A 57671-nucleotide genomic window follows, 5' to 3' on the forward strand; every position below is an offset into this window, starting at 1 on the left:
ATTAAACGGATCTGAACACGGAAGATAAGAACTCACGATTACTTTTAGAAAAAAAATAAGGAGATTCCGCGAGTACTGAATTTTCAGTTTCGGAAAGATGGATCCTAAAAGATAATTTTTCCAAACCTAAAAGGGAACGGAACCATCCCGATTTATGATGGATCTGTAAACCGGTTTGATCCGGATTCCAACGAATGATTTCCTTCCCTAAAAGTCCCCATTTGGTAACTGCAAGCCTATTATCTTCCGTTACAAAAACTTGAAATAGGTTCTTTCGCAAAAACCGGATCAGATCCAAAAAGAAAGCGAATGCGATATAAGAGATCACAAAAAGTGCAGAATAGTCGTATAATCTTTTGTCGGTTAAAAGAGAAAGTTTTAGTACCTTGGTGATCTGTAGTAATTCCACAAATTTAAAGATCCATGTGGAAACTAATGTCCAAAAAGGAAATAAATAGAATAACAATACTCCGTAAACTAAGATCGCAAAGAATGGAGGTATATAATTGATCTTTAATTTACTTTTTTTGATCTTACTGGATCTAATTTCCGGTTCGGAGCTTTCCCAATTCCACCATGCGGATTTGGATGTATCGGATTTGTTCATACTTTGAGGGCCTAGGAGTTTTTCTTTCTTGATTTCCAAAGTTCTACGAGAGAATTTTCGACTAGCTTTGCGGTGGAATCCCAAGACCAATCGTTTTTACTCGGCTTTCTGCCATAGATCCCTTTTTTACCGGCCAAGGAAAGTGCGTTTTTCCAAGCCTCTAAATTCTTAGGAGAGACGAAAGAGTCCGTAAGCTCGTCTAGAACCTCGTGGAATACCGGAATATCCGAAACAATACAGGGTTTGTTTTCTCGGATCGCTTCCAGCAAAGGCAGCCCAAAACCTTCATGCAAAGAAGGGAAGATAAAATAAGAACAATTTTTATAAAGCCAACCTAGTTTAGAATCGTTCGGGTTCTCTATAAAATAGATCCCTTCCTTCTCTAAGCCGCCTTCTTTTAAAAGAGAGGTAAGCCCCTCCGATTTCCAGCCGAGTCTACCGGCAAGAACTAACGGATAAGGAAAATTCGGTTCTTCCTTTTTTAAGGAAAGATAAGCTTCTACAAGAGTGCTTAAATTTTTCCTGGGTTCTAAAGTACCTACGGAGAATAAAAAATTTTTTGGCAGAACTTTTTCGGGAGCGGTCACAGATCCGAAACCTTGAACTCCCGGATAGACTACTTCTAATTTTGGCTCCAACTCGGGTAAAAAGTTCAGAATATCATTTTTGGTATTTTGTGAAAGGCAAAGGACCTTATCCGCTTTTTTTAAAGTGATCGGAGACAAGATCTTATGTTGCCAATAATTCGCAGTGGTCATTGTTTCCGGAGCGGACTTGAAATTTAGATCATGATAATTTACCAAGGTAGGGACTTTTAGTCCGAATGCAGGAAGTAACTGTAAGGTCCCCCAAAACAGATCTATCCTATGCTTTTTCACCAGAGAAGGTATCGTAAAATTCAGCCATAAAACTCCCGGAAGTTTACTTGGAATAAAAGTAGGAGTCAAACCGATTAGATGATTAAAAACGGGATGAATAGGTTTATTTGAATACAAATAATATTCTAAAGGAGAATCAGGACGTAATAACCTTTGTAAAACTTCCGCAAGGTATCTCGAATTTCCTGTTATTCCATAAGACAAGGGTCTTGCATCTACCGCAACCCTCGGTTTATATTTTAAATTTTCCTTTTTTAGCATCGGTTTACAAAAAGATCAAGCGGTTCTATCCGAATAGAAAGTGCACATGTACTGTATTAAGGAAGTATATAATAAAAAGGAGAACATGAGTATCGCTTCTTCCGCAATGTTTCCTATAAAACTTCTGTTTAAAAGTAGCACTAAGATGGAAACGGAGATAAAGATCGTAGCGGATCTATATTTTATTAGATTTGTTTTCCATTTTTCCCAGACTAAAAGTGGTTCTCCTTGCTCCGGCCAAAGTTTAGAAAGAATGAATGCAGTCGGGAATAATAAGAATACGAATGCATGGATCCAAGAGATCCCGCTAAAAATTACCGAAAAGAAGAATAATCCGGATAATACAAATCCTTCCGAGGCGCCTTTAAATACTCTATACAAATAAGGGCCTGCAATCCCTAAACTTAAAATGCCGGAAATGATCTTTACTTGATTTACTGTCAAAGTAGTAAACGGCATTCCGAATCTTCCCTGATTTAATAAATCAGAATATGCTAAAAAGTATTTGGATAGGGTAGAATTCAAACTTTGGTTATTCTTCCAAGCTCTCAATGCGGGAGACTTAAGATACTTATCTAAAACCAGATCATACCAGGTTTGGTTCATTTTCCAAGTGAACTCAAGGTCATACAAAGCAGGGAGTGCAATCCAACCAAAAGCGAATACGATCGTATAAACGATTACCATCGGTCTTTTTTTGTATAAGAAATAAAATAAGAAAGCTGCAGGTGTGATCTTGATCACGATCGCAAGAGACAAAACAAGTCCGGATAGCCAATCCTTTTGGACGGAAACAGAAACCAAGATCAGTAATAAGAGCAAGAACCCAACTTGGTTATTGTTTTGGTGATTCTCTACAAATCGTAAGGATAAAAGTAAAACTGCTGATAAGAATAAGAAGGATTTTTCTCTTCCTAAAAGTTTCCCGATCAATAATAAGCTTACAATTAACGCTATAAAATTGATCGTAAAAAAGATCCCGGATGCAATATGGAATGGAAGACCGGAAATCGGGATAAGCAAGAACGCAAAGGTTGGCGGATAAATATAAGAACCTACATTTTCCACTTTTGCTTTGATCCTAAAGAATACTTCCGGATCGAATATCTGATCTAGTTTTAATTTGCCGCTTTCGAATTCTTGGACCACTTCGGATAAAGCGTCCAAACTATATAGGTCCTTGCCTTGTTTGAAATTGCGAGAGGCTTCGTAATAGTCCGAAAAATCGGAAGAAAGTTCCGTGCGGCTGAACCCGTTTGCATAAAGAAAAGCTAAGAATAGAATGAATACTAAAAGAGGGCCGGACTTTTTCAGGTCGATCCGCATTCAGGTACTCTTTTCTGTCCGCCCGAAAAAGCCAAGAAATTAAAAATCGATTCCCGAATTCTTCGGATCGGATTCATTGGAAGAATGGAATTCCAAGATCTGTCCGATTTTGATTTCGAACTTCCCGAAGACCAGATTGCAAAATTTCCGGCGGCTAAAAGAGATAAAAGTAGGCTGCTTGTTTTAGGTAGGACCCAGGATTTTTTACAAGAAGAAACGGAATTTTCAAGGATACTCGATTATCTCCGAGAAGGGGATGTGCTTGTCGCAAATGCAACCAGAGTTTCCAAACGAAGAGTATTCCTCGTTACTAAAACGGGAAGAAAACATGAGGCAATGTTTCTTTCTGAAACCGAGCCCGGGGTTTGGAAAACTCTTACTCGAAATTCTAAAAAATTGAAGTTAGGAGATATCGTCTCCGACGAGGTAAGCGGGAAATTCCTTTTTTCCGTAATAAAAAGAGAAGAAGAATTTACCATCCTCCGGTCCGAAACAGAGCTAGATGAGAACTCATTCGAACTGATAGGCCGCACTCCCATCCCGCCCTATTTCAAAAGGGAAAGCACTTCGGAAGACGATGTTCGTTACCAAACCGTATATTCTAAAAATCTGGGTTCAGTTGCGGCTCCTACGGCTGGTTTACATTTTACTCAGGAAATATTGGTGGAACTGAAAAACAGAAACATAGAATTCTTAAAATTAGATTTGAAAGTGGGTTATGGCACATTCCAATCCTTGAACGAAGATCATTTCGCGAATAAAAAATTACATGAGGAAGAATTCGACCTTCCTTTGGAAACAGCGGAACTTCTCAACTTAGCCAAAAAAAACGGTAGGAGAATTATTTCCGTAGGCACAACTACACTCAGGGCATTGGAATCCGCTTATGATACAAACACCAAAACATTCAAACCAGGAGAAGGAAAAACGAGGTTATTTTTGCAGCCCGAAGATTCTATCCTAAGTTGCGAAGGTTTGATTACGAATTTTCACCTTCCGCAGAGCAGTTTACTTTTATTAGTTAGCGCATTTTCAGAAAAAGAAAAAATACTCAAAGCTTATAAATACGCCATAGAGCAAAATTTCCGTTTTTTTTCCTACGGAGATTCCATGCTGATTTTGGACCCTGAAAAGAAATAACCCCAACTTATTTAATTGAGGAATTCGACGCCAAACCGGAAACTGGGAAAGGTGTTACGCAAGGTTCTTCCTTCCCAAACTGAAATTCGATTTAAAGCGGCAAAGCCGGCCAAACTGAACGGACTGCCAGACTTTTTAGTATTTCATAAGGAAGAGGTGAGAACCTTCCGCCAAGCCCTGGAAAACCCGGGACTCTTCCGACATATTTTGATTACCGGTCCGGAAATAGAAGCAAACCTTTTACAATTCGGACAATATCTGGAAGAACTCGTAAAAGGCCAACCGGTAGTTGCGGAACCGAATCCGACCTTATTGTCCTTGGCAGGATTTCCTTTTGAAAACAAATACAGACCGGGAAAAATTTCGGAAGCAAACGGCGGACTTTTACTTCTTCCCATCAAACCCTTTGTAGAAGATCCGGATCTTTATTATTTTCTAAAGGGAGTACTTCTTACAGGTAAGATAGATTTTTTATCTCTACCGGAAGGATCCGATTCTATCCATATCAATCGATTTCATCCAAGTATTGATTCCAGGTTTAGGCTTATTTTAGTGGGGGAAGAGACTGAAGTGGATTCGATCTCTCAGATAGACGCTGACTTTTACGGAAGTTTTGATTTTAAGATCCATATGCCGTACGAGATCAGTTTGGAAAAATCCTGGCTTCCTATTTTTTCAGGACTAGTCAAGTCTTGGGAGAAGCCGGGTTATCCTCCTTTGGATCAGGCTGCCTTGGATTCCCTATTGGAACTTGCGCTCAGATGGAATGATAGCCAAACTAAACTTTCCCTTCATCTTTCGGAACTTCGCTCTTTTGTGAGAGAAGTATTAGCATTTAATAATAAAGGGAAGAAGGTAGTGGGTAGGGCAGAGATAGAAGCAGGTCCTGCGCTGATCCAAAAAAGAACCGCTATTCATAAAAGAAAATATATAGAGAATATAAAAGAAGGCCTTATCGGTGTTCCTCTGAAAGGAAAGAAGACAGGGCGGATCAACGGACTTTCTGTGATTTTGTTGCAATCTTCTTTGCTCGATTTCGGACAGGTGAACCAGGTATCAGCCAGGGTTTCCTTGGGTTCCGGAAATCTGATCAACATAGAAAGGGAAGTGAACCTTTCGGGAAGCCTTCACGATAAGGGAGTGTTCATCTTACAGTCCTATATCAAAGGAATGTTTTCTCATACCCAGTCGTTCGGTTTGGACGCTTCCATTTTATTCGAGCAGAATAGTTCTCCGATCGATGGGGATTCTGCAAGTTGTGCGGAACTTCTAGCGCTTCTTTCGGCACTTTCCGGACTAGAGATACCTTGTAATATTGCGGTAACCGGGGCTCTTTCTCAATATGGGGATATCCTTCCCGTCGGTTCCGTAAACACGAAAATCCAGGCCTGGTTTGACGTGATCCGACTGACCGGCTCTCCTCGAGAGAAGTACAAAATTTATATCCCGAAAGACAATATGAGGGATCTGAATCTTCCGAGAGAGATCAGGGAAAGTATGAAAAAAGGGAATTTCCAGATCTTCTCCTGTTCTCATGTGGAGGATTTAATCCCGGATATTTTCGGTGTCCCCGCAGGTAGGATCTCTAAATCAGGTAAATATCCGAACGGCTCTCTTTTTAGCATTATAGAAGAAAGAATCGATCGCAAAAGAGATGGAGAAGAACATTAAGCCGTCTCTGTGAACTTTGTGGTCTCCGTGCGAAAACCGGATGCAATAGGGTGTTTCGCACAGAGTTCACGGAGCACACGGAGTTTAGACTCGATTCTGAAAATTTTGGAGTTCTTCTCACCTTTGCGTGAGTATAAAACCCGCGAGGGATGGAGCCGGGGTCACAAAAATCGTGAAGGCGATTTTTTGACCGGAGGCGAGAGCCCGGCCCGAGCGAAGCGAGTGGCGCGGCCCAAAAACCCTTCCGAGCTTTATTTTTTCTCAGAAATCCTCTAATCAGTCTGCCCCGAAACGACCGATACTTTAGATACAGTCATGAAACGTCGGGCAAATATCAATATTGAGTCCTCTCTTCTGGTAACCTTGGTTGCAAGTTTGGGATTCTTAGTGAGTTTGGGAATTGCCCCTGTCAGGACCGGAGGTTTTTTAACCGAGGAACCGGTCTTACGAGAACTCATCCCCGACCAATTTACTTGGGAACCAAGTTCGGAACAGATCCGAGATCTGCCGGAGAGAATGGGAGAAACCGGACCTAGCCTGGTTTAATTTCTTGCTCCGCTTCCCGGTCTGAAAATCCTATCAAGAAAGACCGGGAGTGTTCGATGTTCGGCAAAAGTTTAGATAATCTAAAACAAATGAACCAGATGCGGGTTCGTATGAAAAAATTGGAGAAAGAACTGGAGGCACTGTCCTTCGAAGGAAAATCCAAAAACGAATTGGTGGTCTGCATTACCGACGGAAAACAAACCGTTCAAGAAATCCGTATCGAAGATTCTTTGCTGGCTAAAAACGATAAAAAACTACTTCAAAAAAGTATCAAACAGGCTGTAAACCAATCTATGGAAGCGGCCCAAAAAGTTGCGGAAGAAAGAATGGGAGAATTCAAATCTCTTCTTTCCGGAATGCCTTAATATTCTAAGGAATTTTATATTCGCTAAAAATTTTCTGTTTCGTCCGATTCCGAGAGAGTTTAAAGAACTCGTGAGGGCAGATCGGACGAGTGTCAGAAGACTCAGGAAGAACGATCGCTTCTTCCCCTTCGTTGTCATCCTCGGTAATTCCTAATGAGACCGAAACATTTCCGGACCTTTTCATTTCGGTATTGATCTGTAGAGAATACAGGTTTCCGTCTATATTCTTTTTTAATAATACTAATCGTCCGATCGAACTGGAATTGGAACGGTCCGCTTTTACGAATTGGATCTGTCCCGGATTCAATTCCCCTAACGGAGTGATTTCCGGTATTCTTAGAGGATCGTATAATTTTCTGAGAACATCCCCGTCCGTTCCCGCAGCAGGGAAAGGGAAATACTGGATCGTATCAGTTATATCCTGTAAAAAATCGGAAGCGCCACTTGTATCCGTTCCGGATTGTGCAAACTCGGGAGAAATATCCCCTAAAGATTGCCATAAGAATGCGGGATAAATTTTCTTAAAGATCTCTGAACTGTCTGTCCCGACCGCGTTTTTTATTTCCTGGGAAGAATTCAGGTAATTGTCCGCACTCGTTTTGAATAAATGGAATAATCCGTATGCGTCCGAGGCTCTATACCCTTTAGGACCCTGGACCCCGGTCCTAAAAAACGTATTTCTAGAATCAGTATCGTTCCCGGAGATCATATATAAGTATTTCATGAAGGAGTATGCGAATGCGTAATCTACCAGAGAGTTAAATTTAGAACTTCCGAATATACTATTTCCGTTCACTCCTCTGGAGCATGCATTGGAATTCCGACCTCTATAACAATTGATCCGATTGATCTGGGGAGAATAACCCGCGATATCTGCGGCTACTTCGCTGGTTCCTTCGTTGATCCAAGCCTCGTCCCTTCCTCCTCCTTGGCTCATGATCCTTGCCTCGTATTGGAATCGGATCAAATGTTGGTATTCGTGGGCGAGGGTGGCGAGGAATGTATCCGGTTTTCCTAAGGCAAGGTCGGAGTTCCGTACAGCGACCAGTTCCACACCGTCCATATACACAATATTCGAATAATTAGAACGGACCGCATAATTGGAATTATCCGGAAAATAATCCACCGGATCGAAAAACCCTGCCACAAAAGAAGAACCGGTCTGGCTCCCGTCATGGATGTCGGATACTATAACTGCGACTTTTCCATCTCCATCTAGATCGTCTGAAAAACCGAAAGCCTCGCCGAGTCTTGGATAAATTTTAGAATCGAATTCTTGGGCGATATATTGGTAATCTAAAGCGGATTCTAAACCGTTAGTTGTGTAAATATTTACGTGAGCACCTGAAGCTACTTTCTTGGTCTGCACACAGCTAGAACTGTTCTTTACAAGATTACGGATCCAGAATGTATTATTGCCGCCGCAAGAACTAGATACTTGGGCTAAAGAAAGTAGATCGTCTATACTAGGTTCCGATTTGTCGTTTGTTCCGAGTGCGTCTTTGCTAACCACGCAGTCGGAAAGTATGAATATCAAACAAACCGAAAGTACGAACGTATGGAAAGATCTGCCTAATGGCATACAAAGGGACTTCCAATAACCGTCTCCGGTCAAAACCTTCATGATCTTTCCTATCAAAAAAGAAACTAGCTTTACGCCTTGATCCTTTTTGTTAAGGTCAATAATTATTCAGGGTCGAATGGGAGCAAGGATCATTGGCTAAAAAGGTTCCGAAGATTTGGAAATTTTTTTCCAAAAAATTTCAATATATCGTAATTTTTTCGTTAGGATATAATTGCGGATTTCGTCCTTCTCCCTTACACAAAGATCCGATCCCGGGTCCACAAATTCCCGCATTCGATTCTGTCCCGGGAAGTGGAGAATATTTTTCCGAGATCAAAAAAATCCCAACCGGATTTTATATCAGGCAGGTGTATCTAAATCACTCCAACAAAAAAGAAATGTTGATCAGTCAACTAACGGTGAGCGGATCCAAAAATTGGGAAGAGACAAGGTTTGAGGGACAACTAAATCTAGACGAGTCTGGAAAATATTTCAGATTTCGTCCCAGGCTTTGTCGGATGTTCACAAGTAAAAATCCGGGAGATCGTTGGACCTTAACTCGGGCTTACGAATGCGATCATTTCGAATTTCTAATACGGAAATCAGGTCCGGAGGATATTCGTTTAACTCCGGGTCCGGAAGGAGAAGAAGAGGGAATTCTTCTGAAAAAATCAAGATCATCCAATATTTCTCAGATCTCAGCGATCATTTTGAAGACGGATCCGGCTATCACAAGTATTTGGGGGATACGCCTTTCCAGAGTGAGAAAAGGTGCCAAGGCTATATTAGAAAAAAGAGATGGAAAGAAAACCGAATTGAATTCTCTGAAAACGGTAGAGACTACCGGAGAGATCAGGACTGAAAAATCAATTCATGCAGAGCCTGGGGATATGATCTTATACACGAATCCCGGCGAAGCAAGGCCTCTCGCTTTATAGCCCGCCATGTGGGCTTCAGGAGCGAAGCGACTATAGATCAATCCAATCCCGTTTCGGAACTAAAGATCTTACGTAAACCCGGCATGATCTTTACATAGGGTTGTATTTTTCTAAAGTCTGAAATTTCTTTGGCAGAAACATCCGAACCGTCCAGTTGTAAATGGACCAGGTTCGTAAGACCGTATAATGGACTTAAATCTTTTACTTGGGTCCCGCCCAAATAAAGTTCGATTAGGTTCGTACAATGTTCCAAAGGTCTTAGATCCTTGATCTGAGTGTGTTTTAGCTGCAAATGTCTCACACTACATCCGGATCCTAAAAAACCGAGATTGGAAATTTTGGAATCGGTCAATTCTATTCTAGTCAACCGATTCCAATACAGATATTTATTCAGATCTTGGTCGGTTAGTTCCGTTTGGTTTAGGATCAGACTATCCAATTTTGCAAAACGATTTAATGGAGAAAGATCTTTTACGGAAGATCCTGAAAGGTGAATGGATCTTAATTTAGGAAGGTCCGATAAACCTTCCAATGATTTTATTTCTTTAGAATTTAGCTCTAGGACTTCCAATTCGGAGAATGCGGAAAGGTCGCTCCAACTCGGATTGTTTTCAAATCCCAACCATCTAATTTCTTTAGGATATTTACCTAAGACCTCACCTTCGGAATTTCGTACTGGGATAAGATGATTCGACTGGGAACAGGCGAATAAAAAATAGAGGATCAGAAAGGTTTTCCTCATAAGATCGAATCTATTTCGGTCAGGAGTTCCTACAAGCAGTTTAAAATCGGATTTTTTACATCGACTTCACTCGGTTGTCATGTAGGAGTTCTTACAATCAATTTAGAAACCGATTATTTTCCCTTCATTTGCAGGTTGGAATTCCAACGGGAATCGAGTTGACATCTGTCTCCTTTTTGGAGCAAGATAAGATTCGAAGCCGGTCTGAATGGAAGAAGATAGAAAATCCGCCTCTCGAAACACTAAACAAAAGGGCGAGATCCTGAGAGTCATCCGTGATGCAAAAGGCCCTCTTTCCGTAAAGGAAATCCATGATATCTCCAAAAAATCCATACAGAATATAGGGATTGCCACCGTGTATCGGTCGGTGAACCATCTTTTAGAATCCGGTTTGATCCATGAGATCCAATTACCCGGCGAATCTTCCCGTTTCGAGATCAGCCATCTGGATCATCATCATCATTTTCATTGTAAGATCTGTGACCGCGTCTTTGATGTGGAGATCTGTCCTTTCCCTATGGAAAATCTACCCAAGGGATTTTCATTAGATTCTCATGAAATTATCTTATACGGCGTTTGTTCCGAATGTAATAACTCGACAAAATGAATCCAAAAAAACTAAAATTTAAAATATTCTATTTAAGCATTCTATTTATCGCCTTATTTTCCTTAATCGATCGGATCGTATTGGATAATCTACTTTTCGGATTTCCGAATGAGTTGGAGTGGGATACCTCTCCTTGGTTCAATTTCTTAGAAAAAAGAAGAAGGATCCAATTCTCCGAAAATGAAAAAGGAGCCCTGATCGTAGGGAGCAGTGTGGCTCTTTATTCTTCACTTCCGGAAAGAATGAATGAAAAACTTAAAAGTTCATCCATCCGCACGGAGTTCTATTCCCACCCCGCTTTAACACCTTCCGATCTCTATTTTTATAAGGAAGATATAGTCTCCAAAAAACCCAAACTTGTGTTTTTCGTTTTAAATCCTGCCGATCTACAATTGGATTTTCTAATATCGGAAAAAGAAAGCGAAGCTAGACTTGCTCAATACAAACAAAATCTGATTTATCAGGAAAAGTCCATCATCGACTTTCAAAATTTGGAATATTCCGAAAATACCTTAAACGATGTTTCCGCAAAAACAAGACATCAGAACAGGATGATCTATCCTGCTCAATATTTAAGGGAGAAGTATCAGAATATCCTGAATATCGGCAAATCCGCCTTTTTATCTCTTCTTTCTAGATCCCTGTTTTTAGTGGTCCGGTATAGAAGTTTCTTATACGATCCTATGGACGCATGGATCGAAAACCACCTTAGAAGTGGGAGATCCTATCATTATTATACTGGGATCATTCCGGAAGAAGGGATATATCTAAGAGGATGGGCCAAACCGGAATTTTCGATCGATTGCGAAATAAAAAACGGAGTCTTTGAAGAGAGTGTATTCTTCCAAGAGAAAGGAACCACTCTTAGGATTTGGGGGGAAAGTAAACCGATATTATTCGATAAAACTTTTCCGAAGTCCGGTTGGCATACGATTAGGTTTGATGTTCCGGAAATGTCGGATAAGATCAAATTAAGAATTGCTTCCGATAAAAAAATCTCCTCTTTACAAGTCGACTCCAGGATTTTCGGAACCGAAGAAATTTACGGGATCCGACTTTCTCAGAACTTCTGCAGAAATAAGATCCGAAAACATATCTCTTATATTCGAATTCCCGGTATAGACGATACTAGGATCTCTAAAATGGATGATCAAACTTATTCCAAGGATTATACCGAAAGGATCTACGGCTATAAGGGAGAAAGTTCCAAAATGTCCAGGTTAGTCACCCTTAGAATGGCGAAGATCAAATTGGCATCCTCTCCGAAATTTTTTACTTGGTCCGAATTGGAGTATTTAAAAAAGGCGATCGTATATCTGGAGACACAAGGTATCCGTGTGATTCTCGTAAATTCTCCGGAAAATCCTTTTGAAAGAGAAGTATATGAATCCAGCCCTTGGTACAAAGGATATATTTCTTATTTGGAAAATTTAGGAACAGATAAGTATAAATTCAAAAATGCGGTATCCGATTTTACGGACAAAAGATCCTTTCTAGATCCTCACCATTTGACCTACCAAGCTTCCGAAAAATCCTCAGATTTGTATGCTGATTGGATCTTGGAAACATTAACGGAAAAGTAGAATGTCCGAATTCTTATCTAAATTTTTGCCGAATGAAAAACTAAAAGCGGAATACACTGCGGTTTTACAAAATCCTAAACTAATTACCGTCGTTTTTCTCGTTTTGTATTCCTTCTCCTCGATTTGTGTGTGGAAAAAATATTCTTGGAGTCCGAGTTCTCAGATAAATTTTGGGAAAGAATTTGCGGATCAAAATAAAGAGCAAACTCCTCCGGGCGCGATCGTATTCTTAGGTGAGGAGGGGAACTTAGGTGCAGGCTACGACGGACAGATCTTTTATTATTATTCTAGAATGTTATCCGGCTTTAGCCTGGATTGGCCTAAAGGTTTTGAGACCAGTTTTAGGGCTCCTAGAATAGGTTATCCGCTATTAGTCTCTCCATTCGGCTGGTTCGGAATGTATGGGACCATCTTAGGGATGTATATACTGAATCTGGGGATTTTCTATCTTTCTTATCTTGCGATCCGAGACTTACTGCCGGACTCCAAAAAATATGTAAGCGCATTCTATCTACTCTCGCCGTTCGCCTTAGGAAGTTATATTTTGCTCGTATCAGACACGGTAATGATGGGACTAAGCGTTCTAGCGTATTGGTCTTTTATCAAAAAAAGATTTATAACCTTCTCTTTACTCGCCGGTCTTGCCATTCTTACGAAAGAACAGGCTGTCTTTTTGTTTTTCCCATTGGGACTTGCCACATTATTCCAAAAGGAATTCAAAAAAAGTATCTGGGTGGCTTCCTCTTTGATTTTACCTGGGGCCTGGAGTCTCTATCTTAGGACCCAATTCCCGGAATGGACCCCGGGAAGTTTAAGCCATTTCTTTGATCCGTTCGGCGGGCTTATAGGATATTTTGGGGAACTCCGACAGGCTCTCCTTTCAGAAGATAGGAATTTTATCCTACTGATTAAAAAATTCTCCAGAATTCCATTGGTACTTCTGCTCGTATCCGGGACCTACCTGTTATTCAGAGGCGATTGGAAGAAAGGACTGGAATTTAGGTTAGGTTTTGGAATTCTTTTATTAACCGCGTATGCCGGAGGTTATATTCTTTACTGGGCCACTTACGAAAACGTTTCCAGAATGTTTACATTCAGCCTTCCGTTATTAATTTTTTGGGAAAAAGAAGATGATAACCTTCCGAGCGGAATCTATTGGGCTCTAACCGGCATTATTCTAGTTTCGTTTTTAATAAAATTGGCATTCGTTTCCAAACCCCTACGTCACTTGGTCTGGTAATTAGGCTCCTATCCCTGCGATTGTTTTTTTTGCGGTGAGTCTCTACAAAAATTTTCTTAGACTTGATTCTTCTTATAAAAGAATTAGAATGGTCTTATTGTAGGTCCGCTGTTCAGAAATCCGCACGTGTCATTGTAATCAGATCGGTGAAATCCGAGCTTTGCTTCTCTTAGAAACCCTGCTATCCGCGATTTTGCCGTCGTTCAAATCAATCCCGCTGTTCTTAAAGAGTGTTATGTCTTTATTGTTGGCGAATTGGTCTCCCGTTTGCGAGTCGGAAGCTGCCTAAATTTTTTGTTCGAGGAAAGCATGCAGAATCGCAAACTTTTTGTAGGAAATCTTAATTACTCAGTTCGCCAGCAGGAAATCAGTGACCTGTTCTCCAACTACGGAGAAGTAGCTTATGCGAAAGTAATTGAAGGTAAAGGATTCGGATTCGTGGAAATGGCTAGCGAGGAGCAAGCCGAAAACGCGAAGAACAGTCTAAACGGAACCGAGTTCAAAGGTAGAACTTTGAATATCGATATCGCAAAACCACAGACTTTCAACAAACCAAGAAGACATTAAGATCTATTCTCGGGGAGGGTGACTTCCCCGAGTTTTCCTATCCATTTTACTTTTTCTCATATCCCAAAAGGGAAGTGTATGGATCTCCTTCCAGGCCCAAAAGTTCCGCAAATGCCGCTTCGGTACTTTTTCCGGCTTTCTTTTTTTCCATAACGGACAATCTAAAAGTCTCTCCCTTTTCTTTCAGGATCTTCTCTTCAATAATCATATGCAGATACGCGATCTGTTTTTTGGGAGGAAAGCGTTGCGCCACAATTTCCACTTTTTCTGATCCCAATCGGAATCTACAAATGAGAGAGGGGACATTACCCAGAACCCTTTCCGAAAGTTGAAAATTCGGATAAGAAGAAAAAGACTCTAAAACTTTCAGCAGAGAAGGTTTTAACTCGCAAATAATATCTATATCGGAATCAGGAAGATCCACTCCGATCGGAATGGAACCTACGAATTCTGGAGAGAATTCGGAAAGGGTTTGCAGAATGTGATGGTCTTTTAGAAGTGAAGCACAATCCGAAAATCGGTTTGTCATCCGGACAAAAGTAGGCGATTAAACGCCTACTTCTTCCTCTGCGTCCTCGTTTTCTTCTTCTACGTTTAGAAGTTCCACGAGCTCTTTATAGGCTCTTTCTTTTTCTACAACGCCTGTTTTCTTAATCGCTTTTTTGAGGACATCGTCCCATTTCTTCTGGGGAAGGATCACTTGCATCTCTTCCAAAACTTCCAGAATATTGATATCGTCCTTTGTATTAAAGATCTCTGTAGCGTCGTAACGGAATAATCCGGAAAGTTGATCGATAAAATCGCCGACTCCGTTTCCGCCTCCGCGTTTATCTAGGGCCTCTTGTTTTTTTTGTGCTTTGCGGAGATCTCTTTCTCGTCTCTCCAATTCGGTTCGTTTCATAAAAGAACCCTCTCTTATCGGCTCTACCTGCCATAATTTCGAATTCAGCTCAGGGGCAAAGAAAAAACCCTTTGAAAACTGATTAGAAAAACCCATGTAAGCTGCCGATCTGGCGGAAGATTGGATTTGATTTGCAAAAGTTCCCTTTTAAAGGGAGGAAAATTCCGTAGAATCAGTCCAAACTTTCATTCCTATAAAATTAGACCGGCATAAAAGGAAAATTCTTTCCAAAGAACGGATGTTTTCGGCCTTTTTCGTACAACCGTTTTTGAAAAAGTAGGATGCTCTAACCGACTAACGAGGACCCATGGAGGATTTGGGGATCCTATATTCTTTTTGGATCCTTTGGTTCGCAGAGGCTATACTTTCCTTATCCAAAACAATGTCTGTTCCATCATCCAATCGAATCGTAACGTACCTTGACTTCGAGGACTTTACTTCGTTGGAAATGTCTTCAATCGATTGAACAGCTTTGCCATTCACTTGATCCACTAGTCTTCCTGAAACTTCGTGATAACCTTGGTTGGATTCGTCCGGGATCACCTGGGAAAGTAATACAAATTTACCCTCTTTTTTGTCCCCCGTAGAAAACTTATGATAATCGAATATGTATAGAAGTTTACGATCTACCTTCGATCTCCAATCTTTTCCCCATTCTAGAAGATATCCTTCCGAAAGTTCCACAAACAAGAAGCCGCCATCGAAATAGTATTCCGACTTGGACCCTAAATTTCTATGAGGGATACGGATCGAGGAATAGGGGAATACTTTTAAAGTGAGTTGGACTTCTTCTTCTTTGCCGGATCGAATAATTTTAACAGGGACTTTTTTCCCGATTTGGTAGCCGAACTCGTCTCCTAAATGGGCGATATAAGAGAGGACTTGTTTGCCGTATTTCGGATGTTGAAAATATCCTTTGGAATCTATCTTTTTGCCGCCGAATTCCAGGATCACATCACCGATCTTTAATATTCCATCTGCGGAACTATCAGGCAGTATCTCCGCTACCAAAATCCCCTGGTCTTTTGTTTTAAGGGAATAATAATCTTTGGTGGCCTTATCCATAATCGGCCTATAACGAAAACCTTTAAAAGGGATCTCGGTCTTACCGAATTCTCCCAAAAATTTGCTGATCAAAAAAGAAGGGATCGCTCGGCCTGAGTTCTTATCCCCCGAAAAATCGAAAAGTATCCCGCTTACTTTCCCTTTTTCTAATAGAACTTCTCCGTTTCCGTTCAATGTTTCGGTGGAGTTCACGTCCAAAACAGGCAGTTCCACCATTCCTTGCGGATATTGGTCCAGATCCATACTAATCAACGCGCCGGAAGCGGATTGAATGGAACCTGAATTATCCAATTGGTAGATGGAAACCTGTCTAGGATAATCAATCTCTTTGTGGAATTCGAACGGGATCAGATCTTTGAAAAAATTCTCTTCTTCTATTTTTAATAATGCCAGATCGGATTCGGAGTCTTGTCTTGCAATAATCGCCTTTGTCTCCGCATAAGAAGAATGTTTTTTCACCTCTATCAATGTGGAATGGGTGAGTAGATGTGCAGGCAATAAGATCTTTTCTCCGGGAACGACGATCCCTACACCTCTTCTTACCTTTGGATTTTTCTTTTTCCACGGGTTAAAATAATCAGGTTCTTGGTAGGAGATCTTTACCTGGACGATACTTTTTTTGTATTCTTCTTCCGCTTTTGCCTGAGAGGCAATCCCGTTTGGAGCGGCGGCCTTCGGAGAAACTTTCGGCTTTTTCGCGGCAAGTCCGGAACTAAAAACAAAAATGCCGATAATGAGGAGAAGGATCTTGGATCTCACGTATTACTCCAAACCGTAGGTGCTTCTGATCTGGGAATCCGCCTTTTGCGTTTCCTCCCGATCCAAGATCAGCGGTAGATCTATATTCAAAAATTTTAATTTTAAAAATTTGGACTTGGCCCCCGCGATAATCCTTTTCAGGTCCGCAAGGCTGTTAATCGGTTCCTCGTTGACCGATTCCAGAACCAGATTTAGAAAATAATCGGAGGAAGAATTCACCGGATGGGCCAATTTTCTGTACAATACCACGTCCGCTTTTTTGGTCCTGCCGATCCCATCTTCTATAAAATAATCGTATCTATATAAGAACTGACTTCCGCCGGAGGTATTTCCACTCCTACTCCAAGCACCCAATAGGTCTCTGGACATTTCTTGGAATAATAATCCGCCGATCATGGAATAATCGAAAGGTGTATCGTACCTGTTTCTCATAAAATCGAAATCAGGCATTCTTTTGGCCTTAAATTCCACATCGATCAGTTTTCCGTTACGGAATACTTTGAATCGGATCGGTTCTCCGGAATACTTATCGTCTACCGTTTCCGTAAAATCCACGCGAGCGTCTTTATCTAAAGTAATGGTCCCGTTCCTTCCGATGGCAAGACCGTCTATCTCGGTAAGATAATCTCCTTCTTTCAAATATCCGTCCGCAGATCCGTTCGGAAGAATTCTGGTCACGAATACCCCTTCTAAACCGTCGGGGATCCCTTTCGCTTTGCGGAGAGAAATATTAAAAGAATTGAATGTTCCGATGCCAAGTTCCACATAACCGTCGTATTTTCCGTCTTCTATATCTTTTAGAAAATGACGGATCACTTTAGTGGGGATGAGATAGCCTATATTTTCCCCTTTGGTAGCAACTTGGAAGGCAACTCCTACCACCTTATTATTTTGGATGGCAGGTCCGCCTGAATTTCCAGGATTGATCGCCGCATCCACTTGCAAAACTAAATGACTGTCTACGGAAGAATGTTCGTATTTGGATTGTTCTTTTCTGGAAACGATCCCTCTGGTTACGGAGACCTTATTCCCCCCAATGGGATATCCAACAACGATGAGAGAAGAGTTGAGTTCTGGAATTTCTCCTAAGCTGAGCTCGGTCGAATCTTTATAAAATTCCGGGTCTTCCGCCTCTAAAAGTGCCAAGTCGCAGTCATGGGCTACATGTAGAATTTTAACCCTGTACCATTCCGTCTGATTGTATCTTTGGACCTGAACGTACTTTGCGTTCGAGATCACATGAGCGTTTGTTAATATTCTTTTGTTTCCGATCAGAAATCCTGTGCCTGAACTTGCTCGGACCCCGTCCGTGGCCCAGGGAGTAAATGCACTGAAAGCCTGGGAATATACTTTGATCTGCACGACTGCTTTTCGCACATGATCGAAATCGCTTCTTTCTTCCGAGAAAAGAGGAAAATGAAGGTAGAATACTAGTACGATAAGACCAGATTTCAGGATCCGCATGAGATACTTAATGTCCTTCGAATTCGCAGATGGAGAATACGTTAACACCTAGATCTTTGTTTAATTTTGTAGCCCCGCCTAGATCCGGAAGATCGATGATGACTCCCGCTTCAGGCACTTCTGCACCTAATTTTTGTAATAATTGAACTGCGGCGATCATCGTCCCTCCAGTCGCAATTAGGTCGTCCATGATCAGTATCCTGTCTCCGGGAACTACGGAATCCTTATGTATTTCGATTATATCTTTTCCGTATTCGAGATCGTATTCTTGGGAAACAGTTTCGGAAGGAAGTTTTCCTTTTTTACGGATCGGAATGAATCCTACACCAAGTTGGAATGCAAGAGGTGCACCTATGATAAACCCTCTGGCTTCGATTCCGGCTACTTTAGTGATTCCTTTGCTTGTGTACCGGTCCACGAAAGTTCCAATGGTAAGAGCTAAACCTTCCGGATCTAATAATAAGGAAGTGATGTCTCTGAATAGGATTCCTTTGCGGGGATAATCCGGGATCGTGCGAATTTTGCTTTTAACTATGGACATAGGCTCGAAGTCCAATTCCATTTTCCGGAAAGGAACAAACAATTCTTTTTTCAATGGGAATGAGCGGCCTTCGGAAAAGAAGGCCGCGAATTTGGTTTAGTATGCTTTTGCTCTGAGAGCAGCGATTCTTTCTTCTAGAGGAGGGTGGGTTGCAAATAAGGATGCAAGTCCCCCGGCTCTGTTGGAAATTTTTAGGGCAGCTATTGTTTCTCCCCTTTGATCGATCGGATCTCTTGTGAAAGCGACTTTTAGTCTTTCCAAGGCAGCGATCATGCTGGATCTTCCCGCCAATTTTGCTCCACCGGCGTCGGCTCTGTATTCTCTCGCTCTGGAAACATAAGCGACTACGATAGAACCTAAAAGTCCGAAAACCACCATCAAAAGTTGTCTGATCATGAACTCCATAAAGAATCCACCACCGGATCCTCTTTCATCATTACGACTCAATTGAGAAACGATCACTTTACTTACGATCCAAGAGAAGAAGATCACGAACGAGTTGATCACTCCCTGCACCAAGGTCATGGTTACCATGTCTCCGTTGGCTACGTGAGAAAGTTCGTGTCCTAAAACTCCGTCCAGTTCTTCACTATCCATTCCGTTCAGAAGTCCGGTGGAAACCGCGACTAATGCGCTGTTCCGGCTAGGTCCCGTAGCGAATGCGTTGATCTCGGGAGATTCGTAATATCCGACTTCCGGCATTGGAAGTCCTGCAGCTGAAGCCAATCTCTGCACTCTAGTTAAAAGATCTCTTTGCCATCCGGTTGCGTTTCTGGGATCGACTATTTGGACTCCCATGGAAGCCTTTACCATAAACTTGGAAAGCAGCAAGGAAATGAATGCGCCTCCCATACCCCATATTGCAGCGAATAGAAGGGTAGTAGCGTACGGTACTCCGGACTTAGCTAAATATACATCCAGCCCGGTAAGCCTGAGTATTAATCCGATCGTGAAGATTACCGCGATATTCGTTAATGCGAATAATCCAAATCTGCGAAAAAGCGCCATAGGCGAACAGTTCTCCTTTTTAGAAGTTTTCCAGGCCTCGGTAGTTCCGTGCCTGCCGGTCTTCTAAATTCCGGTATTGATTAGACCGCTCTTGGTTCCTTCTTTAAGAAAGAAGCTAAAAGAAAAAGTCCCGCAAGTAATAAATATGCCCAAACAAATGGACCCAGATTCAGCTGAAAAGAGTTCAAAATTGCGTTTCCAGCCAAGGAATAAGAATGTATAAACCCCGTTCCGGCAAGAAAGGCACCGATTAAACAAGCGATGATTGCCTTCTTAAAATCTCTATCAATCACAAATGTTGCGATCGCAGCCCAAACCATGGAAGAAAGTAAAAATCCTTGGGATAAACTCAAAAGTCCACCAAGAGAATACGGAAAAATAGGCTGATCTAGAGGCACTGTGGAAAGCCAGATATTTTGGGTTTTGGAGGCAGCTTCAGTTCCCTCTATGGCTTTTGCAAGAATTGGGGCTGCATAATTGAATGCACTTTGGATCATCAATACTCCCCAACCCGCCAGAGCAGGAAGAAGTCCGATCACAACCGCAGGTGCATGTCTAGTAGGAGTCGCTTCGAATGCTTGTGCACCGATCACGATCCCGATCCAAAGTACGATTGCCATACCCGCTTCCACAGGGATAAGAGCGCATACAAAACTGACTAGTCCAAAGAACGCGATTAGGGTCATGAAGATCCCGTTCAAACTGGAGTAACCGGATCTCGCTCCGAGTGACTTCCATCCCGGGTGGCCGATATAAATTGTAGTGGGGAAAGGAGATCCGAATAAGGAACCAACAATTGTTCCAACACCGTTCATCATAAGAGAATTTCTGGTGTTAAATTTATCTCCTGCAGCTTCTGCGGATTCTATATTCTGCAAGGAACCGATTACGTTAAAAATTCCCATGGGAAGAATTACGGAAAGATATTCTCTGATTCCGATCTGACTCCAGGCTTCGAATAGATTTCCACCGCTCCATACCGGGAAATTAAATCCGAAATCGATAGAAGAACGTAATGCTGCACCGTCCATCATTTGTTTTCCTGTGAAATGGGGAAGATACCATGCAAGCAAGGTCCCGACGATGACAGAAATGAGTCCGCCTGGGATCTTGAACGGGAATACCACTCTTCCAAAATATTGCAAAAGAATAATTCCAAACGGAACAAATGCAATGAGTGGATTTAAGAATGTGCGGACCAAAAAGTCCATGGAGATAAATGTAAGCGCGATACCTGCGAGTGCAGAAAGAAGTGCGGCTCTAGGAGTAGCCTTTCGGATCTTCTCCGCGATAAATGCTCCGAAAAATTCGATTAACCCGGATACAAAGCTTGCAAGAAGTCCGATGGACCAAGCTGCCTTATAACTATTCGTCTTTTGGTATACGGGGAACATTACAAAAAAGACGAATGCGAACAAAGAAACGGTATTGATCCCGTACGGTAATGCAGTGACATCGCTTCTGTTTTCCTTAAGTGCAAGTTGTCTTGCCTGCCAAGCATAAAAAAGATTTCCGACGAGTAGAGAGATTGCGGCTCCTGGGATGACTACTCTGAATACGAAGTCCTGAGGCATTCCACAAAAACCGATACACAAAGCTACCAAAACCAAAATTTGGATCAGGTTATCGATCATTAGGCCGAAGAATCCATCCAGGTCCCCGGCAACAAACCATTTGTATTTGCTCATTTTTTTGTTTTACTCCCGAAGTCTACTTGGATTACATTATCTTTTCGTTTGGAAGATCCGGATCCTAGATCGGAAACTTCTTCCTTGGTTTCCGCCGAAGTTGTTTCCTCTTTTTTAGGAGGGAGATCCGGTTTCCCCAAATAAATTCTCATCTGGGTGACTGTTTGTTGGGACTTATCAAAAAATCTGAAAATTCCGTCCCAAGGCAGGAAGACTTCTTCCCAGGTATAGCCGAACTGTAGTTCTGCATACACCCATTCTTCTTCTACTTTGATATCTCTTGCGGCGCGAGGGCCTATGACTAGAATGATCCCTGATTCAGGCTCTTCTCCTACGAGTCCTCTTTTTCCGATCTTTAAATCGGGGTGAGGCATTACGTGTACGTAGAAGGTGCCGAACCTCTCCCAATACAGTGAAAAGAGTTGTTTTTTGAATTCTCGAAGTGTCTGTATATCTTCTAAATTCGGACTATCCATCGTTTTTCAACTTACGCGAGGTCTCCTCGCTGATATATTCTTTGTGTATTTTATACTCAGGAACTAACGCTTTAAAAGAAGAGAAAATTTCCTCTTCTCGGTCCGATTTCGCCGCTTCTAGTAACGCGTTAAATCTGGCCTGGAAGCTGCTAGGATCTCCTTCCTCTAAAGGGGCTGCAATCCTGATTTTAGGATGATGTGTTTTTTTGATCCCTTCTAGGTCTAACAGCAGTTCTTCGAAGAGTTTTTCGCCAGGTCTTAAACCGGTGAACACGATCGGAATATCCGTATATGGCCTGAAACCCGAAAGTCGGATCATATCTTCCGCAAGATTGAGGATGCGGATCGGTTCTCCCATTTCTAGAAGAAAAATTTCTTCCTTCTCCCCCATAGCTGCGGCTTGTAAGACCAATTGTGTCGCTTCCGGTATTGTCATAAAATAGCGGATAATATCAGGATGGGTCACCGTCACCGGACCACCATTGCTGATCTGTTCTCTAAATCTAGGAATGACCGAACCGCTGGAACCTAACACGTTACCGAACCTCACGGTAATAAATTTGGTTTTTGTTCCCGGGGAAATCGCTTGCAGATATAACTCGGCAACTCTTTTGGAAGCGCCCATTATGTTTACCGGATTGACCGCTTTGTCCGTGGAAATCAAAACAAAACGTTCGGTGCCGTAATGTCTAGAAATATCAGCTAAATTCTTAGTCCCGAGTACATTATTTAAAACCGCTTCGGACGGATTGATCTCCATCATGGGCACATGTTTGTAAGCTGCGGAATGGAAAACGACTTGAGGCCGATCCGATTCGAAAACGGAGCCTATTCTCAGCGGATTCTTAATATCTGCGATTACCGCCCTGAATTGTATCCCGCTGTCTTTAAAAACTTTTCTGAGTTCGTAGTCTATTTCGTAGAGAGGAGTTTCTGCGGAATCCAGTAGGATCATTTTTGCAGGATGAAATACCGCAACCTGTCTGCATAATTCGCTACCGATGGAACCGCCGGCTCCCGTGATTAGCACGGTTTTACCTGCGATATAGGAGCGGATGGACTCTATTTCTAGGTCTACAACCGGACGACCGAGTACGTCTTCCACCCGAATCTCTCTTAATTGTTGTACTTTGGGCGGATCAAAAAATAGAGAACCCAAAGAGGGAAGGATCTTAAAATCCACATTCTCCGATTCGAAACTTTTGATCAGTTTACCGATCTGTTTCCCATCGGGATTACTGAATGCGATGAGAACTTTTTTGATTTCCAGAGAACGGATCAAAAACTCCGCCTGATCGATTTTTCCAAGTACCGGCACACCTTGGATATGAGCTCCTATTTTGGATTCATCGTCATCCAAAAGTCCTAGGGGAAGCAGATTTAGATCATTATGCCTTCTTAATTCAGTGAGAAGTGTAGCTCCCGTTTTTCCGGCGCCTAGGATTAATGTAGGAATTCCATCCCCTTGTTTTTTACGCAGAATGTACTGATCTCTCACCAGTCTCCAAGAAAGGCTGCGAATACACAAAAACCCCAGAAGAAGAAGTGTATCTATAACAGGGATCATTCTGGAAAGATGTTCGAATCCGTTGTAGAATAAGAGTGCGGTATTCGAGATGAGAGAGGAAAGTACAGTGGTCTTGATGATTTCAACTAAGTCGTGAATGGAAGCGTAGGCCCAAATCGATCTATATATATTCGAAAATAAAAATACTAGAGAACGACAAACTACTACGATGAGTAGAGGAATATAAAAGTCGTTCGGCTCTTGTAAAAATACGGTAGATTCAAAACGGATCAGGTGGGCTAAAAAATAGGAGAGGATCATGAAGCTTAAATCCAAAGGGAAAAGAAGGCTTCGACGATTCCATTGACCCATTAAGTAAAAAAAATGTCGCTGGTGAGGAAAAGTCCAATCTTTTTAACATTTTTTGAGTTGCTTAAAAACCCGATCTGAATCGAAACTTTAAAGGGCTTTTATTCTAGTGAAAGAATTGATCGTCAATTTACAAGGCAAACTGGATTCCTTACTCGGAAACACTTTCCGAGAAAAAACGGATCCTTTATTTCGAAGTGAGCCTCATAAAATTCTTTTGGACGCCAGAGATCTCCAAGTCTGGGACGAGAACGGTTTACTTTCTCTCAAAAACTCTTCTCTGGCTCATTTGAATTCCCGATATGCAGCCTGCGGATTATCGGAAAGTCTTATGGGCGATTGGAATCGTCTGGGACTTCGAGAAAAAATCCCGTATTTCAAAACAAGAGAAGAAGCAAAACAATATCTAGTTTCCGGCCAAAATTCGGTACCGAGTTTCGAACCTAACGAGAGCACTACGGCTTGTCCCGCTTGTCTCCAGATCCTGAGAGTGCAGGGTAAAGGAAACTATCGTTGCCCTTCCTGTTCGCATACTTTCTATCTGACTGCAGACTATAGAACGGCTAGTTACGAGAAGTTATTCTAAGTTGGATTTCTTTTTTGCACAATATGATCATTCTAAAATTTAAGGATCGATAACCGTTGCTTTTCCGATCCCAATATCCTTGATCTTTACTGAAAGTTCATTTGAACCTTTTTTACTTTCGAAAAATTCGATAAGCTGGTGCGAGATTTTTTTGCGTATACCGGAATGAGGTCGATCGTTCAGAAAATCGGTTTCACAAGTTTTTTCGGGGATTTTCCAATATCCGTCCAGGGAAATTTTATCTTCCGTTATTTGCCAAGTACCTTCCACTTCAATACCGCACGGAGAAGAAGGGAACGGTTTAGAGATTTTTCCGTCCGGGTTCAGAGAATAATCCAAATATGTTTTTTTTCCGGAAAGAATGATCGTCAGGTCCGGAATAAAGACTAGGATTGATTTTGTACTTAAAACCTTACGGAACGAATCACCGGAGTTTTTTAATAATAAACTTTCATAATTAGGGGAGGATTCTTCCGCCGTGCCGGTGACGGGGTTTGGCTTATCACCGCAATTGAACAGTAAAAAAAATGTGAAGAGTGATATTATGATTTTAAACATTAGTTTGTACTCTTGATCATTCGAAGTGGGTCGATACGTTATTTTCCAGGTCGATTAGAAGCGAAAATATATAGCCTACAAAAGATTATTTTTCATTTTCTAATCTTTCTATCGATGGCGAATTTAGGAAATAATTTTCCAACCTTGGGGACTGGGTTAGGAGTTGAAATCTTATTGACCTATCTTATTTCCTGTCAACGTAATTTTGGGTCGATCGAACCCTCGTTTCAAATTATATTTTTCGAAAGGGTTGGGCCGGTTTGCGGATTCATTTTTTTATAGACTTGCCAGAAAAAAATCCGACTGGCGCTGTTACTATTATATGGGTACACAGACTTCTGACAAACGGGGTTTCGGACAAAAAATCCTAGATCTTACTCTAGTTCTTCCGAGACTATTTTATTCCGGAATTCGGGCAAAACTCGCTTGGTTTACCGGAAGTCTGATCGTTCTAACGATTCTCATTCTTTCCTTCATTTATGTGAGGCAACAAACTGAGATCCTCACGGAAAGTTATGATAGGGAAGCCGCCATTTCCAGAAAGTATATTTCTTCTCTCGTTTTGGAATTGGATAATATTTCTCAAAGTTTGATCAGGATCGAGGAATTCCGGGACCGGGTCAGTAAACAAACGGAAGCATTAAAAAAATATAAAACAACTAAGACCGTAGTCCAGGAAAACAAGGTCTCCTTTTTCGGGATCAAGACCAGTTTGTTCGGAGCTTTAGGAAAGAATAGGGTCCGTAAAACTTTGGACACGTACTATTCCGCTTATCTTTCTAAAGATGAGATCCAAATCCTGGAAAAAAACATCCGTATTCAGCTTCAGCATGGTGGAGAAGAAGTCGTCAGCGATAAGGAATTTGCCCGCTTGCAAGGTATGGCAAAAAAATTCGTCTTTGCCGATAGAGAAGCGGGACTTGTTCGAAAACGTTTAGGCGAGTTAAAAGAAAATCAGGAAAAACCGGATCTAACGGAGATCTCAGCTGCGGAAGAAGAACTTCGCAAAAAATCACTTCTGGCAAGAAAACTCAGATCCGAACTGGATGAGAAGATTGTCAGCATTCTTGCAGAATCTAAAAAGAGAAAAATTAAAGAATTGGGATTGGACACCGGTAGGTTTAGAATCCAAACATTTCCAGTTTCAGGAATTATTACGGGAGAAGCGTCCGAGCCAACATTAGATACTAAAATTTTCGATTCAGAATCTTCTCTCAACCAAGCCCCTATGGAAGAAAATTTGGAAGACGGTTTAAAGTCGGCGCTCAATTCACTTCTGGAAGGTGCAGGAGTATTAGGAGAGATCCGTCCTACGTCTTTCCAGCAGAATGGTTTGGAATTGCAGGCCTTATATTCTCCTCATTTTAGAAATCCTGCATCTACGGAAAGAGCCAAATTATTAGAATCCAGAAGAGCCACCCTAGGACCTTGGAATAATTATTTAAAGGAAGAACAGGAAATTCTATCAGAACTTTCTAAAATACCTCCTGTCTTAGAAACCAGGCTGAAGGAATTGAAGGAAAAAAAACCTCCGATCCCTCCATTCAAAGATAAAGAATTTAAGAAACAGTATGCTCAATATGCTGCCTTGGTTCGAAAAAGAAATTTATTATACGCCACATATCTGCGAAACAATCCTCCAAAAGAAGAAGAGGAACTTGAAGTAGAGTCCTTCGGTTCTATCAGAGACTCGGCTTTAGAGGATCAGATCTTGCTCAGATTCAGACCGGACGGTTCCGACTACGCTAAATCGGTGCAATCGGAAGAAGGAAAAGAAATTTTCCAAAAACGTTGGAACGCCGTCAGGGAATGGATCTATTCGGGAGAAAGTGAAACCCCGACCGCAAAATTAAAAGCGCTCTTTCCGGATGGGATTATAGGGAATAGTAGAACGGAAGCAGAACAAATCCTTTGGAAATTGGACGTTACACCTTTAATTTCAGAAGTTTCCGACGATCTTCCTACGGTTGTGCTGGCCTCCAATTTTTCGGGAGTGATCCGGACTGTAGTGGATAGAACGGAAGGTTTGGAATCCATTCGCCGCAATAGGGATAGAGCAGTACTTTCCGCATTGGGGATCTGCGGGTTTTCCATTTTCTTAGCGGTGTTTATCTCAGGTTTTGTGGTCACAAAGATCAAACGTCTCATTCGAAATGCGGAACAAGTAGGTAGAGGAGACCTGAACGTTGAATTCGAGCAGGGCGGAAGCGATGAATTCGGAAATCTTTCCGTCGCACTCAATCAAATGGTGACCGGTCTTCGAGAAAGAGAGAAGATCAAGGGTATCCTCGGAAGTATGATCGACCCTGTGGTGATCGGTGAGGCGATGAAAGATCTAGCCGCCCTCAAAAGAGGTACCGAAAAAAGAGTGACCGCATTCTTCTCCGATGTAGCAGGATTTTCTAATATTAGCGAAAAGTTAAGCTCTGTGGAATTGTCGGAACTTCTAAACGAATATCTCTCCGCTATGACATTGATCCTAAAGGACCATGACGGAGTTTTGGATAAATACATCGGGGATGCGATCGTGGGGATTTTTAACGCACCGGTGGATGTGGAAGGTCATTGTTTAAAAGCGACCCGCGCTTCCATCAAAATGTTGGAAAAACTGGAAGAGTTACGAGCCGGATGGAAGAAAGCCCAAAAATATATTCCGGATGCAAGAGATATGCAGATCCGTATCGGTCTGAATACCGGGCTTGCTAAAGTTGGATTTATGGGAACGGATGCACTCGCATCTTATACAATGATGGGAGACACGGTAAACCTCGCCGCCCGTTTGGAAGCTGCAGGTAAAGATTACGGAGTTTCCATCTTGGTTTCGGATTCAGTCCATTCTGAAATTAAGGATTCTATTTTTACAAGAAAACTAGATTTAGTCCGGGTGAAAGGTAAAAACGACCCTGTGATCCTTTACGAAGCAATCTCAGAATTGAAAGGTGTCGCTTCCGCCAAAAAAGAAATCGTCGGCTTATACGAAGAAGGTTTAACGTTATATTTGGACCGTAAATGGGATGCTGCCATTAAAAAGTTTAAAGAATCCGAAAAAGCAAAAGGTAAGGATGATAAAGCGGTCCATTTACTCGTAGAAAGATGTAATGAGTATAAAAAAACCCCTCCGCCTGCTTCTTGGGACGGGGTGTATACGAGAGATCATAAATGATCTTACTCTAGTTTAAAACCGGTCAATCTTTCGAAACGGTTTCGGAGAGAATATTCTAAAAGTTTTTCTTCCGAAATCAAAAACGCGGATCGTTTTGCCCGGGTGATCGCAGTATATAAGATCTCTTTTTTGAATAGTTCTAGGGAAACTTCGTCGGTATTTATGTCGGAAGGATCCGGTGGATAAATGATAAAAACGGAATCATATTCGGAACCCTGGGATTTATGTACTGTGATCGCAAATGCAGGTTCGTGAGGAGGAAGGGTATCCAAAGCAAAGTCCCTGATCTCTCCTTCTATATAGAATAATGCCCTGAGTTCAATTCCACCGTTCGGAGTTTGGACTTCTAAAACCAATCCGGTATCCCCATTATAAACTCCTCTCACTCGATCGTTTTTTGTGATGAGTATCGGAAGTCCCGAAAAATACGTTTTGGTCCCAATCTGGACTAACTTTCCCTTTTTATGATGAAGAATAAGTTCCGTTAATTCCTTATTGATGTAATCGCTTCCAAAAATCCCGTTTCTAAGAATAGTTAGTATCTTAAATCGATTTAGATCCTTGTTTAAATAATTCTTTAATTCCTGAGGAGAATCAGGGTCGGGGAGTCTGGAAAGTCCGGGTAAAATTTTTTCTTCCGCGGTTCTTTTTAAAAATTCCTTCCATTCTTTTTTATAGCCCGTTCCAAAATTTTGGTTCCCTGCAAGTGTTTGGTCACGGGCTTCAAGAGGCTGCCCCTTCTTGGGCAGGCTCTTATAATCCAATCGGGTTTGATAAAAACCGTGTGCGGAATTAATGAAGATAGTATCTAGATGCGATGTTTTCGGAAGATTTTCTTGGAATTCGGATAGAGAAATATTTTCCTTTACACAAAGTTCTGCCGCTTTGGAAATAGAAGAAAATTCTTCTTCCTGCCTGTGGCTTATTTTAAGTTCTATTAGATTTTCAGAATTTATTCTTTTTAAGGATTTAACTAAGTCGGATAATACCGCGCCTGCTTCTACGCTTGGCAATTGGTTCGGGTCCCCTAAAAGTATAAATCTAAAATTTTCGGAACCGAAAGATAAGGCTTCCATCAATCTATACATCATATGGAGATCCACCATGGATACCTCGTCCAAGATGATGACTCGATAGGGGAGAGGGAAATTTATTCCGTATTTATAATTTCTTTTCCTAGGATTGTATTCTAAAAGTCTATGTAAAGTGGAAGTGGGGATCTCGGAGATAGAATCATCCAACCTGTTTTTTGTGCGTAAATTCGAGATCGTATTTTCCAAGGATTCTTTTAATCTTTGAGCGGCCCTTCCCGTTGGAGCCGCAAGTCCGATCTGCTTTAGATCATAGCCTAAACGTAAAAGCCCACGGATCACATTAGCCACCACTGTGGTTTTTCCGGTGCCCGGCCCGCCTGTAAGAACAAAAAAAGGAAATTTAAGGGCTTTTTCTAAGGCCTCTTTTTGCTCGCCTTCTCCGCAAAGAATGTACTCTTTACCGCCTCTTTTAATGGAAAGAGGATTAGAAACGGTAAGTTCTTCTAAAACTTCCTGGATTTTTTCAGGTTTTGTTGTGGGACCGGTCTTAAGTAGATTTTTAAAACCTTCCTCCACCGAAGTTAGCTGGCCGTATATTTTAGTAAAATATAATAGATTATCTCGTTTTTTGAATAATAGATCGGAGATAGGATCTTTTTCGGAAAATGGTACAGCGAGATTGCCGATCTTGGCGGCTTGGACAAGGGAAAGATTCCAGGCGAATAAAACCTCGTATGGAATTCCTTTTGCAAATGCGGAAAATTCCTTGGTGAGAAAACTAGCGTATTCTCGGTCTAAAATTGTTTCGAGGGATTCTTTTTTCATTCTTTTTCCGCCGAAATTTTATTTTTCAAATCCAGGGTCTCTTTTATCTTCTCTTTTGAAATTTTTACGAATTCAGGATCAAGATCCTGATAAAAGATCCCTCGTCCCAATCGGTTCGGATCCGTTCCTCGTAAAAATACAAAATACATCCCTCCTAAAAGTTTGGGATCGTATTTTGTTCCATACTTGAATCTCAACCAATCATCCAGAACGACCGAATAGATCGCCAACTGCAAAGAGTAAGATTCCTGTATTTTTTCCCTTAGATAGTTTTCCGAATAAGGATCTTCTCCGAAATTCGAAGAGAGTCGATTGGACTTCCAATCTAAGATCCAATATTTTCCTTCCGAACGAAATATTAGATCCAAGGTTCCCTTTAATAAGTCGCCATTCCCGGTTTGTCCCGGGATTTTTAAAAAGAAATCCACCTCATGTTTTCTTTCTAAAGGAGAAATTTCACAAAGTGAGATATTTTTTTTCGAATGTGATAATGGGGTTTTGAGAGTATTCCAAAATAATTCCGAGATCTTTTTTGCAAATAAATCCAATTGTTCGGGGTTATCACCGTAACCGTAAGACTTTAGAATATTTTTATATGATCTTAAGATATTTTCCGGGATTTGTTTTGGAGATATTACATTTTGATAAATACTGAAATCTTCCGTTTCCAAAAGTTGATGGAGCAAATTCCCCATTTTATTGGAAGAGGGGAGTTCTTCTTCTCTTGATTCATCCGGCGTTTCATCCGTTTTAAACGATTTTGTTTCGGAAACCTGGAATCCTAACCCCTCCGAAGTAAAAAACGAGTCCAAAGATGAATAACTTTCTAGGATAACTTTTCTTTTTTCAGCTTTGTCCGGCCAAATTTCGACGGAGCGTAAGATCTCTGGACCTTCTTCTTTTATTCGATCGAGTGTTAAACCGGAAATCGTTTTATGGTTTCGGATCCATTCCTGTTCGTATTTACCCTCTTCATTCTCCCAAAATCTCGCAACGGAAGAATCTTCCGGAAATTCGGATACTGCAGCTTGAAAGGATTTTCGGAATAATTCCAAAGGACGTTTCGTATCGGGTTCTGCGAGTAATGGAAAATAAAATTTGTACATTGCCCGAGTAAGAGCCACATAATACAATCTTTTGTCCTCATTGACCGTAGTATAAACGGCTTCTTCCTCCTTATTATTTTCCAGATCTATAATACGTTTTTCGCCTTCCCTATATTCCGAAAATTTTTTCCTTTGAGCACCCCAACCTGAAAATCCTCCGAATAAAAATACGATCGGAAATTCTAACCCTTTACAGGAATGGATTGTGGAAATTTTGACCCTGTCTTCTTCCGAATCTTTTTCTAAATAATCTTTTTCGTCCTCTTTGGATACCATTTTGGATTCCAAATAAGTGATAAGCTCTCCTAAGGTCTGATCCGACTTGGACGCTTTTTCGGTTAAGAAGAAGAATATCTGTTTGAAGTTCGTGATTTTTCTTTCCCAATCCTGTCTAGCTTCCTGTGGAAGGGGAGAAGCTAATTTACTTTCCGTTAAGATAGAACCGAATAAACCAGGGAAATCTTTTTTACGTGAGAATTTTCTCCAAGTTTCCAGAAGCCTCTTTTCTCCGGACTCTATCGGATATTCCTCGTAATTTTGTAGATTTTCAGGAGATACGCAGAATAGATCCGATATTAACAATTTGTAAAATGAATCCCTACTTCCTTCTTCATTTAAACATTGGAGGATCTCCCTCACTCGTATCGCTTCCGGAGATCCGAATAATCCGGTTTGTTTGGAATAGGTATACGGGATCCCTCTAACCTTAAATTGTCTTTTTAAAAATTCTAAATCGTTCTCTCCCCGGACCAAAATCGAAATGTCCGACCAACTCAGTTTTTCGGGAGAAGAATATCCCTCTTTTTTAATATAGATCTCCGACTTTTCGGACACCAGATGAATAATTTCCTCCGCTATAAATTTGGAGTATTGGTCTTTTAATCGATCCGCGTTGCTCTCTTTAGAAAGTGAGAACACGTTTAAAGCTGCACGATTACTTGTATCGGAATATAAAATGGCCTTTCCCGGATTTTCCGGCGACTTTACATGCACATATTCTATGGGTAAAAATCCCGTTTCTTCGATGGGAAACCATTCTCCCTTTACACTTCCGAAAAGTGAATTATAAGAAGAGATCAGCTCGGGTAAGGATCTACGATTTGTGTCCAATTCCGGATATACGATAGAAGAAGCCGCAAATTTTCCACCGGAATCAAATTCTCTTTTTGCCGCCAAATAAGTGCCTAAGTCCGCCCCTCTGAAACCGTAAATGGATTGTTTTGCATCTCCGATCAGGAAAAGTTTTCCTTCCGTTTCGGCATTGGAAGATCTTTCCAAGAATAATATTCTAAAAATATTATATTGATCCGGATCCGTATCTTGGAATTCGTCTATGATCCCAAAACGAAACCTTTTTTTCAGCTCTGCTACTAATTCAGGATTTTTCTCCAATGAATCGGATAACCCCAGGATCATATCACCGTATGTGATCGAATTATCCTCTTCTTTGATCTTTACGGAATCTTCCGCTAAATCTTCCGCGAGAGAAACGAGGAAAGAAGAAAGAGAAGATTCTAACGAACTTAAGCTTGAGGAAAGTTTTCTGATTTTTTCTCTTTCTATCGTATAAGAAAGATATCCGGGTTCAGAAGTTGCAGTTTTTAATTCCTCGTCGGAAAGAAGAACGGATTCTATTCCGGAACTTTCTCCTCTTTTCAGATCCAAGATCTTTTTGAGAGCAAGTGTGAACGGAAATGGTGAAAATGGTTCGGAGGAATCGACGAGCTTGTTTAGAGAATCTTGAAATTCGGTTTGGCGGCTTGCAAGCGCCTTGTATTTATTTGTATTGATCTTTTTTTTAAGGGAATCCTGAAATTCTAAAAATTTAGGAAGAATAGATTGGATTTCCAAAAATACATTCTTAATAGAAGCGATCTGCGGAAATTCCTGGGGGCGGGGAAGAAGTTGGATCGATTCGGGAGAAGAAACTTTTTTTACCGCGAGACCGGATACAAAATTTTCCCAAGTAGTTCCCTGAAATCCGTCATTATAAAAACGATTCGCTTGTGAAAGTATGAAGGGGAGAAGTTCCTTAGGATATTTTCCACCGAACTCCGCACGCATCCTTCTATACAATGCCTTGGATACGACAGAAAATTCTTCGATTAGTTCGGAATTTTCGGAGCTGCCGGATTCCAGAGAATATTCCTTTGAGATTTTATGAGCAAACCCATGAATGGTGGAAATATAAGCTTGATCCAAACGAGACGCCTGGTTCAAAAAATAATCCAGCTCTTTGGATTCTTCTTCCGTTGGAGATTCAAGTTTTTCTAATCTTTGGATCGTATTTTTTAATTCGGCGCGTATTCTACCTTTGAGTTCCGACGCTGCCTTATCCGTATAAGTAAGTACTAATATAGATTCGATTCCGAAAGGAGGTTTTTCGGAACTTAAAGAAGTTTTAAAGGAATCTTTTAGTATTTTCAGTACAAGAAATACGATCGTATGCGTTTTTCCCGTTCCGGCAGATGCGCCGATAAAACCGTTCTTTGTAATATCGATTTGGTCTGCGAAAGAACTTGCTATCGGTTCTAGTTTACTTTTCTGCATAAAATACCTTCTCTAATGGCTGATACAGTTTTAAGCAGAGGTAAAAATCCTTTTCGCTAATATAATTTTGAGGGTAGGGCAGAAGTCGGATGATCTCATCCAAATAAATTTTTGGATCATACTGAACGGATTCTTGGGCCCAAATTTTATATTCTGTAGAGAGTTGATCCAATTTTTTTTTGTCGCTCGGATCGATTTCCTTTCTATCCGGAAAATCTTCCCAGATCCCGGGAGAGACTAAGGAGACGGATCGTTCGAAAAATTCTTGGACAAGATCTAAAAGAAATTTTTTACGATACGGTTCTCCTCCTTCTCTGTTCATATTCAGGATCGTTGGTTTGTCTCCATATCCGAAAATTGTAATTACTGACCTAGGAGTGTTTTGAGACGGGATCTGATCGAACAATGATTGGATCAAAAACGGTTCGATCAGGTTCTTAAATTTTTTCTTAGAGTTCGGGTACACAAGAACAAGAGTAGAGCTACCGTCGGCTTCCTTTTTTAAGAAAACATCTTCTTTTAAACCGGTGATCGCGGTTTTCGATTCATTCGAAATTTGGAATGGAACGACAGGTAAAGAGAGTAACTTTCCTTTTTTAGGAGATTCTCCGAAGGTAAATCCGGATAAAATTTCCGCACCGGAAAGTATTTCAGAAACGGCTTCTGAAATTTTCGTGACCTTTTCCGATTTTGTTAAAAATTCCGCATCCCCATAAATTCCTCTCGGTATATGACCTCTTTTTTCCCATATAGAAAAAAGTCCGCCTAAAGAATTTTGGATCTCTTTTTCGGTCTTCTTCATGGAATAAGACCATAACTCTTTCATAAATTTAAAGTTATCCGAAATTCGGAACGGTTCTTCTGTCGCAGTCTCGGATTCTGAAATTTCCTCAGCATACAATCCGAACCTTCTCTGCAAATGAAAGGAAAGCGGCGATTTTGCAAACCGGACAAGATCATTCCAATCGATCGTCTCCGGATTTAGTATTTCTTTTTTTGCGGAAGGACCGGACTGAAAATCCCCGAGTACCGTTTTTCGATAATATTGTTTATCTTCTTCTTTTCCATAGAGTAGGGAAGAAGATAGATCGAAACTTTTACGGAACTTCTCCGCAAATTTTGCCGATGGATTTTCTTTTTGGATAAAATATTCTCTGCTATGTTTGTTTAAAGGAATCTTGATCCTAACGGAAGTTTCGGGAGCTAATATATTTTCCTTTAAAGCTTGCTCTAACAAAAGTAATGAAGAAGAAGGAGCAATACTTTCGTCTTTTGTGATATCTTCCGCCACAAAGGACAACACCAGACTTTGTTTTGCCGAAAGCACGGTTTCATATAATAAAGACTGATTGAGACCTCTAACATTTATATCTCCTTCTCGAGGAGCTAAATGTCTGAGATTAAATGCGGAAGTATCGTCCGTTCCGGGAAACAAACCTTCTCCCAATCCCAAAATGTATACATGTCGGAAGGGGATGGGACGCATCGGTTGAAGTGAAGAAACCGTTATTCCCCCGGTTAAGTATTGTCCTTTACGGACCTGGATCTCTCCTCCGGTTTGTTTAAAAAATGCCTCTAAAAATTTCAGTCTATCCCTGCGATTTTTTGGATCCCAACGCACGGATCTCAAATCATATAATGAATCTGTAATTTTCTTTTCTAACTCCATTTCTATCGGATCGGAAGAAGGTGAAGAAAATAGTTCTCTCAACAAATCGGATAGAGAATCCAAAATTTTTTCTCCGGAAACTTTCGGATCCGAAACCAATGAGGAAAATCCTTCCAATAAGAAGGATACACGTTTCCAAATCCCGATCCATATTGGTACGGAAGAGCCTGATCCCGGATCGAAAGGGGAGACTGGAAAATTTTCCTCTTCTTCGGTGGATAATATATTCCCGGCTGCTAATCGTAAAAAACCTTTTCTAAAAGAGAATGCAAGCGGCTCTTCATCTGCCAAAGAATCGTCTTGGTATAATTCCAAATCTTCGGAAAGTTTTGCCCATTCTTCCACTAAAGGAGCTTCCACTTCCCATTTCGATTGAAAACAAGGGTTCCTTAGTAGTTTGAAAATGTCCGCCCTGGATCGTTCTTTAGAAAGAAGCGTAAATAAGGAGAGTATCCCGCTGATATAGGCGCTTGTTTCCGAGGCTAGAACATCTCTTATACTATACGGTAGAGTCTTTATCTGGCTGCCGGACTTCTCCACAAGTTTTGCTTGTATTCCGCCTTCGAATACGAACTCAATAGCAGCCCTATATTCGGAAAGGTCGGAGCAGAATATCCCAAAATCGGTTAATTTTGTTTCTTTGGATTCGGATAAGACGGAGAGAATATGATGGAAAACAGCCTCTACTTCTCGAACCTTTCCGGGGGCTTCTAAAATTTGTAAACTCTCGTCAGGTAGAAGTCTGGAAGTCGCCTTATATTCCGACCGTCCAAGATATTCTTTGAATTCGGATAGGACCGTCTTTGTTTGTTTTTCTTTTTTAGTAGAATGTAAAAATTCCGCACCTGAGATTTCCCAGGATTTTTTTAAGGAATGGAATGAGTTTGCCCAGTTTCTACAGATCTGATTTCTTTGCGTTCCTGTAACCGGTTCTCCATCAGGCATTCCAAATTGAAAAACTTCCAAATGAATTTCGGGGAGTAGGTTTTGAAAAATAGAAATGTATGTACTCGAAAGTTGGGACAATGCGAATAGATATACATTCTTCGCGGAATGTTTTTTGGTCTTGGGCTCCGAGGCCAGATTACGCATGGAGTATTGGATTAAAGTTTCTTTGGTTGGATCAGAGTTCGTTAGATAAGAATAAAGTTCTTTCTGAAAGAAAAAAATTTCAGACTGGGTTGCGACCTCTTCCCAGATATCTTCTCCCGGCAATCTTAATAGTGAATATTTTTCTCCCAACCAGTTGCGGATCCAGTCCTGTCTATTTAGTTCGTAATCCTTAAAATATTTCGCTAAACGTCCTGACAGATCCAAAAGACGGACCGGGTCGGGAGTTTTTCTCCCGGAAGGCAAAAGGTAATTTTTGACGACCGGATACTTTTGTAGAAATACCGGATCTCCTAATAAAGTCTCATAGATCTGGAATTTTCTGGATTCTCCTTGAAGGAAAGGTCTGGATTTCGGATCGATCTCGGGAGAAAATTTTTCAAGAAGCAATTCCTCCAAAAACTTTTCCAAGAACAAAAATCTGATATTGAATACTACGTCGAATCTTTGGACTAGATCCAGATTCAACCAGGTCTCCATACTCTTATTCGGAATGATCACTGTAGGAGAATATAATCCATCCTGCCTCGAGATCTCATCTCTCAAGGAGTTAGATAATCTTTCGGACAAATTCGAAAGATCGTCGGAACTATGGACGCGTATGCTCATCTTAGATCGGTTCTACCAGAAATCCTGCATTTACGGACCGGTAAAACAAAGTTTTGGTCCGAGAGGGGAGCTCTTACAGGCGTATAAATCGCCAATCCAAAGGATTTTATCTAATGCGACATAATGCTGATTATCGGAAGTTAGGGAAGTAGACCTCTTATAGGGAAACGGTATCCGAGAAAGCACACAGGTTGCCCTGAAAAATGTTCCGGATTTTGTAGTAACTTCGACGTCTTGGCGAACTTCGCCTAACTTGGGTCTCGCGAAACGTTGCCAACTATACCTAAGGGGATCTTTTGTATACAGTCCCGTAAGAAGCGAGTTTGGATTGGCGACTTCCTACTTGGAAGCGGAGAATAATGTGGACTTACATTTTTCTCCTAAAACATTTTTATTCTCTTGGAGACAGCGGATAACAGCTGTTCCTCGATCGGAGCAATATTTCTCCTTCTCTTCTTTACAAGCCTCCATTCTCATTCTTGCCTTATTCCTGACTTCCTGTAACAATTCTCTACATTCTTCCGAAAGGTTTTCCTCATTCTTTTTCAAACAAGAAAGAATATCTCCTTTGGGAATTTCCTTACAATATTTTTCTTTGTCTTCGCGACATTGGTTCGTATGTGAGTGAGGCGCTCCTTCTTCATGAGCAATAACGGAGATGTTCATTGAGAAAAAAAGGCATAAATAAGCCGTAACTACTCTAATTCCGCCTTTATTTGAAATTTTGAATAACATGGCGACTAACCTCTATTAAGACCTCAGTCATTCTTGCCGGTTTCTTTTTTTAGGAAAGATAGATTTACTTCTAAAACGAAAAACCGAAGTCTAATACATGTTAGAAACAAGAAAGGAAGAAACACGTTATTATTCGTCGGAACTGAGACAGAAAAACGTAGTTGTTCCATACTTCGATTAATAATAATGGATCGTGCACAAACTTTCTAACATTTGATATTTCTGTATGAGGCTGAGGTCCGACTAACTGCTTCCTGTCGTCCTTCGAGGGACAAACTTTGGAAGAGCATTTGAGTCACAGATTTGTTTAGTATACTTTAAAGGAGGTTTTGCGATTCTCTTTGGCATTGCCCGGAACAGGCGAAGGAGCTTTTTGTTTTTTCCTACCGCAATTTGAAAAAGAGTTTCGGTATTGATCCAGGTAAGGAACACTATCCACCGACTTACAAATAAAATAACACCTGACGGTGCACTAGAAATCGCAAGGCAAGGACATGGATTACGAAAAGGAAAAAAAGAAACTTCTCTCTGCGAAAACGCCAGAGCAGTACATTGAATTTTCCATTAAATCAAAACTAGAAGGACCAAAGAAGTCCAGTATTACCACAGAATGGTTAAATAAATCAGGTTATTCAATAGATGACATAAAATATGCAAGGAATAGGCATCCTTTTTGGAGAGAAAAAAGAAACAAAGGTTCTTACGAAAGAAACAGCCGTCGTCTAGAATACCATAACTACTATAAGACGGACGATAAGATCGTTTGGGACGAGGCTAAACTTTCTAAATTTTACGACCTCAACCAAGAAGGAAATGCGGATCATGAGCTGGCTAGGATTTTTAAAACATCCATCCCGGCTGTGAACCATATTCGGAGAAAGTTCCGTTTTTCTTCCATTCTGTTAGAACTGGAAAAGAAAAAACCTAGTAAAGCTGCGGTGATCAAACTCAGCGGTCATTCAGAGTCCGTACTGAAACGTTTGATCAAAGAAAAAGGGAAAAATAATATTCTAGCCCGCCGATCTTTCCGAAAGGCGGGCTTTGTCAATAAATTTCAGGAGAGAATCTCCTAAAATTCCCTTCTCAAGACGAATCTCTTCCTTATTTTATAGGCTTTTACCTTACTTCCGGTTTTGGTAAAATGTTGCGCGTCCTCCGCCGGAGAGAATCTTGGAACTGATCCATTCCAATGTACAAAAAAATCATCCGTTTTTCCATTCTACTCTTTCTAGCGATCTTCACTTCTTCGATACTTTCTGCAGGGCCCGTCCGTGAATTTTTAAGTTCCGACAGTAAATCCAAAACGAACCAAGAGGAAGAAGACCCAAAACCTTCTTCTCCTAAAAGAGAAATTCCTAGATCGGAAGAAACGTCATCGCCTTCCCCTAAAGTGGAAACGAAGATTAAAAAAGAAAAAGAAGAGTCCGTAGCTTCCGTGGGAGCCTCTTCCCAAAAACCTAAGCGAGTCCAACGCAGGAAAAAAGGGAAAAATAAGGTCTCTAAAAAGGAAAAACAGGAGATCAAAGAGAAGGAAACCGCTTCTAAAAAGTACGAAAATTCCCTTCCTGGAGTTTCGGAACTTCCTCCTAAAACGCAATACGATACGAATACCCAAAATATTAATGCGGAACTGGGCCATGGAAAAGGGATCCCTGTTCTTTGTTATCATCACTTGGTTGGGAACCAAGATCCAATGGGCGGATACAATCTAGATCCTAGCCTTTTAGAGGAGCAGTTTAAGTTTCTCAAGGCTTTAGGTTACCAAACGATCAGCTTGGACCAATTCTACCAATACCAGCAAGGAAAAGCAGGTTCCGATTTTCCTGCTCGTCCTGTTCTTTTAACATTTGATGACGGATCCTTAACCCATAGAGATGTTCTAGTTCCGCTATTAAAAAAATACGGAATGAGAGCCTCCGTTTTTATTTATCCGACCGTGATCTCTAATCCTAGATATAAATTTTATCTTAGCTGGGCCCAATTAAAAGAGGCTCTGGACAGTGGAGTTCTCGATTTAGGTTCTCATACAGTCTACCATCCTAAATTGCCTGCAATGTCTAGAGCGGAGATCAGAAGCCAACTCAAAGATTCCAAAACAACTCTGGAAGCGAAAACAGGTAGAAAAATTCAAGATCTTGCCTATCCATTCGGATTATTCGACGTAAGAGTGATAGAAGAAGCTAAGGCTGCAGGTTACAGAATGGCATTCACGGTTAATCCCGGGAAGAATGTTCCTGGCACGTACGCTTATACCATTCACAGATCCTTGGTAACTTGGGGAATGTCTCAATCCAGATTCAATTCGATCTTAAGCGCATCTCCACCCGTTAAGATCCAACTCGGAGTTCCTGACGGTTCTTGGGTCAAACCGGGAGATAGTTTTCCTGTAATAGTGGAAGGTTTAGACCCTAAGTCGGTGGCGATCAAAATCAGCGGGAAAGAAGGTATCATTCAAAGAAAAACGAATACGGAATATATCATTAGAATTCCTGAATTCAAAAAGACCACTTATCCTGCGATGACGATCATTGGTAAAACCCTATCCGGTAAGAGAAGTGAAACTCAATTTTTATTCGTAAATAGAAAAGAGTTTAAAAAAGACCCCGACTAAAGGTTACTTTCGGATAAATTTTTAGGTTTCCGGAAGCTCTAAAGTTATATTTTATCTGGAAGAACCGTCAAAATCGTATCGTTTCTATGAAAGTTTTTTGACATCTCTAGGTAGGTAAGAATATTTTCGGTATGCCAAAAGATTCCGAGACATTCGAAAGAATCGCAACATCCAGGATCCGGAATCGCCTTCCTCTTGTTTTATGGGTGGTATTACTTGTTCTTACCCTCCCCTATTCTCTACTTGCAGATCCTGCCGGAGAAAAGGGTCCTGTTCTTCGTTTAGATTCTCATTCTTCCGGTAAAATCCCTCTCAGAGAAGAGATCTCTTATTTCAAAGACTTGGAAGGAACTCTTACCTGGGAGGATATTTCCGCTCCCGATTCCGAAGTGGAATTCAAAAAAAATACGGATAGGATGCCGAACTTCGGCTATGATTCCTCTCCTTATTGGCTCAAGTTTTCCGTAGAAACCGAAGAGGCTCTTTCGGAGGAACGTTTTCTAACCTTAGAATATCCTCATATAGATTATGTGGATGTATATTGGAAAGATTCTAAAGGGAGAGAAGGTGAATTCCGCACCGGAGATATGCTTCCCTTCAAGGAAAGACCAATCGCAGAGAGATATTTTGTATTTCCTTTAACCTTGGAAGATAAGGGGAAGATAGAAGTATACATCCGAGTTAAGACGGAAGGATCTCTCACTCTTCCGCTTCACCTAGTTACAAAGTCCAATCTGGATCATTCTTCCAGGGCCTCTTTACTTATAAACGGTATTTATTTTGGCGCCTTGGGAGTTATGATATTCTATAACTTCTTTTTGTTCCTAGGTATCCGGGAAAAGACTTATATATATTACGTAATTCTAATTTTTGCGGTAACCTACTTTTTGGTTATGAGCTCCGGATACGGCTTTTGGTTCTTGGTCCCAAATTCCCCTAAATTCGTAAATTCTTCCTTTATCATGGCCACATGTATCGCTATGATCTTTTTGGGCCTATTTGCGGAAGAGTATTTGCAGACCAGGGATACTTATCCGATCCTACATATATTCATCCGGGGACTCACGATTATATGGTCCATTATCGCTATTCTACCCGTATTTGTACCTTTAAGATACCTGATGCCTTTTACGGCGATCCTTCCTATTTTGGAAATCCTAGTGCTAATGATCGTTTCTCTGGTCCGGAGCGTTCGAAAGGATAGAAAAGCGAGGATCTTCCTAAGCGCATGGGTCTTCAGTTTGTTGGGAGTATTCGTATTCTCACTGAATCGACTGGGGCTTTTTGATTCGGAGGAGATCGCTTCCGGAATGTTGAAGATCGGCGTTTTGAGTAACGTTATTCTTCTTTCCTTGGGACTCGTGGACCGGATCAATACTTTTCAAAAGGAAAAAGAAGAGTACAAAGAAAGAGCGGATAAACTATTTGAACTTTCTCTAATGGATCCTTTAACGGGTGTGGCCAATCGGAGATTTTTTGATCAGGAATTGGAAAGAGAATGGAACCGTTCCGTCCGAACGGAAAGACCACTTTCCCTTTTAATGATAGATGTGGACTTCTTCAAAGCGTATAACGATACCTACGGTCATTTAAAAGGAGACCAGGTGCTCTGCCAAGTGGCCCAAGCTTTAAAAGAATGTCTGAATCGTTCTTCCGATATGATCGCAAGATATGGAGGAGAAGAATTTTCTGTCATTCTTCCGGATACTCCCGTAGAAGGGGCGATCGTAGTCGCCCTGAACATGTTACAGACGGTGGAGGATATGGGGATACCTCATTCGGAAAGTACTTTTACTAGGGTCACTGTTTCCATAGGTGTTTCCAGTAATACGGATCGTGATATCCATTCTTACCAAGAATTATTAGGATTAGCCGATAAAAACCTATACGATTCCAAGGCATTCGGTCGAAATCATATACGTCATTGACCCTTTCCGAAACAATCGTTCGAGAAAGGTATACCGGAAAATCATGAAAATTTAATTTTTCCTGGACCCTCGGCCCAGTCGGGATTAAAATCGGTCCCCGCATGGAACCTCTCAAACTCCCCTTTCTCAACTCTCAGACATTATATTGGACTTTAAGGTCTTCTACGGAGGCTTTTAAAGAACATCCTGCTCAATTCTTTAAACCGGACGGTAAAACCTATAAATCGGTAAGTTTTAAAGAGCTAGGTGATATAGTAACTAGGATCGGTTTGGGTCTGGTTTCTAGCGGGGTGAAAAAAGGAGAGAATGTGGGTTTGATCGCCGATTCCGGGCATCGCTGGATTTGGGCGAGTATGGGGATCACGAATATCGGAAGTGTGGATGTACCTAGAGGAACCGATTCCACACTTGAGGATCTAATCTATATACTTAACCATTCCAAAGCAGAAATTTGTTTTGCCGGGAATATGGAAGTAGTCCGCAAACTTGGCTCTTCTTTTACGTCATTCCCTTATCTGAAGACGGTCATACTATTCGAATCTTCTCATCATTCCGAGCAAAGATTTCCATTCAAACTTTTACATTTGGATGATCTAGTCTCTTTGGGGGACAGATGGATCCAAGAAAAAGGAGAATTAGAATTTCATTATAGAGGAGAATCCATCCAAGAATCGGATCTGGCAACGATCGTTTATACTTCCGGGACCACCGGTCGCCCGAAGGGAGTTATGCTGTCCCATCGGAACATTGTGTTTAACGTAAACATGTCTTTGGCCTTGGATGACGTTCGTATCACTCCCGAAGATAGGACTATGGCTTATCTTCCTCCCTGGCATATCGCGGAAAGATTGATCGAAACGGCTTGCATACGAGCAGGAGCATCGGAGGCATTTACTTCGATTTCGAGTTTGGGTCAGGATCTTCAAGATATAAAACCTACCTTCCTACTTTCCGTGCCTAGAGTATGGGAAAGTTTTTACAATAAGGTCCAAGACAAACTCAAGGACGCTTCTCCTGTCGCAAAATTTATCTTCAAAACTTTCCAATCCATAGCGAATTCTTATTATAAGTATAAAAGTAGGTTTCTGGGTTTGGAGTTTTCTTTAAAACCAAGGTCTTTTTTCGGAGAACTTTTTCACAGAATGAGCGGACTATTCGGTACATTTTTATGGTTCGTTCCGAATATACTGGCTCAATTGTTATTTTCTAAAATACGAAAAAGCCTCGGTGGAAAATTGAAATTTGCGATCTCCGGAGCGGGAGCGCTCCCGGAATATATAGACAGATTTTTTAATTCGATCGGAATTCCGATCTTAGAAGGATACGGAATGACGGAAACCAGCGGAGCTTCCACCAGAAGACGACTGGGTAGGATCACCGTAGGCACCTTGGGAAAATGTATCCCCGGAGTGGAAATAAAGATTCTAGATGAGAAGGGAGAAGAAATACACGAACCCGGGGTGAAAGGGATCGCCTGGCATAAGGGCGGCCATATCATGCAGGGATACTATTTGGATCCTGAAAAGACTGCAGAGACCATGAAGGACGGATGGTTGAATTCAGGGGACCTTCTTCTTTGGACATCTCAAGGAGAATTAAAATACGCAGGAAGGGCCAAGGATACAATCGTACTTTTAGGCGGAGAAAATTTAGAACCTGAGCCGATCGAGTTCGCTCTTACTCAGAGCGAGTTGATCCTGCAGGCAATGGTGGTGGGACATGACCAAAAAACGTTAAGCGCTCTTTTGGTTCCGGACTGGGAAGTATTGGATAAACAATTACGAGACTGGAAGTCCAGATTATTACAGGAGATTTCCGACCCGAATTCCGATCCGGACGTGAGAGAATTATTCAAAAAAGAGATTAAAGAGAGAGTTTCCTCTAAAAACGGCTTTAAAAATTTCGAAAAAGTATCCAATTTTTACCTTCTTCCTAAAAAATTCGAACCTGGAGACGAATTGACCGTGACTATGAAGGTGAAGAGGAACGTCGTCTCGGATAAATATAAGAACCAAATAGACGAATTATTCAGATAAATCCGAGTTCGGCGTAACGAATCCGAGATAAGATCGAATCCAAGATAAAGGAGATTTTATGCCGGCTTTGACTCAAACAGTTAAGGATCGATTGTCCACGATACTTTCCGTTTTTTCGGCTCTTGTATTTTTGCAGACCTTATTTTTTAAATTCACAGGACAGGATGAATCCGTGCATATCTTTTCCACCTTGGGAATAGAACCTTGGGGAAGGATCGGAACAGGCTCCGTAGAATTTTTTGTAGCAGCACTTTTGCTCTTTCCCGCTTCCAGATTTGTGGGAGCCCTAGTAGGTTTCGGACTCATGATCGGTGCGGTATTATCGCATATTTTATTTTTAGGAATAGTAGTGGACGATGATGGAGGATTGTTATTTGCAATGGCGGTCAGCGTACTTCTTTCCTGCACCATCATTCTCAATCTGGAATGGGATCATAGACCTCCCACCTAGAAAATGTAACCGTTTTTTCATCTCGGAAAATTTTTCGGGACTCGATCTAAGTCCCGAATCCGTTGACAATCCTACAGGATTTCGTCTTATGGAAGTAAGGTATCATTTCGCTAAATGAAATTTCGAAGAGGAAGACTTTACGACGCGTTTTTCATTTCCGATATCCATTATCTTCTGAATAAAAAGATCAAATCCCATAAACATAAAGAATTATTCCAACTGTTGGATCATTTGAACAAAAAGGGAGTAAGGTTCGATAATCTATACCTGGTAGGCGATATTATCGAAAATTGGTTTTTCAGCGCTGATAGAAGGTTACAAAGAGTAAAAGGAAAAAAAAGATTTAACAAACTTTTTGAACGTTTAGATAGGCTCGCTTCCGGTAACGGGAAAAAATATTATATAATTGGGAATCACGATACCACTTCCTATCTGATGAGGCTGACCCCTAAAGTTGAACATTATCTAATGGAAAGAGGTTGGATTATCTGCGAGAAGGCGGAAAACGAAACTCTGATCGCGATCCATGGACATCAAGGTCAGTACAATAAATTTACTTGGATGGGCTCCATTCTTGTCTTAAGGATACTTCACGTATTCGCATCCGCATTTCCCGCTATGTTCAAATTTTCCGAAAACTTCTACCATAAACATTTGAACAGGCAAGACCCAAGCACAGTAGAAGAGACATTACATTATTATCAAAAACTTTCGAAACTTACCCACCAAGATAAGAAGGTCCTAATCTCCGGTCATACCCACGACTTTTTATGTATCCCTAAAATGAATATTATCAATACCGGGGATTGGGTAAAGAGTAATAGTTTCGTGATCCAAGATGGTAAAAAATTTTCCGGAATTCGGATGACGGCCAGAAAAGAATTTAAGAAAGAATTCGTCTTAAATGTTTGATAGTTTTCCGATCTTGCCGATCGACACAAGACTCATCATCCGGATCGATAAAAACTAATTTGCAATTTCTTGCCTGTCGGCTATACTTCGGCGCATGTCCGAAGAACTAATTACAGAATATCTAAACTTGATAGATGAACACGCTTGGCTTTTTTGGTCGGGAGTCGTTTTTCTTTTTTTATTCAGCGTTTTTATCCATGATATTTTTCAGAAAAAACATACTATCAAACATAACTTCCCCATAGTAGGTCATATCAGATATCTATTCGAAAAAATAGGACCGGAACTTAGACAATACTGGGTGGCAAACGACAAGGAAGAAATGCCTTTTAACAGGGCGGAAAGATCCTGGGTTTACGCCACGTCTAAAATGCAGAATAATAATTTCGGTTTCGGGACTACCGAATTATTATACGATGCAGGTTATCCGATCATCAAACATGCAGCCTTCCCCTTTGCCGACAGCAAAGCTAAATTTATAGAAGGTGATAGCTCCATGATCCCTTCTCTTAAAGTAATGGGAGAATTCCGGAATAGAAAGAAACTATATAGGCCCGCATCCGTTGTGAATATCTCCGCTATGTCTTACGGTTCTTTGGGGGAGAGAGCGGTTTCCTCATTGAATAAAGGTGCAAAGATTGCACGTTGTTATCATAATACCGGAGAAGGCGGACTTTCTCCATATCATAGTTTCGGAGCAGATGTTGTTTGGCAATTGGGTACGGGATATTTCGGAGCCAGGGACGAAAAAGGTAAATTTTCCTTAGATCAGTTCCTAAAACGGTTAGATGCCAATCCGAATGTTAGAGCAATAGAGATTAAACTTTCGCAAGGGGCAAAACCCGGGAAGGGTGGAATCTTACCTGGAGCAAAGGTCACAAAAGAGATCGCCGAGATTAGAGGGATCAAACCCGGACAGGATTGTATATCGCCTAACGCACATACGGAGTTTGACGATACAAAAAGCCTGATCGAATTTATAGAAAAATTAGCATCCTCTTCCGGACTTCCGGTAGGGATCAAAAGTGCAGTGGGGGAATCTAAATTTTGGGAGGAACTTGCGAGTCGGATGAAAGAGACAGGCCAAGGCCCCGATTTCATTACGATCGACGGAGGAGAAGGAGGAACAGGAGCAGCGCCGTTAACCTTTACCGATCACGTTTCTCTTCCTTTTAAGGTGGGATTTGCTAGAGTATATAAGATTTTTCAAAAGTACGAGATCGCCGACAGAATTGTCTGGATCGGAAGCGGTAAATTGGGTTTTCCCGACAGAGCTATCGTCGCATTCGCTATGGGCTGTGATCTAATCCACGTAGCACGGGAAGCAATGATGTCTGTCGGTTGTATCCAAGCCCAAAAATGCCACACGGGACATTGCCCGGCCGGTGTAGCCACACAAAGTAAATGGTTACAAGCAGGTTTGGATGTCGAGTTAAAAGCAAAAAGGGCAGCAAACTATATAAAAGGGTTTAGAAAGGAATTATTATCCGTCGCTCATGCCTGCGGATATGAACATCCACTTCAATTCACAGGGAACGATATAGAGATCGGAGCAGGTCAAAATAGATTCAGGACCTTAACCGAGGTTTTGGAATATGAAAGAGCTCCTGTAAAATTCACGACTATGATGGATTATACGAGCAACATCACCGCATTGGGTTAGTTTTTAATTCGCTTGCATTAGGTCGGGTCCCTGTAAATATTTGCGGGATCCGAATGAAACTAATCTCATCTTTTGTTCAAAATTTCTGGAGTTTTCTTCGTTCTCCTAGAGAAGAACTTCAAAAAAAAGACTCTTTCCCGGGATATAAGATCCTTTTTTTCAAAACTTCCATTCCTATACTAATCGGTTATTTTTTCGCACATCTTTCTTTTAGAGCCTTAGGTCTGCAATACGTGTTTTTAGGCGGCTCCATTCCGAATATGCTCACCAGAGTGATCTTGCCTGATTTATTTTTCGGCACCCTTTATGCGCTACTATTTACAATAATCTATCTAGCCGTTGGAACCGGGATCATTTGGATAATTTCAAAAATTCTTTCTTATTCATTCGATATCCATAGAGGATTAGAATTAAGTTCCAAACTTTCTCATTCCTTTTTGATCTTGGGGTTATTGATCTTCTTCGGTTTTACCGGAATTTTCGGATCCATCGTATATTTGGTTTTCTTTATGTATTTCTCCTTCCTGATCATTCTAACTCTGTTTTACGGGTTAGAAGCCGGCAAAAGGATCAGTATTATTTCCGGATTGATCATCGGACTCATCTCTTACGGGATCTTTTTCCTAAAGGATGATACACAAATGGACAATCTCACCCTCCCTACCCAACCGGCAACAATGACACCGGAAGAAGAAAGGGAGAAAATACAGGAAGCGGAAGACGTAATCCGAAAATTGGAAGAAGCCCGTAGAGAAAAGGGTTATAAAGACTGAAGTATATTCAAAAAGGATAATTAATGGCAAGAGTTCAATTGGATCCTTTTCTTGGTTCGTGAATTTTTGGAACTAATTCTTTTTCTAAGCCATAATATTCTAAACATTAAGTGCACATGCTTGGGCACATCTAATTCCATCCATGGCTGCGGACACGATCCCACCGGCATATCCGGCTCCTTCTCCGCAAGGATACAAACCTTTGATACGAATATGTTCTAGAGTTTCCGGATCTCTGGGAATACTAACCGGTGAGGAAGTCCTGGTTTCAGGAGCATGTACTACAGCTTCGTTGGTCAGATATCCTTTCATCGACTTATTAAATTCCTTAAATCCGTTTTGCAAAGATTTCATTATGAATTTAGGAAGAACGGAAGAAAGATCCGCAGAGATAATCCCTGGCGGATAAGAAGTTTTCGGAAGATCGGAAGAAATTTTTCCGTCTACAAAATCCGCAAGTCTGGTTGCCGGAGCTGTTTGGCTTTTTCCGCCAGCGATCCAAGCTTTTTGTTCAATCTCCTTTTGAAATTCCATCGCAGCCAGGGGGCCGTATTTCTGGAAAGGTAGAAAATCCTCTTGTCGGAGTTCCACTACGATCCCCGAATTTGCAGTCGGCCTTGCCCTTCTGGAAGAAGACCATCCGTTAGTCACTACTTCTCCCGGTTTTGTGGCACAGGCAGCGATCACTCCACCAGGGCACATACAAAAAGAATAAACTCCCCTACCCTGGATCTGTTTTACGATACTATAAGGAGAAGGGGGAAGAAAAGGCCCTCTGTCGTCGCAACTATATTGGATGGAATCTATTAAGGATTGTTTATGTTCTACCCTTACACCTATTGCGAGCGGCTTTAAATGGATCTCTATTCCTTTCTGATATAGTAATTCGAATATATCCCTAGCTGAATGTCCCGTAGCTAAGATCACCTTATCGGAAAGAAAACGATCCCCGCTCTTAGTGACTACTCCCTTAACGGAATTTCCTTCTAAAATCAGATCGGTTACTCTTTGATTAAAATGGACTTCCCCACCTCTTTCCTGGATGGTTTCTCTTATTTTACGGACAATACTAGGAAGTTTGTTTGTTCCTATATGAGGATGAGCCTCTATTAGAATATTAGGATTTGCTCCAAAACCTACGAGAAGTTCCAGAATACGACGTACATTCCCTCTTTTTTTGGACCTTGTATAAAGTTTACCGTCCGAATAAGTACCTGCTCCGCCTTCTCCGAAACAATAATTGGAATCCTCATCCACAATATGATGTGCATTGATATTCTGAAGGTCCTTTGGTCTTGATTTAACGTCCTTTCCTCTTTCCAGAACGATCGGTCTCAAACCGGATTGGATCAGTTCCAAAGCGGCAAATAGACCGGCAGGTCCCGAGCCGATGACGATCACTTCTTTGGAATTTTTGACATCCGGATAGTCAGGCAGACGTATCTGCTCGGAAATAAATTCTTCGTTGATATAAACTCGGACTTTGAGATTTACAAAGACCGTTTTTTGTCTGGCATCAATGGAATGATTTAAGACCTCGATATGTGTTATATCCGACAAAGAGATCTTTTTGGATTTGGAAATATATTCTTTAAGACGATTCGATTGTTCTGCGATCTCAGGCAAAAGCCTAAGTTCTAATTCTTGGGTCATAGTTCAGGACCAAAAGTTTTAGGATTTGTATCTAATGGAATTAAAAAAGAAAGGAAAAAGGAGGCAAGGAATTTTAAGGAAGGTTTGGAATAAATCGGAAGGAAGTTAAAACGAAAATGAAGATTCCGTGGGATGATCAAAATTAGATTCGCAAAAATCCTAGATTTATCGCTAATTTGATATACCAGGCAAATCCTTGAAAGTTACGGACCGACAAAAGAAAAAATTCTTACAGTCCCTGAAACAGGCAAGGATCGAAGCAGGATTGACTCAATCAGAAGTAGCTCGAAAGATCGGGAAAAGTCAGAGTTTCATTTCTAAAGTGGAATCAGGAATTACTTCTTTAGAAGTTGAGGTATTTTTAAGGCTCTATCAATTGTATGATAAACCTGCGGCATATTTTTTCTCCGCATTCTCTCCAAAATAGGACTTATTTTAAAACTTCTCCCCTATTCTTTATAAACTTTTGGATGTTTTCCAGCTGGGAATCCGAGACAAATAGGTCGATCGCGTCGTTCGTACTGTACAATCTGAACTGAAGCGATTTTGCGGAAAGAATATCATTTTCGATTTCCTTAGTAAAAGTCAATTTACCGGAAAGAATATTAGAAGTTAAGGTTGAAGTCCGAGTGGCAGTAGGAACAGTTCCATAACCGTATCCAAAGCCGATCCCAGGCGCCATAGTTGCAGGGACTTGAGTACGAACGGTTACCTGATTGGCGGAATAATACAAATCAGCTAAAAGAAGTTTTGTCGATTTGCGATCTACTTTGATATAAGCTTCAGGTCCCAAGGCGGCAAGATTTTCCGAACCTTGAAGCCGGATAATCAGAGTGATCTGAGAAATCACTCCGTTCTTAATTTCTTTTGCGTATTGACCACCGTAAGAATAAACACTTTTGTTCGGATTGTCTATTTTCGCTTCATGGTCCATATCCATTTTGACAATTATAACGTCTCGAAAAGGATCTTGAACGACTTGAATGGTAGCGCCGCAACTGAAACAAAAGAATATAAAACAGAGTATGAAGGATCTATATTTCAAATTTCCCCGATCTTCTTTCCGACATTCTTTCACAAATTGAAAAGAAAAACAGAACTAATCAATATACCCTGAAAATCGCAAGAACAGTCACGATACAAATGTTTCCTTAGGAAAATCATCTGCATCGTGAATTTTCAATTTATTTCTGCCAAGGGGTCAGTTCTCTTAGTTTCGGAAATCTGAGATAAATTCCTGCCCATAGAATGATCCCCATATAGATTGGAAATAAAATATGGGAACCCAAAGGGTTTAAAACCCGAACATGAGTAGCAACGGCTCCGCCTAAGTAACCGGTGAGTAAAGTCGCTCCTAAAACTGCTGTCCTAGGAAAAGCGTATAACAAAGTGATAATAATCAGGATCGTTCCTATGTAAGGCATTACTTCAGGTGGGTAACCTAACTTGGCTCCTTCTGCCTGAGCTTCAGGCGGCAATTTGTCTAAGAAAAATTTTATTACTCCGTCAAAAAGCAGAAAAAGTATAACTAATCCACTGAGTACTCGACCGGTCCAAAGCTGACCTTTCGAAACGTTTTCAGATCCCATTCTATATTTCCTCCAAATGAGAGGGCAATTCTGTTATCTTCCGGAGAAAAATTCAAGAACTATTACAAGGATTTTGAATGCGATTTTGCGCCAATCGGATGTTTGTCGCTAAAACGACGACTTGAGTAGACCCCGACGGGATTCATTTCTTTTTTATTTTTTTAGGGACCTTCTTCTTAAATTCTCCCACCCTGAATTTTACGATCTTGCGTACCAGATCAAAAGGTAAAGGTTGATCGATCGGGAATTGAACGGAACCTTTTGCATTTTTGTATTTATCGATCTCTTTCTTAAATTTAGCGATCCCGCTCGCTCCCGGATAAAAGCCGATATGATTTTTATAAGCTGCAAAATGTACTAGATTCCCGTTCAGATAGAAAGTTGGGATTTGGTAACTGATCTTCTCGTTAGCGTCCGGAGCCGTCTCTCGAATCGTTTTTCGGAGTTCCTGAAGAATGGCCTGGACCTCTTCCGGGAAAGTTTTAATGTATTCGTCAATCGATTGGAATGTGTTTTTTATCTTATCCATAGATACGTCCGGAGTCCTTTAGACCGAAGAAGATCAACTACAAGGAAAGATCTAATTTACTTTTTTAATGATCAATATTCCCGCAAAATAACTTGTCGGAAGATAAGCCCCGACCAGATCTACGATCGTAAACCAAGCGGGAGAAGGAAGCATTAGAATATTTGCAATACCGCCTGCAAAAAATAGGGTACCGATCCCCAAAGCGAACTTAAGTTTATGATTTGTCGCAATCAATGCGGCGGCTAACGCTCCGACAAACGTTCCAAGGGCATGAGCTAAAAAAGGAAAAATAAAATGTTTAGGTTGGAATAAATGAATAGATACCTTTAAACCTTCCATGGTCGTCACATCTGCTCCCTCCGGAGGAGGAATTATATACCCGCTGACCGTAATAATTGCCATATTCACAACACTTCCAATGAGGAACCCTATAATGACTGCTAAAGTATTTTTAACATACGGATTCATAATTTAATGCCCCACTCATTCAAAAAATAAATGATTAAAGAGATCTGCAAAAACAATGCAAGTGTAAAATTATTTTAATCTTTCCAAAACCCCTTTTCGTTTTACTATATTCTTATAGTCCCACTGGATTTTTTTTGCTTTATTCACCCATCGTTTTAAGTCTTTTTTGTTTATTTGATCGGGACTCGTATATCGGATTTCCGCCGCTTTAAAACTTCCTTCGGGAGCCAAACCTTCTTCATCGAAGGATTGCCCGCTCCAAAAGAGCAATCGAATACAATTTTTAAGTTTACTATAACCTACGATCGGATTCCCATCCAAGAACCAAACCGGATGAGCATGCCAAATTTTATTTTCCGCTTTAGGAAGATGAAGATTAATTTCTTGGGAAAGAATATCACAAATCTCTTTTTCAACTTTGGTTTGAGAATGATTATATTTTTGGACTTCTTTATTCATACGATGTGTTGTTTGTAAAAAAATTCCCAGCTATTTAGTTCGGACCCACTTTTATAAAGCCTGTGCAGTTAATTTAAAGTCTTTTTACGGGGCTTTAGATTTTGTCTAACAGCTTCCACAAGTCTTTTTGGAGCAACACCACAATAAGAAACGACTAACATATCTTCGAATAAAGCCAAATCTGTGGACTTCATTTCAACGCAAGTCCAGCCCTGTTGCCCCCATTTATTTTCTATGGGATAGACGGAGCCTTTAGAGGCTAATGAGAAGAAGTCCTGATCATTCAGATCAAATTTAAGAACGATCTTTTTATTTTCCTGATCCACCGTTGCGAAAATTTTTTTATTAACTCTAAACGAGATTTTTTCAAAATGGGGTTCTTCATTTGTTCCAGGGAGAGCTAATGCAAGCTTTCTTACTTTGTCTAAGGAAATCATAGGGTGAACTCTTATATAAAACCGAGGTTCGATTCTTATTTTTTTTATTCAGCCATCATAATTGGGGCTGAAAATGCTTCCCTATAAACAATAAAACCCGCTGCATCCCTTGAAATGGATTCAAATCAAATCACTATTCAATCTACGATTGCGGCAGATGTTAAGAAAGTCTGGGACTACTACACCAATCCGCTACATATTATCAAATGGAATTTTGCAACTGATGATTGGCAATGTCCCAGGGCAAAAAACGATATGAGACCTGGCGGGAAATACAACGAAAGAATGAGGGCTTAAGGATGTAAGTTTCGACTTTGAATTTGAAGCAATTTACGATACAATCGTTAATCAGAAAAAATTAGAGAAATAGGATATCAGTAGGAGTAGGAGACGCCGATGTAAGATAGCGAGGTGAAAGGTATGCGAAATATTTAATGTACGTTGAAGTTATTGTTCTTTTTCGGTGGGAGTGGGTGCTTCCTCTTCCGGCGTAACATTCTTCTTTTCTTCATTTCTTATTTTTCTTCTTTCTAGTTTTTCCTGCCTAATTTCCTTTTTTTTTATTTCTCGCTGCCGTTTCATAAACGATAAATTCCCTTTTTTGGCCATATAAATTCCTACTTATTAAAATCATATTTATCGCTCTCAGTACATAAAGATTTAAAGCAGAAAGTATGAAGCGAATAACGAATATCGATTTGATACCACCAGACCCAAAACCAAATTTGGGTTGGCGGCATAAAGGGTTGGTACGCTGTTTAAACGATTACCAACGATTGCGACTAGGCTTTCTATTGTTATTCTTGTTGCGATCAGACCTTGATCTTTCTTCGGCAACGGAAACCACAATATTACGTCCGTCTATATCTTTCCCGTTGAGCTCTGCGACAGCTGTTTGAGCGGAATCTTGATCAGAAAAGGTAACAAAACCGAATCCTCGAGACTTACCGGTTTCGCGATCAACTACTACATTGGCTTCTTGAATGGCGCCATGAACTTCAAATACTTGGCGTAAGGTTTGATCAGTAGTTGACCAGCTTAGGCCGCCTACAAACAATTTAGATGACATGAGTTATCCTCGTTCCACACAGATTTGAATAAACAATCCGTATGATAATTAATTTCGATCATTACGGGCTTTGTGATTAAAAACAGAACGAGTAAAGAACTTACTTACTAGAAATATCGTGAACGTAATTCATTGCAAGCACATTTTTATATTTAGAAAAGAGTTATAAAACCACCATTTTCGGACGAATTTGAGGCTCATACCTTCTCACGAAGCTGTATAGGGTATCGGAAATATGGGGCGCGCGATTATCACTTCAAGGACAGATCTAATCGCGTGTAATGCAGATTACTCACTTTTCCAATCAAAATTGCACGCGGCAAGTCTTGGGCCAAACGCTACACATTCACGAAACGGTGGAGAAAGAATACGAAGAGCCGGAAGCGTGCGCCAGGGGTTTACGTTAGACATATTTGCCTAATTATAACTGATTATAGTAATCAACTCCGCCGAATTAAACATATCAGCGGGAGAAATTACAGGTTCGGAGTAAGGAATATTATTCCCATATCTCTTTTTCATTAAATACTGTACATTTGATGATGATAGATCAAAATCTTTCAAAGTCTTTAAATCACCTAATTTCTTACCGGTAAATTTATCGTACAATTTCCAGATCAATTCAGTACAATAAATACGATCATCTTGCCAGCCAAAATAAATATCATAATGTCTGCCTAACAGAGAATCTCCGTACTCTTTCATTCCTTGTATTGTAATATTTGTTAATACTTTTTCGCGATCTTTAAGACGCTTGATAACAAAGTGATTTTTCCGACCTCTTTTAATGAAAGAAGACAAAGGAGTAATTCTTACAGGTTCAACGGCTTCAAGAACCTTATAGTCATTATCATATTTAAAAATGATTCCTACATGGGTATATCTTGATTTAGTCGCCGCTTTAATTGCTTTAGCTTGTTCAGAGTTTGATTCGTGGAATATAATATCCCCTTCCATCAAATCAGAAGATTTAATCTGCTCAGCTTTCAAATTCCAGAAAGATGTAAAAAGGATTAAAATTAGAAAAACTATCTTATTCAAATTTTTCTTTAATTGGAAGTTAGGTGAATTTTCTGCGTTTGGAAAACTAAACTTAGGCACTTTCGTTATTGATGGGTAACGTGCTTAAATATGAACAAGGAATTAACCCTCCAAATCCACCTATAAAAACCGCTAAAAGACCCGCAAGTAGGCCAACTAATATAAAACCTATATGAGTATGAAGGTTTTTCTTCTTCAGAGTAATAAAGGATATAAAAAGACAGCCGACTACAGCAACTAAGTTCCCGATCCTTGCCCCTAATTGAAAGCTCTCGTCTGGTAAAAACTTTACCCCTACTATACTTAGCAATCCTATCCCTATTCCAGAAATTAATCCAGAGGATATTACTATGATTAATAACCATACTATATAGAAAATAAGAGCCTCTTTCCAATTGCGTTGGTAAGAAAAATCAGTTACGCTTTTAAACATTATTCCTTCCTATTTGCAAAATTTTCGCGCTTCATTTCGCCTAACGACCGAAGAGAAAGTTAGTCGAAGTTGGTTTGAAGGTAGCCCAAATTTCTTAATGCCCCTCAATAAGCTCAATCGTTCTTTCTTCGAAGTCTTTCATTTCCACTCGAAATGGAGCATCTAATTGTTTGATTTTTAGCTCATTCATTTTACAAAAGAATTCTAATTTGTCCAGAATTGAACGCAAATTTGGAACAGTTAATCCAATTCTTATTGTCCGATAATCAACAGCGGATTCCTTTTTCCAAGGATATAGTTCAAAAACGAAGTTATCAACCAAGCAACTGTAATGGTCCGGTCCCGAGCCATGTTTTTCGAGATTAAATTTTAATCCCAAAATCTCAAATAATTCTTTCGATTTACCTATATCTGCCACCCATATTGTTAGATAATGAAACCGTATCATCGAAGTTGATATTTCCGCATATCGTCTAAGAACATCTTAGACTTCTACAAAATTATAAGCAGGAATGAATGTATAGTATTGCTATTGACCTTCATTCTTTCTACTAAAATTTAGTGATTAGTCAATGATAGCTAACGACCAAGCGAAATATGGCGGCGCCTGGAGCGAAAGTTAGTCGTCGTCTGCGAAACTAATTTAATTACTTTTCAGAATTCAGCCCCATTTTATTTCCTTCACTGTCAATAAAAATCGCAAAAAAACCATTTCCATCTGCATGAGGAGTTTTTGGGATTAGAATTTTCCCGCCATTCTTAACAATTTTATCTAGAATGATCTGAAGATCTTCTCCGGCATTTAGGTATACGGTTATGCCATTAGTGGAAGGCTCATAACCTTGTGCTTCAACAATTAAACCTGTAACTTGTTGATTTTCATAGGGCAAAACACCCATTTTTATTCCTTGTAATTCCATTTTTTCTATTTTAATATCCAAAATGGACTCATAAAAAGTTATAGCCTTTTTGAGATCTTTTGCTGGTATCTCAAAAATACTGATATAACTGTTCATTTTATTCTGCTTATTGACGCATTGCAATAGACTCAAAGCCAAAATTGCAGCAATTAAATTTGTGATCATTTTTTTCATGAATCAAATCTTAACCCAATTTGCTTTTCAGGAATTGTAAAATTGCGACAAAAAATATAATTTATTTATAAAAAATTGAAGAAAGTTTCATATGTTCATTATTTAAGAATTCTTTCGGATTAAGACCAGTAAAATCTTTAAAGTCTTTGATAAAATGAGATTGATCATGATAATCAAACTGATGAGCTATGCTTGTGAATGATTCTGGATCTTCACTTAAGACTAATTTCAGAGCTGCTTGAAATCTTATTAATCTACCCAATTGTTTTGGACTTACACCAACGTATTTAAGGAATTTTCTTTCTAGTTTCCTTCTTAATGAAACTTTATCTTCAATGATTGCTTTGATTGGCTTACTACCAAGACTAAGTATAATTTCATCGATAGTATTTTTTACTAAATCATCATAAACTAATGGTTTGCTTATATATGATCTGAGAAAACTCTCAATAATCTCAATTCTATGTTTAGTATCTCTTGCATTTATAATCAAATTTTCCAACTCATCTGCATCATTTTTTGGGAATAAATTAGCAAGTGGAGTTTCTTTATCCGTCAATCTATTTAATTCTGTTTTTACTAGATGGGCGAATCCATAAGGATAAAAGCGAATGGAGAAAGTATTAACATAACCTGTAGGTTCAATGTAAAATTCCTCCATAGTTTGTCCCAATACCAAAGCTCGAGGCTGGATAATAAATTCATCTGCACTAGTATATCTTTTGATGTCATCGCCAAGTATAAAAGCCATTTCAATTAATCCATCA

At 40.5% G+C, this 57671-nt stretch carries 54 protein-coding genes and 1 pseudogene (2 of these 55 only partly in view); 21 read left to right on the plus strand and 34 right to left on the minus strand.

Features of this window, described 5'->3' with window-relative positions; translation table 11 throughout:
• The 4 genes in view from LEP1GSC192_RS11355 to LEP1GSC192_RS11370 are tightly spaced (at most 15 nt apart) and all read right to left on the minus strand, a layout consistent with a single transcriptional unit that may run on beyond the window.
• A protein-coding gene (locus LEP1GSC192_RS11355; protein WP_020770107.1) for a hypothetical protein crosses the window boundary here: on the minus strand, nt 1-2 show a 2-nt sliver of it. 1384 nt of this gene lie to the left of the window's left edge; only 2 of the gene's 1386 nt are visible here; its start codon straddles the left edge of the window (only 2 of its three bases are visible, at nt 1-2); its stop codon lies beyond the left edge, outside the window.
• Nucleotides 2-607, minus strand: coding sequence for a hypothetical protein (locus tag LEP1GSC192_RS11360; RefSeq protein ID WP_020769954.1), 606 nt, complete (start codon nt 605-607; stop codon nt 2-4). Before LEP1GSC192_RS11360 ends, LEP1GSC192_RS11355 begins: the two co-directional genes overlap by 1 nt.
• 11 nt (nt 608-618) lie before the next feature.
• On the minus strand, nt 619-1746 hold the full coding sequence (locus tag LEP1GSC192_RS11365) for a glycosyltransferase family 1 protein (protein WP_020770017.1): 1128 nt from the start codon (nt 1744-1746) through the stop codon (nt 619-621).
• 15 nt (nt 1747-1761) lie between these two features.
• Entirely contained in the window at nt 1762-3072 is a 1311-nt protein-coding gene (locus tag LEP1GSC192_RS11370) for a glycosyltransferase family 87 protein (protein ID WP_020770018.1), read from the minus strand.
• A gap of 84 nt (nt 3073-3156) precedes the next feature.
• Between LEP1GSC192_RS11370 and queA the strand changes: the two genes are divergently transcribed.
• From queA to LEP1GSC192_RS11390, 4 genes are all read left to right on the plus strand, one after another.
• The gene (gene queA / locus LEP1GSC192_RS11375; protein WP_020769968.1) at nt 3157-4212 is read left to right on the plus strand and encodes a tRNA preQ1(34) S-adenosylmethionine ribosyltransferase-isomerase QueA; all 1056 of its coding nucleotides are present in this window, start codon (nt 3157-3159) and stop codon (nt 4210-4212) included.
• A gap of 51 nt (nt 4213-4263) precedes the next feature.
• On the plus strand, nt 4264-5883 hold the full coding sequence (locus LEP1GSC192_RS11380; protein ID WP_020769927.1) for an AAA family ATPase: 1620 nt from the start codon (nt 4264-4266) through the stop codon (nt 5881-5883).
• A 315-nt stretch (nt 5884-6198) separates the two neighbouring features.
• Nucleotides 6199-6429, plus strand: coding sequence for a hypothetical protein (locus LEP1GSC192_RS11385; protein WP_020769999.1), 231 nt, complete (start codon nt 6199-6201; stop codon nt 6427-6429).
• A 56-nt stretch (nt 6430-6485) separates the two neighbouring features.
• A complete protein-coding gene (locus tag LEP1GSC192_RS11390) occupies nt 6486-6794 on the plus strand; it encodes a YbaB/EbfC family nucleoid-associated protein (protein ID WP_020770064.1) in 309 nt (102 codons plus the stop codon).
• A gap of 4 nt (nt 6795-6798) precedes the next feature.
• Here LEP1GSC192_RS11390 and LEP1GSC192_RS11395 read toward each other — a convergent pair whose 3' ends face one another.
• Nucleotides 6799-8418, minus strand: coding sequence for a peptidase M30 (locus LEP1GSC192_RS11395; RefSeq protein WP_020770127.1), 1620 nt, complete (start codon nt 8416-8418; stop codon nt 6799-6801).
• Between the two features lie 92 nt (nt 8419-8510).
• Here LEP1GSC192_RS11395 and LEP1GSC192_RS11400 point away from each other — a divergent pair, with 92 nt between their 5' ends.
• Nucleotides 8511-9296 (plus strand): hypothetical protein, encoded by a 786-nt coding sequence (locus tag LEP1GSC192_RS11400; protein ID WP_020769966.1) that lies wholly within the window; start codon nt 8511-8513, stop codon nt 9294-9296.
• Between the two features lie 37 nt (nt 9297-9333).
• Here the strand turns inward: LEP1GSC192_RS11400 and LEP1GSC192_RS11405 are convergent, their stop codons facing one another.
• The gene (locus tag LEP1GSC192_RS11405; protein ID WP_020770073.1) at nt 9334-10038 is read right to left on the minus strand and encodes a leucine-rich repeat domain-containing protein; all 705 of its coding nucleotides are present in this window, start codon (nt 10036-10038) and stop codon (nt 9334-9336) included.
• 208 nt (nt 10039-10246) lie between these two features.
• Between LEP1GSC192_RS11405 and LEP1GSC192_RS11410 the strand changes: the two genes are divergently transcribed.
• The 4 genes from LEP1GSC192_RS11410 (at nt 10247) to LEP1GSC192_RS11425 (ending at nt 14035) form a co-directional block, all read left to right on the plus strand.
• A complete protein-coding gene (locus LEP1GSC192_RS11410) occupies nt 10247-10645 on the plus strand; it encodes a Fur family transcriptional regulator (RefSeq protein ID WP_020770070.1) in 399 nt (132 codons plus the stop codon).
• Nucleotides 10642-12228 carry a hypothetical protein gene (locus LEP1GSC192_RS11415; RefSeq protein ID WP_020770066.1) on the plus strand — a complete coding sequence of 529 codons (1587 nt, stop codon included), beginning with the start codon at nt 10642-10644 and terminating at the stop codon, nt 12226-12228. Before LEP1GSC192_RS11410 ends, LEP1GSC192_RS11415 begins: the two co-directional genes overlap by 4 nt.
• 1 nt (nt 12229) lies before the next feature.
• Nucleotides 12230-13468 (plus strand): AZOBR_p60025 family cell surface glycopolymer formation protein, encoded by a 1239-nt coding sequence (locus LEP1GSC192_RS11420; protein ID WP_020770096.1) that lies wholly within the window; start codon nt 12230-12232, stop codon nt 13466-13468.
• A 309-nt stretch (nt 13469-13777) separates the two neighbouring features.
• Nucleotides 13778-14035: a hypothetical protein gene (locus LEP1GSC192_RS11425; RefSeq protein WP_008589002.1), complete on the plus strand. Its 258-nt coding sequence runs from the start codon at nt 13778-13780 to the stop codon at nt 14033-14035.
• Between the two features lie 46 nt (nt 14036-14081).
• On the opposite strand, the gene LEP1GSC192_RS11430 is transcribed toward LEP1GSC192_RS11425, so the two are convergent.
• The 9 genes from LEP1GSC192_RS11430 to LEP1GSC192_RS11470 form a co-directional block, all read right to left on the minus strand.
• A complete protein-coding gene (locus tag LEP1GSC192_RS11430; RefSeq protein WP_020770131.1) occupies nt 14082-14564 on the minus strand; it encodes a DUF4269 domain-containing protein in 483 nt (160 codons plus the stop codon).
• A gap of 18 nt (nt 14565-14582) precedes the next feature.
• A complete protein-coding gene (locus LEP1GSC192_RS11435; protein ID WP_036089886.1) occupies nt 14583-14936 on the minus strand; it encodes a hypothetical protein in 354 nt (117 codons plus the stop codon).
• Nucleotides 14937-15230: 294 nt separating this feature from the next.
• Nucleotides 15231-16760 (minus strand): S1C family serine protease, encoded by a 1530-nt coding sequence (locus LEP1GSC192_RS11440; protein WP_020770056.1) that lies wholly within the window; start codon nt 16758-16760, stop codon nt 15231-15233.
• Between the two features lie 3 nt (nt 16761-16763).
• On the minus strand, nt 16764-18224 hold the full coding sequence (locus LEP1GSC192_RS11445) for a S1C family serine protease (protein WP_020770104.1): 1461 nt from the start codon (nt 18222-18224) through the stop codon (nt 16764-16766).
• A gap of 7 nt (nt 18225-18231) precedes the next feature.
• Nucleotides 18232-18765: an adenine phosphoribosyltransferase gene (locus tag LEP1GSC192_RS11450; protein WP_036089889.1), complete on the minus strand. Its 534-nt coding sequence runs from the start codon at nt 18763-18765 to the stop codon at nt 18232-18234.
• Nucleotides 18766-18861: 96 nt separating this feature from the next.
• Nucleotides 18862-19773: a protease HtpX gene (gene htpX, locus LEP1GSC192_RS11455; RefSeq protein WP_020770124.1), complete on the minus strand. Its 912-nt coding sequence runs from the start codon at nt 19771-19773 to the stop codon at nt 18862-18864.
• An 80-nt stretch (nt 19774-19853) separates the two neighbouring features.
• Entirely contained in the window at nt 19854-21461 is a 1608-nt protein-coding gene (locus LEP1GSC192_RS11460; RefSeq protein ID WP_020770140.1) for a membrane protein, read from the minus strand.
• Complete coding sequence (locus tag LEP1GSC192_RS11465; RefSeq protein WP_036089828.1) at nt 21458-21937, minus strand: ClpXP protease specificity-enhancing factor SspB; 480 nt, start codon at nt 21935-21937, stop codon at nt 21458-21460. The genes LEP1GSC192_RS11460 and LEP1GSC192_RS11465 overlap by 4 nt, the downstream gene beginning before the upstream one ends.
• Nucleotides 21930-23816, minus strand: coding sequence for a nucleoside-diphosphate sugar epimerase/dehydratase (locus LEP1GSC192_RS11470; RefSeq protein WP_036089831.1), 1887 nt, complete (start codon nt 23814-23816; stop codon nt 21930-21932). The genes LEP1GSC192_RS11465 and LEP1GSC192_RS11470 overlap by 8 nt, the downstream gene beginning before the upstream one ends.
• Before the next feature lie 106 nt (nt 23817-23922).
• Here LEP1GSC192_RS11470 and LEP1GSC192_RS11475 point away from each other — a divergent pair, with 106 nt between their 5' ends.
• Nucleotides 23923-24399: an STAS domain-containing protein gene (locus tag LEP1GSC192_RS11475; RefSeq protein WP_020770167.1), complete on the plus strand. Its 477-nt coding sequence runs from the start codon at nt 23923-23925 to the stop codon at nt 24397-24399.
• 39 nt (nt 24400-24438) lie between these two features.
• On the opposite strand, the gene LEP1GSC192_RS11480 is transcribed toward LEP1GSC192_RS11475, so the two are convergent.
• Nucleotides 24439-24957 (minus strand): hypothetical protein, encoded by a 519-nt coding sequence (locus tag LEP1GSC192_RS11480; RefSeq protein WP_020770090.1) that lies wholly within the window; start codon nt 24955-24957, stop codon nt 24439-24441.
• A 322-nt stretch (nt 24958-25279) separates the two neighbouring features.
• Between LEP1GSC192_RS11480 and LEP1GSC192_RS11485 the strand changes: the two genes are divergently transcribed.
• Nucleotides 25280-28120, plus strand: a complete 2841-nt coding sequence (locus LEP1GSC192_RS11485) for an adenylate/guanylate cyclase domain-containing protein (RefSeq protein WP_020769990.1) — start codon at nt 25280-25282, stop codon at nt 28118-28120.
• A gap of 2 nt (nt 28121-28122) precedes the next feature.
• On the opposite strand, the gene recD is transcribed toward LEP1GSC192_RS11485, so the two are convergent.
• The 4 genes from recD to LEP1GSC192_RS11505 all read right to left on the minus strand — a co-directional run bounded on the left by recD (nt 28123) and on the right by LEP1GSC192_RS11505 (nt 37758).
• The gene (gene recD / locus LEP1GSC192_RS11490) at nt 28123-29979 is read right to left on the minus strand and encodes an exodeoxyribonuclease V subunit alpha (RefSeq protein ID WP_020770013.1); all 1857 of its coding nucleotides are present in this window, start codon (nt 29977-29979) and stop codon (nt 28123-28125) included.
• Nucleotides 29976-33635: an exodeoxyribonuclease V subunit beta gene (locus LEP1GSC192_RS11495; RefSeq protein ID WP_020770074.1), complete on the minus strand. Its 3660-nt coding sequence runs from the start codon at nt 33633-33635 to the stop codon at nt 29976-29978. Before LEP1GSC192_RS11495 ends, recD begins: the two co-directional genes overlap by 4 nt.
• Nucleotides 33622-37023, minus strand: a complete 3402-nt coding sequence (locus LEP1GSC192_RS11500) for an exodeoxyribonuclease V subunit gamma (RefSeq protein WP_036089833.1) — start codon at nt 37021-37023, stop codon at nt 33622-33624. Before LEP1GSC192_RS11500 ends, LEP1GSC192_RS11495 begins: the two co-directional genes overlap by 14 nt.
• A gap of 339 nt (nt 37024-37362) precedes the next feature.
• Nucleotides 37363-37758 (minus strand): hypothetical protein, encoded by a 396-nt coding sequence (locus LEP1GSC192_RS11505; protein ID WP_020770071.1) that lies wholly within the window; start codon nt 37756-37758, stop codon nt 37363-37365.
• A 494-nt stretch (nt 37759-38252) separates the two neighbouring features.
• Between LEP1GSC192_RS11505 and LEP1GSC192_RS11510 the strand changes: the two genes are divergently transcribed.
• From LEP1GSC192_RS11510 to LEP1GSC192_RS11545, 8 genes are all read left to right on the plus strand, one after another.
• Nucleotides 38253-38831, plus strand: a complete 579-nt coding sequence (locus LEP1GSC192_RS11510) for a hypothetical protein (protein WP_020770045.1) — start codon at nt 38253-38255, stop codon at nt 38829-38831.
• Between the two features lie 116 nt (nt 38832-38947).
• Complete coding sequence (locus LEP1GSC192_RS11515) at nt 38948-40369, plus strand: polysaccharide deacetylase family protein (protein ID WP_020769998.1); 1422 nt, start codon at nt 38948-38950, stop codon at nt 40367-40369.
• 131 nt (nt 40370-40500) lie between these two features.
• Entirely contained in the window at nt 40501-42297 is a 1797-nt protein-coding gene (locus LEP1GSC192_RS11520) for a diguanylate cyclase (RefSeq protein ID WP_020769914.1), read from the plus strand.
• Between the two features lie 101 nt (nt 42298-42398).
• Nucleotides 42399-44333, plus strand: coding sequence for a long-chain fatty acid--CoA ligase (locus tag LEP1GSC192_RS11525; RefSeq protein WP_020769962.1), 1935 nt, complete (start codon nt 42399-42401; stop codon nt 44331-44333).
• A 58-nt stretch (nt 44334-44391) separates the two neighbouring features.
• Nucleotides 44392-44784, plus strand: coding sequence for a DoxX family protein (locus LEP1GSC192_RS11530; protein WP_020770119.1), 393 nt, complete (start codon nt 44392-44394; stop codon nt 44782-44784).
• Between the two features lie 114 nt (nt 44785-44898).
• Nucleotides 44899-45696, plus strand: a complete 798-nt coding sequence (locus LEP1GSC192_RS11535; RefSeq protein WP_020769965.1) for a UDP-2,3-diacylglucosamine diphosphatase — start codon at nt 44899-44901, stop codon at nt 45694-45696.
• A gap of 94 nt (nt 45697-45790) precedes the next feature.
• Nucleotides 45791-47359: an FMN-binding glutamate synthase family protein gene (locus tag LEP1GSC192_RS11540; RefSeq protein ID WP_020769975.1), complete on the plus strand. Its 1569-nt coding sequence runs from the start codon at nt 45791-45793 to the stop codon at nt 47357-47359.
• A gap of 53 nt (nt 47360-47412) precedes the next feature.
• Nucleotides 47413-48132 (plus strand): hypothetical protein, encoded by a 720-nt coding sequence (locus LEP1GSC192_RS11545; protein WP_020770059.1) that lies wholly within the window; start codon nt 47413-47415, stop codon nt 48130-48132.
• Nucleotides 48133-48231: 99 nt separating this feature from the next.
• Here LEP1GSC192_RS11545 and LEP1GSC192_RS11550 read toward each other — a convergent pair whose 3' ends face one another.
• Nucleotides 48232-49785, minus strand: coding sequence for an NAD(P)/FAD-dependent oxidoreductase (locus LEP1GSC192_RS11550; protein WP_020770139.1), 1554 nt, complete (start codon nt 49783-49785; stop codon nt 48232-48234).
• Nucleotides 49786-49981: 196 nt separating this feature from the next.
• On the opposite strand from LEP1GSC192_RS11550, the gene LEP1GSC192_RS11555 reads away from it, so the two are divergent.
• Nucleotides 49982-50212: a helix-turn-helix domain-containing protein gene (locus LEP1GSC192_RS11555; protein ID WP_020770094.1), complete on the plus strand. Its 231-nt coding sequence runs from the start codon at nt 49982-49984 to the stop codon at nt 50210-50212.
• A gap of 3 nt (nt 50213-50215) precedes the next feature.
• Here the strand turns inward: LEP1GSC192_RS11555 and LEP1GSC192_RS11560 are convergent, their stop codons facing one another.
• The 6 genes from LEP1GSC192_RS11560 to LEP1GSC192_RS11585 all read right to left on the minus strand — a co-directional run bounded on the left by LEP1GSC192_RS11560 (nt 50216) and on the right by LEP1GSC192_RS11585 (nt 53267).
• Nucleotides 50216-50830 (minus strand): hypothetical protein, encoded by a 615-nt coding sequence (locus LEP1GSC192_RS11560; RefSeq protein WP_232421011.1) that lies wholly within the window; start codon nt 50828-50830, stop codon nt 50216-50218.
• A 139-nt stretch (nt 50831-50969) separates the two neighbouring features.
• Nucleotides 50970-51374 (minus strand): DoxX family protein, encoded by a 405-nt coding sequence (locus LEP1GSC192_RS11565; protein WP_020770089.1) that lies wholly within the window; start codon nt 51372-51374, stop codon nt 50970-50972.
• A gap of 142 nt (nt 51375-51516) precedes the next feature.
• The gene (locus LEP1GSC192_RS11570; RefSeq protein WP_020770101.1) at nt 51517-51903 is read right to left on the minus strand and encodes an iron chaperone; all 387 of its coding nucleotides are present in this window, start codon (nt 51901-51903) and stop codon (nt 51517-51519) included.
• 51 nt (nt 51904-51954) lie between these two features.
• Nucleotides 51955-52371 (minus strand): hypothetical protein, encoded by a 417-nt coding sequence (locus LEP1GSC192_RS11575; protein WP_036089837.1) that lies wholly within the window; start codon nt 52369-52371, stop codon nt 51955-51957.
• 69 nt (nt 52372-52440) lie between these two features.
• Nucleotides 52441-52830, minus strand: coding sequence for a DUF1801 domain-containing protein (locus LEP1GSC192_RS11580; RefSeq protein WP_020769921.1), 390 nt, complete (start codon nt 52828-52830; stop codon nt 52441-52443).
• 68 nt (nt 52831-52898) lie between these two features.
• Nucleotides 52899-53267, minus strand: coding sequence for an MmcQ/YjbR family DNA-binding protein (locus tag LEP1GSC192_RS11585; protein WP_020770121.1), 369 nt, complete (start codon nt 53265-53267; stop codon nt 52899-52901).
• A 114-nt stretch (nt 53268-53381) separates the two neighbouring features.
• Between LEP1GSC192_RS11585 and LEP1GSC192_RS11590 the strand changes: the two are divergent.
• A pseudogene (locus LEP1GSC192_RS11590) lies at nt 53382-53622 on the plus strand (SRPBCC domain-containing protein); the annotation flags it as partial.
• Nucleotides 53623-53714: 92 nt separating this feature from the next.
• On the opposite strand, the gene LEP1GSC192_RS19955 reads toward LEP1GSC192_RS11590, so the two are convergent.
• The 7 genes from LEP1GSC192_RS19955 to LEP1GSC192_RS11620 all read right to left on the minus strand — a co-directional run.
• Nucleotides 53715-53876, minus strand: a complete 162-nt coding sequence (locus tag LEP1GSC192_RS19955) for a hypothetical protein (protein ID WP_020770005.1) — start codon at nt 53874-53876, stop codon at nt 53715-53717.
• A gap of 157 nt (nt 53877-54033) precedes the next feature.
• A complete protein-coding gene (locus LEP1GSC192_RS11595; protein ID WP_036089840.1) occupies nt 54034-54336 on the minus strand; it encodes an RNA-binding protein in 303 nt (100 codons plus the stop codon).
• Nucleotides 54337-54753: 417 nt separating this feature from the next.
• A complete protein-coding gene (locus tag LEP1GSC192_RS11600) occupies nt 54754-55377 on the minus strand; it encodes a YiiX family permuted papain-like enzyme (protein ID WP_020770145.1) in 624 nt (207 codons plus the stop codon).
• Nucleotides 55378-55429: 52 nt separating this feature from the next.
• On the minus strand, nt 55430-55810 hold the full coding sequence (locus LEP1GSC192_RS11605) for a hypothetical protein (RefSeq protein WP_198289314.1): 381 nt from the start codon (nt 55808-55810) through the stop codon (nt 55430-55432).
• 94 nt (nt 55811-55904) lie between these two features.
• Entirely contained in the window at nt 55905-56258 is a 354-nt protein-coding gene (locus LEP1GSC192_RS19260) for a hypothetical protein (RefSeq protein ID WP_052005225.1), read from the minus strand.
• A gap of 199 nt (nt 56259-56457) precedes the next feature.
• A complete protein-coding gene (locus LEP1GSC192_RS11615; RefSeq protein WP_020770081.1) occupies nt 56458-56904 on the minus strand; it encodes a VOC family protein in 447 nt (148 codons plus the stop codon).
• A gap of 61 nt (nt 56905-56965) precedes the next feature.
• A protein-coding gene (locus LEP1GSC192_RS11620) for a helix-turn-helix domain-containing protein (RefSeq protein WP_020770008.1) crosses the window boundary here: on the minus strand, nt 56966-57671 show its 3' portion. It continues 110 nt past the right edge of the window; the window shows 706 of its 816 coding nt (coding positions 111-816); the start codon falls outside the window, past its right edge; the stop codon is at nt 56966-56968.

Source organism: Leptospira sp. B5-022 (assembly GCF_000347035.1).
GTDB lineage: Bacteria > Spirochaetota > Leptospiria > Leptospirales > Leptospiraceae > Leptospira_B > Leptospira_B cinconiae.

Excerpts from the sequence above, each read along its gene's own strand:
- LEP1GSC192_RS11535 (WP_020769965.1), top strand. The coding sequence starts at position 44,899 with ATGAAATTTCGAAGAGGAAGACTTTACGACGCGTTTTTCATTTCCGAT.
- LEP1GSC192_RS11480 (WP_020770090.1), bottom strand. The coding sequence starts at position 24,957 with ATGTTTAAAATCATAATATCACTCTTCACATTTTTTTTACTGTTCAAT.
- LEP1GSC192_RS11445 (WP_020770104.1), bottom strand. The coding sequence starts at position 18,224 with ATGCGGATCCTGAAATCTGGTCTTATCGTACTAGTATTCTACCTTCAT.
- LEP1GSC192_RS11430 (WP_020770131.1), bottom strand. The coding sequence starts at position 14,564 with ATGACAAACCGATTTTCGGATTGTGCTTCACTTCTAAAAGACCATCAC.
- LEP1GSC192_RS11485 (WP_020769990.1), top strand. The coding sequence starts at position 25,280 with ATGGGTACACAGACTTCTGACAAACGGGGTTTCGGACAAAAAATCCTA.
- LEP1GSC192_RS11565 (WP_020770089.1), bottom strand. The coding sequence starts at position 51,374 with ATGGGATCTGAAAACGTTTCGAAAGGTCAGCTTTGGACCGGTCGAGTA.
- LEP1GSC192_RS11390 (WP_020770064.1), top strand. The coding sequence starts at position 6,486 with ATGTTCGGCAAAAGTTTAGATAATCTAAAACAAATGAACCAGATGCGG.
- LEP1GSC192_RS11505 (WP_020770071.1), bottom strand. The coding sequence starts at position 37,758 with ATGTTATTCAAAATTTCAAATAAAGGCGGAATTAGAGTAGTTACGGCT.
- LEP1GSC192_RS11550 (WP_020770139.1), bottom strand. The coding sequence starts at position 49,785 with ATGACCCAAGAATTAGAACTTAGGCTTTTGCCTGAGATCGCAGAACAA.
- LEP1GSC192_RS11575 (WP_036089837.1), bottom strand. The coding sequence starts at position 52,371 with ATGAATCCGTATGTTAAAAATACTTTAGCAGTCATTATAGGGTTCCTC.
- LEP1GSC192_RS11585 (WP_020770121.1), bottom strand. The coding sequence starts at position 53,267 with ATGATTTCCTTAGACAAAGTAAGAAAGCTTGCATTAGCTCTCCCTGGA.
- LEP1GSC192_RS11365 (WP_020770017.1), bottom strand. The coding sequence starts at position 1,746 with ATGCTAAAAAAGGAAAATTTAAAATATAAACCGAGGGTTGCGGTAGAT.
- LEP1GSC192_RS11450 (WP_036089889.1), bottom strand. The coding sequence starts at position 18,765 with ATGTCCATAGTTAAAAGCAAAATTCGCACGATCCCGGATTATCCCCGC.
- LEP1GSC192_RS11425 (WP_008589002.1), top strand. The coding sequence starts at position 13,778 with ATGCAGAATCGCAAACTTTTTGTAGGAAATCTTAATTACTCAGTTCGC.
- LEP1GSC192_RS11405 (WP_020770073.1), bottom strand. The coding sequence starts at position 10,038 with ATGAGGAAAACCTTTCTGATCCTCTATTTTTTATTCGCCTGTTCCCAG.
- queA (WP_020769968.1), top strand. The coding sequence starts at position 3,157 with ATGGAATTCCAAGATCTGTCCGATTTTGATTTCGAACTTCCCGAAGAC.
- LEP1GSC192_RS11360 (WP_020769954.1), bottom strand. The coding sequence starts at position 607 with ATGAACAAATCCGATACATCCAAATCCGCATGGTGGAATTGGGAAAGC.
- LEP1GSC192_RS11515 (WP_020769998.1), top strand. The coding sequence starts at position 38,948 with ATGTACAAAAAAATCATCCGTTTTTCCATTCTACTCTTTCTAGCGATC.
- LEP1GSC192_RS11415 (WP_020770066.1), top strand. The coding sequence starts at position 10,642 with ATGAATCCAAAAAAACTAAAATTTAAAATATTCTATTTAAGCATTCTA.
- LEP1GSC192_RS11570 (WP_020770101.1), bottom strand. The coding sequence starts at position 51,903 with ATGGATAAGATAAAAAACACATTCCAATCGATTGACGAATACATTAAA.
- LEP1GSC192_RS11495 (WP_020770074.1), bottom strand. The coding sequence starts at position 33,635 with ATGCAGAAAAGTAAACTAGAACCGATAGCAAGTTCTTTCGCAGACCAA.
- LEP1GSC192_RS19955 (WP_020770005.1), bottom strand. The coding sequence starts at position 53,876 with ATGGCCAAAAAAGGGAATTTATCGTTTATGAAACGGCAGCGAGAAATA.
- LEP1GSC192_RS11470 (WP_036089831.1), bottom strand. The coding sequence starts at position 23,816 with ATGGGTCAATGGAATCGTCGAAGCCTTCTTTTCCCTTTGGATTTAAGC.
- LEP1GSC192_RS11510 (WP_020770045.1), top strand. The coding sequence starts at position 38,253 with ATGGATTACGAAAAGGAAAAAAAGAAACTTCTCTCTGCGAAAACGCCA.
- LEP1GSC192_RS11520 (WP_020769914.1), top strand. The coding sequence starts at position 40,501 with ATGCCAAAAGATTCCGAGACATTCGAAAGAATCGCAACATCCAGGATC.
- LEP1GSC192_RS11530 (WP_020770119.1), top strand. The coding sequence starts at position 44,392 with ATGCCGGCTTTGACTCAAACAGTTAAGGATCGATTGTCCACGATACTT.
- LEP1GSC192_RS11615 (WP_020770081.1), bottom strand. The coding sequence starts at position 56,904 with ATGAAAAAAATGATCACAAATTTAATTGCTGCAATTTTGGCTTTGAGT.
- LEP1GSC192_RS19260 (WP_052005225.1), bottom strand. The coding sequence starts at position 56,258 with ATGATACGGTTTCATTATCTAACAATATGGGTGGCAGATATAGGTAAA.
- LEP1GSC192_RS11595 (WP_036089840.1), bottom strand. The coding sequence starts at position 54,336 with ATGTCATCTAAATTGTTTGTAGGCGGCCTAAGCTGGTCAACTACTGAT.
- LEP1GSC192_RS11410 (WP_020770070.1), top strand. The coding sequence starts at position 10,247 with ATGGAAGAAGATAGAAAATCCGCCTCTCGAAACACTAAACAAAAGGGC.
- LEP1GSC192_RS11385 (WP_020769999.1), top strand. The coding sequence starts at position 6,199 with ATGAAACGTCGGGCAAATATCAATATTGAGTCCTCTCTTCTGGTAACC.
- recD (WP_020770013.1), bottom strand. The coding sequence starts at position 29,979 with ATGAAAAAAGAATCCCTCGAAACAATTTTAGACCGAGAATACGCTAGT.
- LEP1GSC192_RS11435 (WP_036089886.1), bottom strand. The coding sequence starts at position 14,936 with ATGAAACGAACCGAATTGGAGAGACGAGAAAGAGATCTCCGCAAAGCA.
- LEP1GSC192_RS11580 (WP_020769921.1), bottom strand. The coding sequence starts at position 52,830 with ATGAATAAAGAAGTCCAAAAATATAATCATTCTCAAACCAAAGTTGAA.
- htpX (WP_020770124.1), bottom strand. The coding sequence starts at position 19,773 with ATGGCGCTTTTTCGCAGATTTGGATTATTCGCATTAACGAATATCGCG.
- LEP1GSC192_RS11545 (WP_020770059.1), top strand. The coding sequence starts at position 47,413 with ATGAAACTAATCTCATCTTTTGTTCAAAATTTCTGGAGTTTTCTTCGT.
- LEP1GSC192_RS11420 (WP_020770096.1), top strand. The coding sequence starts at position 12,230 with ATGTCCGAATTCTTATCTAAATTTTTGCCGAATGAAAAACTAAAAGCG.
- LEP1GSC192_RS11395 (WP_020770127.1), bottom strand. The coding sequence starts at position 8,418 with ATGAAGGTTTTGACCGGAGACGGTTATTGGAAGTCCCTTTGTATGCCA.
- LEP1GSC192_RS11370 (WP_020770018.1), bottom strand. The coding sequence starts at position 3,072 with ATGCGGATCGACCTGAAAAAGTCCGGCCCTCTTTTAGTATTCATTCTA.
- LEP1GSC192_RS11605 (WP_198289314.1), bottom strand. The coding sequence starts at position 55,810 with ATGTTTAAAAGCGTAACTGATTTTTCTTACCAACGCAATTGGAAAGAG.
- LEP1GSC192_RS11540 (WP_020769975.1), top strand. The coding sequence starts at position 45,791 with ATGTCCGAAGAACTAATTACAGAATATCTAAACTTGATAGATGAACAC.
- LEP1GSC192_RS11460 (WP_020770140.1), bottom strand. The coding sequence starts at position 21,461 with ATGAGCAAATACAAATGGTTTGTTGCCGGGGACCTGGATGGATTCTTC.
- LEP1GSC192_RS11465 (WP_036089828.1), bottom strand. The coding sequence starts at position 21,937 with ATGGATAGTCCGAATTTAGAAGATATACAGACACTTCGAGAATTCAAA.
- LEP1GSC192_RS11525 (WP_020769962.1), top strand. The coding sequence starts at position 42,399 with ATGGAACCTCTCAAACTCCCCTTTCTCAACTCTCAGACATTATATTGG.
- LEP1GSC192_RS11500 (WP_036089833.1), bottom strand. The coding sequence starts at position 37,023 with ATGAGCATACGCGTCCATAGTTCCGACGATCTTTCGAATTTGTCCGAA.